Source organism: Geitlerinema calcuttense NRMC-F 0142 (genome assembly GCF_030285425.1).
This window is the reverse complement of the sequence record NZ_JASVEJ010000031.1, coordinates 1-45661: the sequence shown is the minus strand read 5'-3', so window position 1 is coordinate 45661 and position 45661 is coordinate 1. Positions and strand designations below refer to the sequence as shown.

47 protein-coding genes are annotated in these 45661 nt (G+C 52.9%); 21 read left to right on the top strand and 26 right to left on the bottom strand.

Annotated elements, in window-relative coordinates; translation table 11 throughout:
* Together QQ055_RS08465 and QQ055_RS08460 are read right to left on the bottom strand one after the other, a co-directional pair.
* Positions 1 to 723: L,D-transpeptidase family protein (locus QQ055_RS08465; RefSeq protein ID WP_286004552.1), on the bottom strand; the 723-nt coding region annotated here is incomplete at its 3' end.
* A 22-nt stretch (positions 724 to 745) separates the two neighbouring features.
* Positions 746 to 1129, bottom strand: a complete 384-nt coding sequence (locus tag QQ055_RS08460; RefSeq protein ID WP_284474894.1) for a dUTPase — start codon at positions 1127 to 1129, stop codon at positions 746 to 748.
* Between the two features lie 65 nt (positions 1130 to 1194).
* Here QQ055_RS08460 and QQ055_RS08455 point away from each other — a divergent pair, with 65 nt between their 5' ends.
* Together QQ055_RS08455 and trxB are read left to right on the top strand one after the other, a co-directional pair.
* Complete coding sequence (locus QQ055_RS08455; protein WP_286004551.1) at positions 1195 to 1749, top strand: hypothetical protein; 555 nt, start codon at positions 1195 to 1197, stop codon at positions 1747 to 1749.
* Positions 1750 to 1793: 44 nt separating this feature from the next.
* Positions 1794 to 2723 carry a thioredoxin-disulfide reductase gene (trxB, locus tag QQ055_RS08450; RefSeq protein WP_284474892.1) on the top strand — a complete coding sequence of 310 codons (930 nt, stop codon included), beginning with the start codon at positions 1794 to 1796 and terminating at the stop codon, positions 2721 to 2723.
* A 51-nt stretch (positions 2724 to 2774) separates the two neighbouring features.
* Here trxB and QQ055_RS08445 read toward each other — a convergent pair whose 3' ends face one another.
* The 4 genes from QQ055_RS08445 to QQ055_RS08430 form a co-directional block, all read right to left on the bottom strand.
* Entirely contained in the window at positions 2775 to 4439 is a 1665-nt protein-coding gene (locus QQ055_RS08445) for a hypothetical protein (protein WP_284474891.1), read from the bottom strand.
* 112 nt (positions 4440 to 4551) lie between these two features.
* Positions 4552 to 6216 (bottom strand): formylglycine-generating enzyme family protein, encoded by a 1665-nt coding sequence (locus QQ055_RS08440; protein ID WP_284474890.1) that lies wholly within the window; start codon positions 6214 to 6216, stop codon positions 4552 to 4554.
* Between the two features lie 26 nt (positions 6217 to 6242).
* Entirely contained in the window at positions 6243 to 7805 is a 1563-nt protein-coding gene (locus QQ055_RS08435; protein WP_284474889.1) for an Hsp70 family protein, read from the bottom strand.
* A 53-nt stretch (positions 7806 to 7858) separates the two neighbouring features.
* Positions 7859 to 8704 (bottom strand): nucleotide exchange factor GrpE, encoded by an 846-nt coding sequence (locus QQ055_RS08430; protein ID WP_285964270.1) that lies wholly within the window; start codon positions 8702 to 8704, stop codon positions 7859 to 7861.
* Positions 8705 to 8792: 88 nt separating this feature from the next.
* Here QQ055_RS08430 and ruvC point away from each other — a divergent pair, with 88 nt between their 5' ends.
* Positions 8793 to 9290, top strand: coding sequence for a crossover junction endodeoxyribonuclease RuvC (gene ruvC, locus QQ055_RS08425; RefSeq protein ID WP_284474886.1), 498 nt, complete (start codon positions 8793 to 8795; stop codon positions 9288 to 9290).
* A gap of 40 nt (positions 9291 to 9330) precedes the next feature.
* On the opposite strand, the gene QQ055_RS08420 is transcribed toward ruvC, so the two are convergent.
* The 7 genes from QQ055_RS08420 to QQ055_RS08390 form a co-directional block, all read right to left on the bottom strand.
* On the bottom strand, positions 9331 to 10575 hold the full coding sequence (locus QQ055_RS08420; RefSeq protein ID WP_284474885.1) for a sialate O-acetylesterase: 1245 nt from the start codon (positions 10573 to 10575) through the stop codon (positions 9331 to 9333).
* Positions 10512 to 13427, bottom strand: a complete 2916-nt coding sequence (locus tag QQ055_RS08415; RefSeq protein WP_284474884.1) for a type 1 glutamine amidotransferase family protein — start codon at positions 13425 to 13427, stop codon at positions 10512 to 10514. The genes QQ055_RS08420 and QQ055_RS08415 overlap by 64 nt, the downstream gene beginning before the upstream one ends.
* Before the next feature lie 41 nt (positions 13428 to 13468).
* The gene (locus QQ055_RS08410) at positions 13469 to 16387 is read right to left on the bottom strand and encodes a type 1 glutamine amidotransferase family protein (protein ID WP_286004550.1); all 2919 of its coding nucleotides are present in this window, start codon (positions 16385 to 16387) and stop codon (positions 13469 to 13471) included.
* 59 nt (positions 16388 to 16446) lie between these two features.
* On the bottom strand, positions 16447 to 18459 hold the full coding sequence (locus QQ055_RS08405) for a right-handed parallel beta-helix repeat-containing protein (protein ID WP_286004549.1): 2013 nt from the start codon (positions 18457 to 18459) through the stop codon (positions 16447 to 16449).
* Positions 18384 to 18950, bottom strand: a complete 567-nt coding sequence (locus tag QQ055_RS08400; protein WP_286004548.1) for a hypothetical protein — start codon at positions 18948 to 18950, stop codon at positions 18384 to 18386. The genes QQ055_RS08405 and QQ055_RS08400 overlap by 76 nt, the downstream gene beginning before the upstream one ends.
* 78 nt (positions 18951 to 19028) lie before the next feature.
* The gene (locus QQ055_RS08395) at positions 19029 to 19226 is read right to left on the bottom strand and encodes a hypothetical protein (RefSeq protein ID WP_286004547.1); all 198 of its coding nucleotides are present in this window, start codon (positions 19224 to 19226) and stop codon (positions 19029 to 19031) included.
* A 20-nt stretch (positions 19227 to 19246) separates the two neighbouring features.
* Positions 19247 to 20011, bottom strand: a complete 765-nt coding sequence (locus QQ055_RS08390; protein ID WP_286004546.1) for an LON peptidase substrate-binding domain-containing protein — start codon at positions 20009 to 20011, stop codon at positions 19247 to 19249.
* Here QQ055_RS08390 and QQ055_RS08385 point away from each other — a divergent pair.
* Positions 20010 to 20696: a tetratricopeptide repeat protein gene (locus tag QQ055_RS08385; protein WP_285964265.1), complete on the top strand. Its 687-nt coding sequence runs from the start codon at positions 20010 to 20012 to the stop codon at positions 20694 to 20696. The two genes, QQ055_RS08390 and QQ055_RS08385, sit on opposite strands and share 2 nt — an antisense overlap.
* A gap of 19 nt (positions 20697 to 20715) precedes the next feature.
* Positions 20716 to 21351, top strand: a complete 636-nt coding sequence (gene hpt, locus QQ055_RS08380; RefSeq protein WP_285964264.1) for a hypoxanthine phosphoribosyltransferase — start codon at positions 20716 to 20718, stop codon at positions 21349 to 21351.
* On the opposite strand, the gene QQ055_RS08375 is transcribed toward hpt, so the two are convergent.
* Positions 21329 to 22351 carry a DUF6600 domain-containing protein gene (locus QQ055_RS08375; protein WP_286004545.1) on the bottom strand — a complete coding sequence of 341 codons (1023 nt, stop codon included), beginning with the start codon at positions 22349 to 22351 and terminating at the stop codon, positions 21329 to 21331. The genes hpt and QQ055_RS08375 overlap by 23 nt on opposite strands.
* 153 nt (positions 22352 to 22504) lie before the next feature.
* Here QQ055_RS08375 and QQ055_RS08370 point away from each other — a divergent pair, with 153 nt between their 5' ends.
* Genes QQ055_RS08370 through QQ055_RS08360 form a run of 3 tightly spaced genes read left to right on the top strand, consistent with a single transcriptional unit; the run spans position 22505 to position 23340 of the window.
* A complete protein-coding gene (locus QQ055_RS08370) occupies positions 22505 to 22795 on the top strand; it encodes a hypothetical protein (protein WP_285964262.1) in 291 nt (96 codons plus the stop codon).
* 15 nt (positions 22796 to 22810) lie between these two features.
* A complete protein-coding gene (locus tag QQ055_RS08365; RefSeq protein WP_285964261.1) occupies positions 22811 to 23044 on the top strand; it encodes an addiction module protein in 234 nt (77 codons plus the stop codon).
* Entirely contained in the window at positions 23041 to 23340 is a 300-nt protein-coding gene (locus QQ055_RS08360) for a type II toxin-antitoxin system RelE/ParE family toxin (protein ID WP_285964260.1), read from the top strand. Before QQ055_RS08365 ends, QQ055_RS08360 begins: the two co-directional genes overlap by 4 nt.
* Before the next feature lie 86 nt (positions 23341 to 23426).
* On the opposite strand, the gene larE is transcribed toward QQ055_RS08360, so the two are convergent.
* Positions 23427 to 24281 (bottom strand): ATP-dependent sacrificial sulfur transferase LarE, encoded by an 855-nt coding sequence (larE, locus tag QQ055_RS08355; protein WP_285964259.1) that lies wholly within the window; start codon positions 24279 to 24281, stop codon positions 23427 to 23429.
* Between the two features lie 588 nt (positions 24282 to 24869).
* Here larE and mfd point away from each other — a divergent pair.
* From mfd to QQ055_RS08340, 3 genes are read left to right on the top strand one after another with little or no spacing between them, the layout of a single operon-like run.
* The gene (gene mfd, locus QQ055_RS08350) at positions 24870 to 27764 is read left to right on the top strand and encodes a transcription-repair coupling factor (protein ID WP_286004544.1); all 2895 of its coding nucleotides are present in this window, start codon (positions 24870 to 24872) and stop codon (positions 27762 to 27764) included.
* Between the two features lie 15 nt (positions 27765 to 27779).
* Positions 27780 to 28316: a SurA N-terminal domain-containing protein gene (locus QQ055_RS08345; protein WP_286004543.1), complete on the top strand. Its 537-nt coding sequence runs from the start codon at positions 27780 to 27782 to the stop codon at positions 28314 to 28316.
* A gap of 11 nt (positions 28317 to 28327) precedes the next feature.
* Entirely contained in the window at positions 28328 to 28885 is a 558-nt protein-coding gene (locus tag QQ055_RS08340; RefSeq protein WP_286004542.1) for a peptidylprolyl isomerase, read from the top strand.
* 31 nt (positions 28886 to 28916) lie between these two features.
* Here the strand turns inward: QQ055_RS08340 and QQ055_RS08335 are convergent, their stop codons facing one another.
* On the bottom strand, positions 28917 to 29714 hold the full coding sequence (locus QQ055_RS08335; protein ID WP_285964257.1) for a nucleotidyltransferase family protein: 798 nt from the start codon (positions 29712 to 29714) through the stop codon (positions 28917 to 28919).
* 86 nt (positions 29715 to 29800) lie between these two features.
* Here QQ055_RS08335 and cysK point away from each other — a divergent pair, with 86 nt between their 5' ends.
* Entirely contained in the window at positions 29801 to 30763 is a 963-nt protein-coding gene (cysK, locus tag QQ055_RS08330) for a cysteine synthase A (protein WP_285964256.1), read from the top strand.
* 63 nt (positions 30764 to 30826) lie between these two features.
* Here cysK and QQ055_RS08325 read toward each other — a convergent pair whose 3' ends face one another.
* Positions 30827 to 30958 carry a hypothetical protein gene (locus QQ055_RS08325; RefSeq protein WP_285964255.1) on the bottom strand — a complete coding sequence of 44 codons (132 nt, stop codon included), beginning with the start codon at positions 30956 to 30958 and terminating at the stop codon, positions 30827 to 30829.
* A 306-nt stretch (positions 30959 to 31264) separates the two neighbouring features.
* On the opposite strand from QQ055_RS08325, the gene QQ055_RS08320 reads away from it, so the two are divergent.
* The 4 genes from QQ055_RS08320 (at position 31265) to QQ055_RS08305 (ending at position 34004) form a co-directional block, all read left to right on the top strand.
* A complete protein-coding gene (locus QQ055_RS08320) occupies positions 31265 to 31831 on the top strand; it encodes a pyridoxamine 5'-phosphate oxidase family protein (protein WP_285964254.1) in 567 nt (188 codons plus the stop codon).
* 35 nt (positions 31832 to 31866) lie between these two features.
* Complete coding sequence (locus QQ055_RS08315) at positions 31867 to 32352, top strand: EF-hand domain-containing protein (protein ID WP_285964253.1); 486 nt, start codon at positions 31867 to 31869, stop codon at positions 32350 to 32352.
* A 54-nt stretch (positions 32353 to 32406) separates the two neighbouring features.
* A complete protein-coding gene (locus QQ055_RS08310) occupies positions 32407 to 32742 on the top strand; it encodes an EF-hand domain-containing protein (RefSeq protein WP_285964252.1) in 336 nt (111 codons plus the stop codon).
* Positions 32743 to 32900: 158 nt separating this feature from the next.
* A complete protein-coding gene (locus QQ055_RS08305) occupies positions 32901 to 34004 on the top strand; it encodes a uroporphyrinogen decarboxylase/cobalamine-independent methonine synthase family protein (protein WP_285964251.1) in 1104 nt (367 codons plus the stop codon).
* Between the two features lie 17 nt (positions 34005 to 34021).
* Here the strand turns inward: QQ055_RS08305 and QQ055_RS08300 are convergent, their stop codons facing one another.
* Complete coding sequence (locus QQ055_RS08300) at positions 34022 to 34936, bottom strand: AraC family transcriptional regulator (protein WP_285964250.1); 915 nt, start codon at positions 34934 to 34936, stop codon at positions 34022 to 34024.
* Between the two features lie 48 nt (positions 34937 to 34984).
* Here QQ055_RS08300 and QQ055_RS08295 point away from each other — a divergent pair, with 48 nt between their 5' ends.
* On the top strand, positions 34985 to 35941 hold the full coding sequence (locus QQ055_RS08295) for a phytanoyl-CoA dioxygenase family protein (RefSeq protein ID WP_286004541.1): 957 nt from the start codon (positions 34985 to 34987) through the stop codon (positions 35939 to 35941).
* 24 nt (positions 35942 to 35965) lie between these two features.
* Here QQ055_RS08295 and QQ055_RS08290 read toward each other — a convergent pair whose 3' ends face one another.
* Positions 35966 to 36982 carry a uroporphyrinogen decarboxylase family protein gene (locus QQ055_RS08290; RefSeq protein WP_286004540.1) on the bottom strand — a complete coding sequence of 339 codons (1017 nt, stop codon included), beginning with the start codon at positions 36980 to 36982 and terminating at the stop codon, positions 35966 to 35968.
* 97 nt (positions 36983 to 37079) lie between these two features.
* On the opposite strand from QQ055_RS08290, the gene QQ055_RS08285 reads away from it, so the two are divergent.
* Entirely contained in the window at positions 37080 to 38024 is a 945-nt protein-coding gene (locus tag QQ055_RS08285; RefSeq protein WP_285964246.1) for an AraC family transcriptional regulator, read from the top strand.
* Here QQ055_RS08285 and QQ055_RS08280 read toward each other — a convergent pair whose 3' ends face one another.
* Positions 38025 to 38756: a ferredoxin--NADP reductase gene (locus tag QQ055_RS08280; protein ID WP_285964245.1), complete on the bottom strand. Its 732-nt coding sequence runs from the start codon at positions 38754 to 38756 to the stop codon at positions 38025 to 38027. It abuts the gene before it with no gap.
* Between the two features lie 70 nt (positions 38757 to 38826).
* On the bottom strand, positions 38827 to 39987 hold the full coding sequence (locus tag QQ055_RS08275) for a mechanosensitive ion channel family protein (RefSeq protein WP_286004539.1): 1161 nt from the start codon (positions 39985 to 39987) through the stop codon (positions 38827 to 38829).
* A gap of 98 nt (positions 39988 to 40085) precedes the next feature.
* On the opposite strand from QQ055_RS08275, the gene QQ055_RS08270 reads away from it, so the two are divergent.
* Positions 40086 to 40775 carry a YggS family pyridoxal phosphate-dependent enzyme gene (locus QQ055_RS08270; protein ID WP_285964243.1) on the top strand — a complete coding sequence of 230 codons (690 nt, stop codon included), beginning with the start codon at positions 40086 to 40088 and terminating at the stop codon, positions 40773 to 40775.
* 5 nt (positions 40776 to 40780) lie between these two features.
* Here QQ055_RS08270 and QQ055_RS08265 read toward each other — a convergent pair whose 3' ends face one another.
* The 3 genes from QQ055_RS08265 to bcp form a co-directional block, all read right to left on the bottom strand.
* Positions 40781 to 41656 (bottom strand): DUF6807 family protein, encoded by an 876-nt coding sequence (locus tag QQ055_RS08265; RefSeq protein WP_286004538.1) that lies wholly within the window; start codon positions 41654 to 41656, stop codon positions 40781 to 40783.
* Complete coding sequence (locus QQ055_RS08260) at positions 41607 to 42671, bottom strand: Gfo/Idh/MocA family protein (RefSeq protein WP_285964241.1); 1065 nt, start codon at positions 42669 to 42671, stop codon at positions 41607 to 41609. Before QQ055_RS08260 ends, QQ055_RS08265 begins: the two co-directional genes overlap by 50 nt.
* A gap of 65 nt (positions 42672 to 42736) precedes the next feature.
* Positions 42737 to 43258, bottom strand: coding sequence for a thioredoxin-dependent thiol peroxidase (gene bcp, locus QQ055_RS08255; RefSeq protein ID WP_285964240.1), 522 nt, complete (start codon positions 43256 to 43258; stop codon positions 42737 to 42739).
* A gap of 141 nt (positions 43259 to 43399) precedes the next feature.
* On the opposite strand from bcp, the gene QQ055_RS08250 reads away from it, so the two are divergent.
* Positions 43400 to 43756 carry an outer membrane protein assembly factor BamB family protein gene (locus QQ055_RS08250; RefSeq protein WP_285964239.1) on the top strand — a complete coding sequence of 119 codons (357 nt, stop codon included), beginning with the start codon at positions 43400 to 43402 and terminating at the stop codon, positions 43754 to 43756.
* A 73-nt stretch (positions 43757 to 43829) separates the two neighbouring features.
* Here QQ055_RS08250 and QQ055_RS08245 read toward each other — a convergent pair whose 3' ends face one another.
* On the bottom strand, positions 43830 to 44180 hold the full coding sequence (locus QQ055_RS08245) for a chaperone modulator CbpM (RefSeq protein WP_286004537.1): 351 nt from the start codon (positions 44178 to 44180) through the stop codon (positions 43830 to 43832).
* Positions 44167 to 45171, bottom strand: coding sequence for a DnaJ C-terminal domain-containing protein (locus tag QQ055_RS08240; protein ID WP_286004536.1), 1005 nt, complete (start codon positions 45169 to 45171; stop codon positions 44167 to 44169). The genes QQ055_RS08245 and QQ055_RS08240 overlap by 14 nt, the downstream gene beginning before the upstream one ends.
* Positions 45172 to 45201: 30 nt before the next feature.
* On the opposite strand from QQ055_RS08240, the gene QQ055_RS08235 reads away from it, so the two are divergent.
* Positions 45202 to 45661, top strand: a 460-nt coding sequence (locus QQ055_RS08235; RefSeq protein ID WP_286004535.1) for a hypothetical protein, incomplete at its 3' end; no start/stop codon positions are given.

Here is a 45661-nt window from a genome sequence, read left to right as displayed (position 1 = left end):
CGCGAGCGCCCGGGCAATTTGCGCGTAAAGCCCCTCCGTCCACGCAGGAACCACGGGCATGTCCGCGGGCAATTTGCCCGTGCGAAAATCCACAGGACTGATGATGACCTGGATCTTTTCAATGCCTGTCAGCGCAGCCAGCACAAAAAGCTCCTCTATGGCCGGGTCTCCCACGGGAATGCACCCGATGGTCACACTGCGGCCATGAATCATGATGTCGCCCCCGAGATTTTTCCGCCCGTCTTCCCTGCCCAGCTCGCGATCAAAGGAATTGGGATAATTCACCCTCAAACTCAAGTGATAGAGGCTGTTGGGATTAAGGGATTCGATTCCATAAAACCCCTCGGGAATTTGCCGGTCGCCTTCCCGGAGCTTCGGTCCGAGCTGGCCGCTGGTGGCGGTGAATGGATAGGAGCGAATGAAGCGAAACCGTCCGTCAGCTCCTGCGGCATGGACTTCGAGCCGTTTTTCCTGTTTGAATCCCAGCAGTGCAATTTGCGCGGGCGGCCAGGCAATTTGCGCCGCGTCAAAACAAGGCTTCAACCGCGGCACAGCCACCGGGGCAAATTGCTCCACCCTCTCCTCCACCGTGAATTTTTGGGTTGTCATGCGCGCTTGGGCCAGTTGCCTCCCCATCGTCAGGGCCGGCCAGCAGAGCCAAACCGCCCCGGCGCAAACCAGAAACAGACAGGCAAGCCTGATGATTTTGAGCCTGGCATTCACTGGCTGATCAAAGGTTTTCGAATCAAATATGGCGGCTGTCGTTCTCGTCCTTTTGAGTGTAGCCGCTGTCCTGACGTTGGAAATTCACCTCATTTTTTTTCAGATACGCCTGATAAACATCGTCCGCGCTCATGCCCAGAACCTGGGCCATGGAGATCAAAAAATGGAAAAGGTCCACAACCTCGACCCGCGCATTCTGTTCGTCAAACTTCTGATACTTCGCCCACCACTTCCAAGGCACACTGTCGGTCAGCTCGGCGAGCTCCTGCTGCGTGGCCCGAACATAGTTGAGAATCCATTTGGCTTTCTCCTCATCATTCATCCGGGCGGTGTCCACCCCGATGCGGAGATTCAAGGCTTGTTGCATGCGGAACATTTCACGAAGTTGGTCGGGGGATTGGCTCATAAGCGGATAACTTGCCCGAAAAGGAACAGTTTTCAAAGGCTAAAATTTCGGCTTATATTGGGCCGATGACTGCAATTGCCACCCTGATGCAATTTGTGCAAAGCTTGAGTTTTCTGGAAATCTGGGAGCTTTTGAGCTATGTCGTGACGGTCATCGGCCTGCCACTGGCGATTTACACCTACATGCAGGAACGCCGGAAAGAACGGGAGAATGAGGAGGATGAAATTTATCAGGAGCTGATGACCTCTTACACAAATTTCCTCGTGCTGGCGATGGAGAATTCCGACCTCCAGCTCCTGCACAAAAGCCACCATGACAAACCTTTGGATGATGAGCAGAAAGAGCGCAAATACGCCCTCTTTGAAATCTTGGTGTCCCTCTTTGAACGCGCCTACATCGTGGCCTACGCCGAGAATATGGACAAACAGGCCCGCCGCCGCTGGAAATCCTGGGAGGATTACATGCGGGAATGGTGCCGACGCCCCGATTTCAGGAAGGACTTGTCCGAATTGCTCAGCGGGGAGGATGAGGATTTCAGCGCTTATATCCAGTCTTTGGCCGCCGAGGAAGAGCGTCTTCTGTCAAAAAAATGTCCGCCACTTGAATTTTTCGCGGATTGAGGCACTACTTTAATACTCAAACACAACCCCAAAGGATTTTTCACATGGAAAATGTCGTCATCATCGGTTCCGGTTGCGCCGGATTCACCTCTGCCATTTACACCGCCCGTGCAGGGCTCAAGCCGTTGATGTTCACAGGCACCATGCCCGGCGGCCTGCTGACGACCACCACGATTGTTGAAAATTTTCCCGGATTTGAAAATGGCATCGATGGATTCACCCTGATGATGACCATGCGCAAACAGGCGGAACGCTTTGGCGCGGTCATGCGCGATCTCGAACTGGTTGACAGGGTCGAGCCCAAGGGAAAAACATTCATCGTACATTCCGGTGGAGAGCAAATCGAAACCAAAACCGTAATCATCGCCACGGGAGCTGGTCACAGGCATCTGGGATTGGAGAGTGAACACAAGCTCGAAAACAAGGGTGTGACCTATTGCGCGACTTGCGACGGGCCCAACCCCATTTTCCGCAATCAACCGCTTGTCGTCGTCGGAGGCGGGGACTCAGCCCTTGAGGAAGCCATGTTCCTGACCCGGTTCGGCTCGAAAGTCCATCTTGTTCACCGCCGTGACCAGCTTCGGGCATCCAAAATCATGCAGGATCGGGCATTTGCCAATGAAAAAATCGAATTCGTCTGGAATTCCGTCGTCGAGGACATTCTCGATGTCTCCCAAGACAAAGTCACCGGTGTGAAGCTCAAAAACACTGCCGATGGTTCGACCCGCACACTCGACTGTGCCGGGGTTTTCGTCGCCATCGGACATGTGCCAAACACGCAATTTGTCAAAGGACTCGTGGACACCGATGAGGATGGCTACATCCTCTGCACAAATGGCCGCGCCACAAAAACCCCCGGCATCTTTGCGGCGGGAGACTGTGTGGATCGCGTCTATCGCCAAGCCATCACCGCCGCAGGCCTAGGATGCGCGGCCGCCATTGAGGCCGAACGTTACTTGGCGGCGCAGGAGTAAATCGCGCCCAGTCGGTTTTGATCGCAAAAAATGCTTTGCGGTGAAACAAGATCAAAGATTCAGACTAAATCCGCCATACCAGACATTGTCCCGGCCACCGCTGATGGAACGGTCAAGGTCTTGATTTTCATAGCGGAAGAAAACTTTGTATTCAGGACGTTGCCAACCGCCCTCGAGGGAATACTCAGGGGAAACCGCACCGTAACCGTATTGCCCGCGCAGGTAAGGCACATAACCATAAATCGTCGCAATATTCCAATGGGCGCCAATTTCCGCGCTGCCAAAATGTTTGTGGCTCGGAGAGGACACATTCACACCGACAGAGGTGCGCCAGTCGAGCGTATTCACCCAAGCCAGCTTGGATTCATAAATCCCTGTGTAAACGTAGGGTGAATCCCATCCGGCAGTGGACAGGAAAACCCGGGGGAATTGATTCATGCTCCCCTCCCAAGCGTAACGGTCAAAGTTGTCTCCTCCCTTGTTATTCTGGGCAACTTGCGTCTGGGAAGGATTCATCGTGTGATCACTGCGATGGAAAAACTCCGCGCCGAGCTGCAAGGGCATGTGGTTGCCGACGACCGCCCATCCACCATCCAAGGTAATCGGTGTCATGAGTCCCACAGCGACATTGTAAAGGGCGTTATTGATCCCCTGTGACTGGCCCGACCAATAACGGCGGGGCTGGAACCATGTGTAAAGAGTCAACGGCACACCAAGATGAAACTGGTAAAGCTGGGCGTTGATTTTGAAATTGGTCACATAATCGCCATCCTTGCCCCAGCCCATCTCATAATAGCCCCAGACCTTGGGCAGGATGTCCCCACTCTGCCAATCGGTGGGCAGAGTGCCATACGGATACTCACGCATGGCCTCGACGGAAAACCCGATCAAAGCTCCATCATCATTGAGCATTTTGAATTCATTGCCATGATTGCCCACGTAATGCGCGAAGAGATCGAGTTTGTTCCCATTGACCGTAATCATGGAGAATGTCGGGCCGAACTCCAGATAAGGCGCAAAACGATCCACCCCGTCATTGTAACTCTCCATGCGGCCTTCAATATTGAGCTTTGGCCGGCTCGCCAGATTTTTCGTCGAGGCAATGTAATTAAAGTCGATCAATTCATAGGAAACAAAAGCGTCCACAAACCAGTCTGAGTATGTGTTGTGCGTGACAAATGTCGGCCCCGCCATCACGGACCACGTCAGTTTGTCTGTAAAACGTTTGACATAAGGGGTTCCCGCCCCCAGCCCAGCCCGAAAATTCTCACGGTGCCCCGTGGCATCAACGTAATCAACCCGTTCCCAACCAAATGTGCCTTGAATCGCGATCTGGTCATTCAGGCGATATTCCCCGTTTAACTCCTGAGTCTGGTCATTGCGACCGACTTGATTGACTCCGCCCCGCTCACTTTCGAACGGGGTGAATGAATTGTAACCGTAGTAAGCGAGGAAATTTCCAGAGCTAAAAAGCGGCAATTGAGCCCATTCCTCCACAATAAAGGAATGTTTGCTCGACGCATAATAACCAGCCCGCGCCCCGATTGTGGGTCCCGGCAGATTGTCATTGCGATATTTTTCCGTGAGCCAATTGTCGCTTTTGAGCGCGGCCGGGTCGGCTTGCTTCACATTCTGCTGGGTCAATCCAGTCAAGGGAGCCGCAAGACACAAGACCCCTGTTAAAATGATTTTTTGCAATTGATTTGTCACATTCATAATACCCCTTGATTTAGCGAGGAGAATTACCCGCTGAAATCCTGTCTGTCAAACTGAAATCACATTAATATCATCGCGGAAATAATCATTCAATCCCCTGCAAGCAAATTGCTTAAGCCGATTTGATGACAGGACGAACACAGACCACCCGGAAACCAATGTCATTGGCAAAGTAAGAGGGCATCTGACCCAAGCGCGCCGTCGTGCGCAAACTGTTGGCTTTTGAACGCCATGAACCTCCACGAACCACCCGTTGCGCCCCCGCTGAAGGACAAGGGTTTGTCTGCGCACTGCTTTTATAGTCACCCAGCGCATCCTTGCACCATTCCCAAACGTTGCCCGCCATGTCCTCGCAACCGAAGGGTGAAATTCCCAAGGGGAAACTGCCCACAGGGGAACTCTGCGCGAATCCATCGTTAACGGTGGGATCAGACCAATGAAAATTCGTCGATGAATCGGCAAAATTGGCCAAGGCGCCCGCCACTTCACTTTCCCCCCAAGGATAGCGACGGTTCTGCGGTCCTTTGGCGGCATATTCCCACTCCGCCTCTGTCGGCAAACGGTATTTCCGCCCATCCTTCGATGAAAGCCAGTCGCAGAATTTGCCCGCCTGCTCCCACGTGACCATCACCGCCGGATGATTCTCATTGGCCCAAGCGGGACGTTTGGAACGGTGCTCCGGAGCAAATTGCTCGAATTGGGCAAAGGTGACCGGGAACTTTGAAATGTAGTATCCCGTCAGGGAACAATCAAATTGCGGCTCCTCATTGTGAGCCGCTTCCTCACTCACGCATCCCATTTTGAATGACGCCGAAGGAATGTAGATCATTTGCATCCCCAAATCATTCGTGAAAGGGGGAAACATTCCTTTTTCCTGCTCAGGGGAATAATTTGATGCGGTCGATTTTGGCGCCGAGGCGGCGGCGGCCATTTTCTTTTTCTTTTCTTCCTGTGCCGCTTTTTCCTTGGCCTCAGCGTCAGGATCATACTCCTCGTCGTCCATGATTGCCTTGGCCCATGGCTCCGGAAGATGAAAATTCACCGCCCATTTCAGGAGTTTTTCCTTGTCCTCATCCTCGAGTTCTCCCCATTCCGTTTTTTCCTTCCATTGCTCGACGAGTTCTTGGAACCCTTCCGGATCGGGCTGCCCCGCCGGGGCTGCGCCTGTTGATTGTTCCCCATTGACTGCCGCCGCTTTGGCGGACGCTTGGAGTGAGGCGGCTTTGGCCTCAGCTTCCGCGATGACCTTGGCCGCATTTTCAGCCGCCGCAGCTTCTGGATCGTAACGAACCGCCCCGTATTCCAAAAGACTCTGCTCAATGGCCTCCGCAATCATCTGATCGCTGAGCCCCAAATTTCTTCCCATCCCGTAAAGTCCATTTTCCGCCGACGGGGTCAGCCTCTTGTCAGCGAGGGAAAAGCTGATGAATTTCTGAAACTCCTCCAAGGCCGACACGTGTGACTGTTGGACGAGTTGCTGGTCATGAACCGCGCGTTGATCCTTGTCCAGCAGCACAACCTTGGCCTGGGTGATCAGGCGGGGAGCCTCGTCAATGGCTTTGCCCAGCAGCTGTGCCAGAGGATTATTCGGCTGGCTCTTCAGGGGGAGTTTCTTCTGCCACCAGAGCAGGAGTTGGCGGCAACACTCCTCAATGAGCTGCTGTCCCGGATTTTCCTCGTAGGAAAGCCCGAGCCGCTCATAAAGATTGTTTGAATTGTAGAGCTTCCATCCGTCCCACTTGCGCGGGTCATCCGGAAGCGGATAGGGAAGAGCCATGAGCCACCTTTAATCTGCCGGATTCATCACGCCACATTCAACAGGGTCAGGTGTTCGCGCGCCTTGCCGACTTCCTTCTCATTGAGACCTCCGGAGCGGTGAATCTCGGCATGGGCGACTTTCTCCTGGGCTTTGACAGTGACTTCCAGAATCTGGTTGTTATTGTATCGATAGGTTACCACGACGGGAGTCGCCTTGGGAAGATACTCAGGAAGTTCAATCTCACAATTCCCGAGCTTGGTGCATTCCTCAGGCACAGTGCTCTCGCCTTCGACGACCTTGACGACCACACGTTTCATATTTGCGCTGGCCGTGCCGAAAGTGTTTTTGATCTCACAGGGCACACTGGTCATTTTTGCAATCATCGGAAAGACATATTCCTCATGGCTGACATCATTCCACAACACAATGCCCAGTGTGTGCGAGGTGATATTGGTGACCTGAATCAACCCGCCTGACTCACCTGTGAAATGTTTGATCGTCTCGGGTGCGACCTCATTGGATCCGGCGTCCACGGACTCTTTGATGTGACACAGCATGCTTTGGACAGCCGCGCCGAGAGCGACCGCCTCATCAGGATTGACTTCCTCGCTGGGTTCTTTTCCGCTGGATTCCTTGACCATGTCACGGATCATCGGGCAACGCGTCATGCCACCGACAAGCAAGACTGTGTCAATGTCCTTCCACGTCATCTTGGCTTCCATCAGGACAATGTCGCAAAGGATGCGGCATTTCTCGACCAAGTCCTGACACATCTGGTCAAATTGCTCCCGCGTCAGATCGACTTTCACCGACTTGCCATTGTGACTGTGCACGATGGTTGTTTTGGGGCGGTTGGAGAGTTGGATTTTGGCCGCGATGGCGCGGGACTGGAGGTCTTGGTAGGCTTGCAAATCCAGCAGGGGATTTTCGCCGTGCGTTTTGTCGAATTCCTCGGCGACGTAGTTAATGATCTTGTCATCCCAGTCTTTTCCCCCAAGACGATGATCACCATTGGTCGCGACCATGCGAATCTGCTCACCTTCGATTTTCATGATCGTGACGTCAAAGGTTCCCCCTCCCAGATCGAAGACAAAGACGGTCTGATCTTTGCCAAGCTTGTTCATCCCGTAAGCCAAAGCCGCCGCGGTCGGCTCGTTGATGACTTGCAACACATTTAATCCCGCGATTTTGCCGGAATTCATCGTGGCATTGCGTTCAGCGTCGTTGAAATAGGCCGGAACCGTGATCACCGCGTCGGTGACAGGAACCCCCAGATATTTTTCCGCGTCATTTTTGAGTTTCTTAAGAATCACCGCGGAGAGTTCGTCGGCGGAATATTTTGTCTGGCCGAATTCACGGTTGAATTCCTCACGCGGCTTGCCCATCTCGCGTTTGATGAATTCCACAATCTTGTCGGGTTCCGCCACGGCCAAGGCTTTGGCCGTGCTGCCCACCGTCACATTGCTTTCCTCGAAGAGAATCACCGACGGCGTTGTGCGCTCGCTTTCCGCATTGGGAATAATCTGTGGTTTGCCATATTCATCAATATGGGCGATGGCCGAAAAGGTCGTTCCTAGGTCGATTCCCACGACTTTGCGATTAGACATATTTTCCCCCTGAATGTCTGATGTTGGATTCGGTCATATAAAGGCCAATAATATTATGCGTTTTCATGTTTATACACAATGACTTCCTCGTGCCGGAGCAATTTGCCCCGCCAGCGGAAGCCTCGATTGACGATCTCTGCGATTTTCCCGTCCTCATCCGCGTTGGATGTTTTCCGGGTATTGACCACCTTGTGATATTGTTTGTCGATGGTCACTCCGGTCTCCTCAATCATTTCGACATCCATCCGATTCAGCATTTCCAAGACCAACGCCATGATATTGTCGATATTATTGGCATGATGATGAAAATCCTCTTTCATCTCGGCGACTTTCTCTGCGGCCTTGTCCGTCAATTGCCGCCCATGTTTCTGCAATTTGCCCAAGTCATCATACAGCAGAACCAAATCTTTGAGGAAAGGCTTGTGAAAAATGTCAAAGAGAGCCGAGTCCTTATAGCTTTTGAGCTCACTGTGCATCGCCGAAAACATCTCTTTGGAGTGGGCATCCAAGGCGATTTTCGAGTCGAATTTCTCGACCATCTTCTCCACGGCCTCGCGTCCGGGCGCGAGGCCCTTTTCCAGAGCATTCATTTTTTCACCAATCTCACCAAGCTTTTGCAAAATCGCCGCCTGTGCAAACTCTATGACTTTTCCGGGTGCCGGAATTTTTGAGTTGTCGTTTTTTTCCTCTTTTGCAGGCGCGGGAGACTTTTCCTTGTTGGCATTCGACGGCTTCCTTGGTTCTTCTTTCTCATCAAGATGCTCCAAAGGAACTCCATCGGGTGTCAAAGGCTCAAACTCAATATCAAGAGAGTCGGCAATTGGAGAACGCGGAACAGGGCGATCCGATTTGATTTCGGTCAGCCCCCCCTCTTTCTTTGATGTCGACTCTTCAGGCATAAATTATGAAAATTAGAGTTGTTACAGGTTAAAGTCAATGAAAACACTTGTTGACGCATTTAAAATTTATAGGTTTTTCTCTTAGTTCATGGTTATATTAGGTATTGACCCATCCCTTCGAGGCACCGGTTTTGGGATTATTTCCGGTGATGGAAAGCGCTGGAAGGCGCTTGGTTACGGAGTCATTAAAAATCCCCCCTCCCTCAAAGTGTCCTCCTGTTTGGCACGAATTCATGAGAAAACAAAGGAAATTTGCATCGAATTCAAACCGGACGCATGCGCGATCGAAGGGGTTTTTTACATGCAAAACTTCAAAATCTCGATCACTTTGGGCGCGGCCCGTGGTGCGGCCATCGCCGCCTGTGCAAGCTGCTCAATTCCCATCTTTGAATACGCCCCCCGGAAGGTGAAACAATCCGTCGCAGGAACCGGTGCCGCTGGAAAATCCAAGGTCAACACCATGATCCGTGCCCTTCTGGGTCTGCGCGAGGAACCACCCGCTGATGCCGCCGACGCTCTGGCCATTGCCCTCACCCACACGAACCAACTCCAAGGAATCTCCCTCAACCAAGCCCACGAAATTTGACCGCCGAGTTTTTTACTCCAGATCAGTGGTTTATTGTCCATTATCCCTGAGAAACAGCCACAGGCATAAACGCGCAGAGGGGGCGGTCTTTGTGGTCAACGAGCCGACACACTGGGTTTTTTCCGATTCCATAGGCAATGGCCAAGGGTTCATCAGGGCAATTGGTCAAAAGCGCATGAATCCTGCCTCCGCTCCCTTCAGATCGGGCACGGGCAATTTGCGTGGAGGCAAATCCCGATTGACCCAGCCGATAGAGAACAAATCCTGGAATGTCACTGCCTTCTTTCCACCCGCCTTCGACATTGTCGAAATCCATCACGATTTCACAGCGTCCATCAGGATCAACCCTCTTCACCGCTGAAACCAACCGGGGTGTCCGGGGTTCTTGCCCCCGGGCAAATTGCGCGGCAAGAGCGGCCAGACGCACGCCCAATCTTTTTTGTGAGCGGGTGTCCAAATGAATTGCGTCATCCAGGGACAAGTCAACCGCGGAGGTCACCGCGCTCCGAGGAACACGTCCGGGCAATTTGCCCAATGCATCCCGAACGGTGTCCCAACAGTGATCCGGTTGATTCAATGCCGCATCCACGACACGCCCGAGTTGCACCGCGATAAAAGGCAAATCCGGCTCTCCCAAATCCTTCCTTAACTCGCGAATGAATTCCTCCAGCCTGACAGCGTAAGTGTCCGCCAGGTCCGGCACACAATCGGACTCACCTTGATACCAAAGCACTCCTTGAATCGGTCGCGCACAGGCCCGGACTGTTTCAATCATCGCACCGTAGAGGCTGGCATCGCCCATTGATTTTCGATGGGGACTCCATAATTCCAGACTGGTCCCCCCATGGGCGCAGGGCAGGAGTCCGACCGATCTGCCTGTGGCTTCATTGAGGGCAACTCCAAAAGCAAGTCCGGGGCCGACTCCTATCCGCCGAGTCCGATCCTCCTCCTGGGCCATTTGCTCATTTGTTTTTCCCTCCCCTTGTCCAGCGGCGCGCATCAGGGAGGAATGCACCCTCATCCGACTTTCCCAAAGACGATGCAATGGGTCACAAGCCAGCTCCCAGCGTCCCTGCATTGAGTAATTCCAAACACACGGATGAGATGGTGACTCATCGGGCAAACGGGCAAAACCCTGCATGTTGGATTGCCCGGCAAGAATCCAGACATCCATGTCATCAGGAGGTTTTGCATCCTTGTTCAATGCTGGAGATGTTCCATTCATTTTTTGAGCGGATGAAAAACCGTCGATAACAACGCCGCAAATGCCGGTGATTCCAGCCATAGTCGTTTCTGACGTTTCTCATAGTCCATGCCATGATTGATGATTTCATTGGTGGATTTGACGAATTCATATTGCGGGCCGTCCGCGCTTTTATTGCCCGCCGCACACCAATACACCCACCCTGCCCCAACTGACCGCCGGGTGAAAAGCGGTTCTCCCCTTTTTTTGTCAACAGCCAGAATCTCCACACCAACATCAGGCTTCCCGACAAAATCCGCCGATTGAGGAATTGCAAACTCACATGGCAAAGCTGGAAAAAGCTTTTGCCCGATGTCCGTCAAGGAATAGGTCACATCCTTGGAATCATAATTCCAATGGTCAGTGTCCTGTTTCAGCCGCACACCGGACAATTCGGCAAAAGCAGTGTCCATATCCAGCCGTCCACTGTGGAATAGCCCCAGGACAATTCCCCCGTTTTTGGCAATCTCCCCGAGGCAGGAAACCACCTCGACAGGCAGGGATGCGTAGGATGTGTGAACCAAGAAGCCCCGGCTCTTGTCCGACAACTGTTGCAGAGTTCGATAATCCCTCAGCAAACGCACAGACAATCCCGCATCGCGAAGCAACTGTGCCATTTTCCTGCCATGATCATGAGGCTCGATGATGGTCACATCGGTGGAGTGATTCAAGTCCCTCGCGATCTCAATGTCATGAGTCCCGGCTGCGATTTGCAAGACAATCTCCGCAGTGTCATCAGGAAACTCGACACGTTGCCCATTGTGACGCACCATGAGGGGTTCGCCGACACACCGCAAAGGCACCGCGACGCGCAAACACCGGGGGCGGTTTGTCTCCACAGTGATCCGGCACGCATCCGGCTGGAACCATCCACTGATCACTGCGCCATTCAGTGTGCGTAAATGCTGGCAACGAAAGTATTTCTGTCTCCAGCGCAATGGGAGAACCGTGCCAACTGAGATGTCATCACTCATCAAATCCCCGTCAACAATGAGATTGGTCACCACGGCCAGATAGCTCCCTGTAGCCGGCGGATAGGGAGCAAATCCCCCGCCCCTCATTTCGTAGAGACTCTCATCGAAATAACCAACACCACAGATATTTCGCAACCCATCCTCAAATTGCTCCAAGGCTTGCTCGGGAAAACCGGTCAAAAGGCAGCTCATGGCGAATGAAAATGTGTTCCATGGTTGGTAGTCATGCGGTGGACGCCCTCCTTCGGGAAATTTCCGCTTCAAAAATTCACCATAGGAAGCGTGGTCGACATATTTGGAGCGCCCCATGAGATAGGGCATCCATGTCTCCAGAAAGTTCATATCCGACAAATCAAATTTTCCCCGAGAGGTCATCCGCTCCAGAAAATCCCGCGCTTGCCGGGTTAAATCATCGTCATGTGCAATTTGCTTTTTAATCTCCAAATACCCCTCAGCTAGGATGGCCATCCAATAAACAACGACCTGATAGGCTTCGAGTGATTCAGCCTCCAGATGTCCATCCAGAGCGATGGAACCGCGCATTTTCCACTCCCCGTTTATTTTGATGAGTTTTTCCCCCATCAAATAAGTGAATAAACGATCCAAGTAAGGAATCACAATATCCCGCGCATCTTCCATACTGCGCGTGAATGACCACAACCGGATCATGACGCCGCCATAAGCCATGCTCACATGGAAAGCCTGTTCTCCCGTTCCCGCGGGTTGCCCATTGTAATAAGTCATGTGATAATACGGTCTGTCTTCGCTCGGACAATGGGCCGTCAACCATTGGCAAAAGCGGCGCACCTCTTCCACGTGCCCGCTGCGGATCATCCCCTCACACACGGACAGGGAATCGAAAAATGTGGAGCCGCCAAAAGTGTCATTCCAATATGTGCCCAGCACGATTCCCGCATGGTAACTCTCCCCGGCGCGAAGAAGATATTGCTGCTGCAGGTAAAGGTAATCCTTGTCCGGTTCACCGAGCCAGACTTCCGCCCCGCGAGAGAACCATTCCCTCCAACTGGCTGCGGATTGCCGCAAAGACTCCTCTGGTGGAGATGACCGAAAACGTTTCACCTGATCACGGGCATAGTCCAATCCTTCGGAACCATCCCGATCCGACCCGGCAACGACCAGGAAATCCGCACGGCCTTGGACAACTGCGACTGAACTTTCGATCACTGTTTCATCGGCGAAAAACACGGCCTCTGGGCCATGCGCTGCGACTGTCCACCCCAGCGCAATGGGTTCCAACAAATCCGCCATGGATGATTGGTTGTTGGCTTTCCATTGCCGGAAGATCAAGTCCTTCTCCTGCGAGGTGTTCATCGAACTTGGTTTGGCCAGAGGGCGTCCGTCCCGAAGGCTTTGATGACAAAGCAATCCGACACGGACATCGCTCAAGTGTCCTTGAAGATTCCGAATGTGAAAGGACACCCGGATCAACACCGAATCCAACGGAATCGTGGTCGTAACGGTGATCCGCAGATCATTCAACTCGTACGAAGTAACCAGAGTGCCGGTTTTTGGAGTCCATGTGCGCGACCAATTCCTTCCGTAAAGAGCGATCTCCCGCGCCGTCCATCGCTGATTCCCGAGGTGCAAAACGTATTCAAGCCATCCACAGGGCATCAAGTGGCAGCCTTCAGCGCCTTTTTGGCAATGATGTTTCGATAATGCCTGATCACGCCTGAGATACAGATTCCAATTCGTGCTCTGATCCTGATGCATGATCGACAATGTGTCAGCCATCTGTGTCTGGGACGTGTTCAGCCCCTGCAACCCCGTGGGATCGACCGCCATTCCAATTTCTCCCGACCCCAGAACCAGCGGGTGCAATGCGGCGGGGAAAAGATGCCAGCTTTCCGTGATTGACTCATGTTGCAGTTCGCTGACGGATGAAAAACGGATATTCATAATTCTCTTTTGGCAATGAAAGTTTTTCAGGAGCTGATTTTTTATGGCAGCTTCTTCAAGAGCGAATCCACCCCGGCTTTTAATCCTTCCGGATCATTGGCCAGTATCGCCACACTCTCATGATTGAGTCCGAAGGCGCCGCGACTCCACCACATCAGCGCACGGCCTTGGCCAGGCGCATTCTCAGGGAAAGAAAGCGGCCAAGGGGACAATCCATATTTTCCAATCAGCCGCTCCATGAGCTGATTGTCCTTTCGTGAACCGATCACAATCACGTCCTGATGGATGGCCACCGGATGCGTGAAAATGCCATTAAAAATGGGGAAGGGAGCGCCCTGCAGAGGAAACTCAACTTCCTGATTGTAATCGGCGGCATTCACGGCCTTGGCTTTGAACCCTTTTTTGTTCAAGTCATCGGCCAATTGCGTGGCTGATTTTTTTGATTCCTCTGAGCCATAGGCGACCAAAATCTCCCGAGGTTTGCTCAAGAAAGAACGGATTCTCGCCTCATCAGGGGTCTCCACAATCGGTGATTGCCAGGCAAATTGTTCAGAGGCTTTGATGGCGACCTTTTTCTGGGCTTTTTGATCCGAGAGATTTTCGCTGACCTCCACAGTGTATTCTCCGGGCATGATCCCGTATCCGAGATCAAAAACTTCCTCAAACTTCCCGGCCTTGGTCGCCCGATAAACAGTCCAAATCTTTTGTCCTTTCGGATTTTTGAGAGTGATACTGACAGGAATGATCGCATCCACCGGAGTTTCCCCGGCATTCACTGACAAAGCCACGGTTAAACCAGGCTCCTTCCATTCCACACGATCCACGTTCACTCCAGAGATTTTCGCGGGCATGAATGCATACAGCGCCGCATCACCTTTGGCCAGCTTGAGCTTGAATTCACGGTTCGGGAGCAATTTGCGCGCAAAAACATCATAAATCACACCATCGGAATTCGGCAATCGAATGTCGGCCTCTGCATCAACAGGAATGAACTGCGCGTCGTCCTTGCGTTGATTGGCATTATTCACAATCCAGATATACCGTCCCTTGCCCGCAAGATATTCCCCAAAGGCAAACTCAGGATTTGAGCACTCGATCAAGGGAGGAGCGACTTCCTCGAAAGCTTTTTTCAGGGCCGGCAAATCCGGCGCGATTAATTCCTCAAAAAACTTGCGGCTATTGCCGGGCACTATGGGTGTAATGCGGGGGAAAACCTCCTCATTCATGCTGTCTTTAAAGGCAAAGGGCAGCTTGCGCGCACCTTTGATATCCACAGTGGATGCTGAGTCGAGGAACAAAACACCACCGTCTGCGATATATTTTTCCAAGGCTTTCCGGGTCGCATCACTCACATACGTCAATGCGGGGGTAAAAATCATTTTATGCTCTGAGGCTTTGCCGGAGATCAAATCCCCCTCCACCACCCGGCTGGCAGGATAACCCGCCGCCATGGCCATGCTCCACGCGCTCAAGAGAAGACCATGATACTCCGTCCCCGGGTTCGCGGCGCGCAAATGGCGGCTATTAACCACGAGATGCTGGTCACGGCTGTGAAGCAACCCCACTGTGTCGCGCGGTTTGGCAGTGTCGTGAAGCATCCCGCTCAGGGGAAGAATTTTTTGGGAAACCTCGGCGGCTTCCGGCCATGTCCGTTTCCAGTCCAGCGGCCAGATGATTCCCTCAACCTTGCGGGCCAGAACACCGTAGAGAACAGCGCGCACCCCCCCCTCATCAGCCTGACTTCCCATCCACGGTCCGATCATCCACAAAGGTTTGTCCCACGCTCCACTGCGCATGGCATCGACTTCATGGGCGGGATTCAAATGTCCCAGTGGCGTCCACATCGCGTAACCATGGGTCGCCAAGACATCAATCCCTTTTGCATTCTCCGGGGGATACAGCCCTTCGGCGGTCGTGCGCCATGCGTAGAGCTGTGAGAATCCCATGACGTCGGGATGCGTGGCGTGAATATCCTTGGTGATTTGCGCGAAAAGATCGCCGAGAATCGTCGTTCTCCACCTCATGAAATGCAACCATCCCTCCAAGTCTTTCTCGGGGAATTGCCAATTTGCCGGTTTTTTTCCGAATGTTTTTTCATAAAGCGCGTGTTGCGCAGGAACAGCATAAGGGCCGACATACCAATTTTGCTCTCCGGGAAAAGCCCGGGCCATTTCCCCCTTCTCATTTTGCTGCCCCCAAGTCAGACCGGGTTCATCCGCATAATGCACGCCGACAAAGGTTTTCCCACCGATGCGTCTCCACTGCTGTGCGACGTGCATGCCACGGTAACGGGTGCCGAGTTGAAGCGCCGGGTCAGCCCAACTGGAGGCTTGCCCTCCCGGCTGATGCTGGCCGGCAATCACGTGTTGGGCGACGATGCGGGCTGGAATCGAGGCCGCACGGTCCGCATCCTTTGGACCGATCGGCCCACCCATATTCCCGACATGCATAATGAGATTCATTCCGAAAGTGTCCCGATACAATTCGATTCTTTCCTCCACTTTCATCGGTCCGGGTCCGCCGAACATATTCACGTCATCATCGGGGATCGTTCCCCCATAATTCACAATGGCAAATGGGGTATTCTGAAACGGACGGGCAATCCTGAAAGAAAAACCACGCCCATCGGCAGTTGCCAATGTCCACTGCCCCTCCGCCAACATGTTTGGAGCAATTTGCATCACGGCATAGCCGCCGAGAGCGACCAATTCAGCTTTGCGTTCAACCCCCTCCACGCTTGTCAATGTCACAGGAATCTTGCTGCCATCACCTTTGGCGGGAAGATGAATCGATATTTCCTCATCCAGAAAAAACACGGTTCGCCCGGTCGGGGAAGCAACTTGCTCCGAGGTTGATTCTGCGGAGCAAATCGAATTGATCAGAAACAAAACAACGCATGAAAGAAAAATACGGGAGAGTGTCATCCCTTCATTAAACACGTGTTTAATGAGTTTTGGCAATCATTTTCTGGATGAACGGTCAATATCGCTCATGGAATGACACAAATTGATCTGTCAAATCACGCACCATCTTTTGTTCGTGTTTTATGCAGAAAGATCCCCACAGGAAAAAATGCCTCATCTCCAGCGCACTGTGCGTGGATCAGGCATGAGTCAGCTCCGGGAGCAAGTTGCCCCGTGAAGTGCAAGGTTCGTTGCTCACCGGGCTCCAGCCGGACAATTTCCTCAGTGCAGCCCCCCAAAATGACTTGCTCAGGCTTCTCAGCCTTGAGAAACACCTTCCCCTCCCACGGAATCTCGCCGCGATTGACCAAGAGCAATTTGCACGGAGTCGATCCTTCGGCAAAACACTCCCAGTATGTATGATAGTAATCTTTTCGTTTTTGCTTAAACATTTCCCGTTCCCACTCAAAAACCGCCATGACAACCGGTCGTGGCTCGTCCATGTCCTGGGGCCAATCGGCAAATGCCCCCGGGCGGCTGGCACCCTGTCGAGGCCCGGTTTTTTCGAGGCGAGCCAGAATCCCCCTCCATTTTTCATCCAGAAATTCCGCACCGGCACTGACGAGAATCGTGCCGTTTTCCAGTCCTTCCACCCTGCCTTTGGCCAGTCTTTCATCCCGCGCAAAAGCAGACTGATTCCATTCCTCGAAAGAAAACATTTTCCCGATAAAAGACCTCTGCACAAAACCGAAGTCTGTCCCGTGTGGATTCATATAAATATTCCGTTCAAATCGCACATGTCCGATCCAAGTCGTGTGAAAAAGCACCTGAGGCGCGCCGCTGACCATGAGGTTTTCACGGGCGGTCAGTGTGAGGAGTCCACTGTCATCGCCCACGACAAAAGCCGGGTTGTCCGGGCTTTGGTCGTTGATGAAAATATTTCGGACCAACAAATTGTTTTTTCCGACATTGCTGAAAAATCCGCCATACCCGCAACGGTAGAGGGCATTGCCCTCGTCGTAGAAGAGTGAACTGCTTCCATCGTGATACAACCCCCAGTTTCCATAATTCGCCGTGCGGACATCGTGAATCAAATTGCCCAGCACCCGACTGCCGGGCTGCGGGCCCAGTGTGTAAATGCCCGCCAGATCGGACAGGAGTCCACTTTGATTGAGGTGATGAATGTGATTTCCCTCGATGAGATTGTCCGCCGCCTCGACTCCGTATTGGAAACACCACATCCACCCGCAAGAGATTCCCGAATAGTGCATGCCCCAGATTTCATTGTGACGAATCCGATTTCCCGCCGAGTCTCCGATCCAGATTCCCACCGCGCTGGGATAAATTTTTCCTCCGTCATGAATCAGGCAATCACTGATGGTGACTTTTTGCCGGGGCAATTTGCCCGGGTCCGCGCCTTCAGGGACAAGCAGTCCGTGCTCGGGTTTTCGACTCACCTCAACGGCGGGCTCATGAAAGATGGAGGCGGTTCCACGGTCATGATTGACTTTGACCCCGCCGCCCCCGAGATCATGGAGGTGACAGGCGACAACTTGATTGCGTGTGCAGCCGAGACGGAACTCAATCCCGTATTGCGCAATTTGCGCCACGGTGCACTGGTAAAAAACACAGTTCGTCGCCCCCCGGAGTGTGATGGCGCCCGGCAAGGTGTGCGCGGCCTGCACGGAACCTTGGTAACCCTCCGGGTAACGATATTCCGAGTGGCGGAATTCCAGATTTTCAAACCACACATGGGAGACTTTTTCACCAAAGGGATTCCCCTCGACAGCCACGAGGCGATCCAAAACCGGTGCGATCACCTCGGCGGTGTCGATGCGGTCACCAAAGCGCGGAATATAATAAAGCCTCGACTCGGCGCGGTCATGGTAGAATTCCCCCGGCAAACGCAGGACTTCAAACACATTCTCCACCCAGTAGCGCGCAAATTGCCCATCACAATCAATTCCCCCTTCGGTCAGGGGAGCGTCCAAAGCCACCTCACGACTCACAGGATCGACCGACTTGATCCGGGCATGGATTTCAAACCATCTTTTCAGGGTGATGACAGAGACATCGCGCAAATTGCGCCAGTTCGGATCAATGTCGCCGGGTTTGTGAATGAACTCCATGACGGGCGTGTACCAATCCGCCTGATCATGGGCGAGGACCCGTGACGATTCAATGCGGTGGAATCCCTCATGGGGAAACCGGGTTCGACTCGCCCGCTGTCCATTGACAAAAGCTGGGTGAAATTCATCGCCTCCGGCAAATCCGTCACCCAGCCATCGACCCCATTGATTTTTGTCTCGCGGAATCCCCTGATTCGCCGTCCGCCGGAAATGACAACCTTCTCCCCGGCGCGCGCCCGGTAGATCACCGGGTTTTCTTTCGTTCCGGAATCTTGGGGTTCGAGTGTGAAAGTCTGATCCAGAAAATAAGCGCCACCGCTGATTTCAACGATAAATGAACCGTTATTTCCATTCTTTCGCGCTTGTCGAATGGCCTCCCGTGCACGGCTGAGTGTCGCAAATGGGCCAGACTTTTCAGATTTCTGATGTATGGATAAACCATCCAAAAAATCGTTTCCGTTCGATGCCACATAATAAATTGTCTGATTCATGGGAAATGAGTCCTCTCAAGTGATTGAACCGGAGACAAACACAATTTTTCATCCACGCAAACAAAATCCTCGACGAACTCACTCCATCCCAGAGGCCAGCAGTTGGGTTCCCCACACGCCGGCAATCCTCACAGCTTCCACGCCTGAAGGAATCACCCGCAGATTGCCGCAGAGAATGGAACCTCGAATGGCCCCAATCAAACACGAATCATTTCCCCATGGTCGGGGTCGATCCTCCACAATTTTCTGCAACGCGCAGAAGCGGCATCCTGTCACTTTTACGCATCCCCTCTTCCCTACCCCTTCGGCTTCTTATCCTCGGGAAAACCAACCACTTTGAGTTCCTCGGGCACCATGTGGAGCAATTTGCGGTAACGCTCTTTGAGGTCGAGGGTTTGGAGAATGTCGCGGCGGTAATCCGCCCGTTTCAGGATCAAATATGAGATCAAATCCGAAAGCGCGTCCGGGTCACGGGTTTTGTCGAGATAATCCAGCACATGGGCGGGAATCGTTTGACCGGCAAAGGTCATCTCGTGAATAATTTCCCGGAGCCGCCCGGCCAAAGCGTCCACCTCGAGATTGTCGCAATTTATTGACGCGAGGGGTTCCACCTCCGACACGAGAATCGGGGTGGTCTGAACAAAGCGGGTGAGGCGAACCCTGGAAATGCCCTGCAGGATGAGCTGGCTGGTGCCGTCCTCCTGCCCGACACAGGCCCGGATCAATCCCACCCCGGCAATGATGTCCGATTGATCCGAGACGGTGGCATTCTGGCTCAGGTGATCCAGTGACACCACCCCGAAAATTCTGGCCCCATCGAGACATTCCTGAAGCATTTTGCGATAACGCGGCTCGAATATGTAGAGCGGCAGAAGCCCCTGGGGAAAGAGGGTCACCCCGGTCAGAACCATGAATGGCAATGGCGAGTCAATTTTCACTACCGGGCAATATATCCCTCCACAGCCTCCGCGCAAGTGGCTCTTTGATTCTTCCTGCCTGAAAATCAAACAAGAAAAAAGCTTGGCTCCGGGGGTTGCCGGGACAATAATGGGAGCCATCATGAGAATTGCTCCCCTCGCCCTCCTCTTGTTCCTGCTGACTTTCCCGCTTCAGGCCAATATCCCGGATGTCCGGGAGGAACAAATCCAGGAAGCTGTCGCCACATTCCCTGTTGCCGAACTCGAAGAGGCGATCAAACTCCATCACGAGGGGGTCAAAGGCGACAAAAAATCTGTTCTCAAAGCCGAGGAAATTCTCGAAAAACTTCACGCGCAATCCCCCGACAATATGATGGTTCAGGTGTATCTGGGCAGCATCTACACACTGCGCGGGCGCGACATCGGATTCGGCCCGAAAGCCCTCGACTACCTCAAAAAAGGCGGACGAACCATGGATGCCGCCGTGGATCAGGTTCCCGACGACGCCCACGTCCGGCTTGTGCGGGCGATCAACTACTGGAATCTCCCTTTTTTCTGCGGCAAAAAAGGTGATGCCGAGAAAGATTTTCTCAAACTCGTCGAGATCGTCGACCAGGACCCCGGTCAATATGACCGTGAAATGCTCCAATACATTTATTACTACGCCGGCCTCGTGCACAAGGATCGCAAAGACCTCCCCGAGGCGGTGAAACTCTGGAGCCGGGCCATTCCCCTCCAGCCCGCATCCTCTGTCTCGGTTCAGATCAAACGCGAACTCCAGAAAGTCCGCGCCCATCTGAGCACATCATCCTCATCGACAAAGCGCTAATCTCCACCCCCAAAAAATCATGCTTGAGGACATCGACCAGATTCTTTTCCCCGAGAAGGACATTCTCGCCGCGGTTTCGTCGATGGGAGAGGCCATTGAAAAGGAATACAAGGGGCAGAAACTCACTGTGGTGAGCATTCTCAATGGCAGTGTGATGTTTTTCACCGACCTGATCCGGCGCATCCACATGCCCCTGCGCATCGAATGCATCTATGCCCAAAGCTATCAGGGCGGCCTGAAGTCCAGTGGCGAGGTGACGATTTTTGCCAATGACAGCTTCGATGTCCGGGGCGCGGACATTCTCATCATCGACGACATTCTCGACACGGGATTGACACTGTCAAAAGTCAGGGAGGAACTCTCCATCCGGGGCGCGCGGGAGATTAAAACCGCCGTTCTCCTCCGCAAAAATGTGGAAAGGGTTCGCCATGTCGAAGCGGATTTTGTGGGGTTCGACATCCCTGACCGTTTTATCGTCGGATACGGTCTGGATTACAAGGATTCTATCGCAACCTCCCCTTCATCGCGACACTCAAGGATTCAGCAATCCAAAAACACGCCTGAATCCAATTGTGACAGGGGGAAAGTCTCTCTCTTTGCACCTTTCACTTTCGTCTTTCACTCCCCTCCTCCTATCTCCTGCGTGAAGGCATGATGCTGCTTCCCGTATTCGTTGGCTGGCTCTCTGAAGCAGGGGATTTCACATTCTCATCGGGTGCGGGCAAAGCGCTTTCCGGTTTATTGTCCGCGGGAACCGCCTCGATTTTGGGATTTCTTATTTGTTGAATTTTTTCCAGCTTGGCTTTTTCCTCCTCGCTCAACCCTGTGAGCACTTGCGAGACACTGGCCCGGTCATTGGTTTTGCGCCCCTCGGCATTCACAGCGATCCGGCGAAAGATTCCCTCCTTGTCCTGGGCAAAAATGGGACGATACATGTAAACATTTTTGGACGGGGCGCCGGGGGGCGGCTCGGTGTCCGGTGTCGGGAGGGTGAATATCTCATACACAATCGGCGGCTCGGCGGTTTTATACCAGATTTTGGCGGGTTCAGGCCCGGCGCGCTCGAATTCCCGGTAGCTTCTGAAAACATGATAGCTCGCATCAGCTTTGAGCAGAAAGGCGTCCCGCATGTCGTCATTGACCATGAGCGATTGATCCACGGGATGTTCGAGATTCGTGCGGAGGGTGACTGTCCATGTCTCCGGAATGCGCAATTCATCCATGCCGTCCAAAACCTCTTGGAATTCATCCAGCATCACAGGCCGCCAGCCGAGCAAATCACCCGCCTCCTGCCACAGCACCGAGGACGCATGCCATTTGTTCCCCGGCACCCACTTCCATTTTTTATCCTCGTAAATCCATGCGCCGTAATGATCCGTCACCCAGCTCCACGGTTCCTTGCCCCGCCAGAGCCACCCGGCATTGGAATAAACCCATTGCCCGTTGCGATAGGGTTTCCACGAATCCGGCGCATTGGGGACAAATACCCATTTGTGTTTGGCATGTTTCTGCCAAGCGCCTTGCGCGGCGAGTTCCTTGTAAACCACGTCAAAATCAATTCGGGGGCGTTCCGTGAATGGCGCAATCCCGGCAAAAGCATTCATTGCCGCAAAAGCAAAAATCAACAGGGCATATTTCATATGTTTTCGGTTCAACATTGACCATGAGCCTAGGGCAATTTGCGCGGGCTGTGTGTGACAATCCGGTGACACGTCAGGACAGGGAAACGGCATTGACCGATCCCGGCGATATCCCTCAATATCCACGGCAACAAAGACATATCTACACCCCCAGTTTCATTTATTTCATTGGAAAATCACGCTTTTTCAGCGCTGACCGTTTTGGCGATGCCAGAGCAGGGCGGATTTAAGACCGATGGTGACTCCGATTTAGTTCTGGCTGCTGCTGGCCGTATCAAGGCGGCAATAGACAGAGGTCAGACGCATTTCGATGACATGGAGCGTTCACATCGGATTGTTCTTGCTGGCATATTGGCGATCATCCCATGCCACCGCGATTCACTCGAAAACCAGTATCGACAAGAACAAGGCGAACAATCCAAAAGTCAAAAAAGCCGCGTTGACGATGAATCGAGATGATGTCATACTACAGGCATGAAAACGAGCATTGAAGAACTCACTCGTGAAGCTCTCCAGCTTCCCCCTCGCCAAAGAGTGGCACTTGCTGGTTTTCTGCTGGAAATCGATCAGTCGAGTGGTGATCCGGGAGTCGATGAGGTCTGGGAAAATGAGATCCAAGCCCGAATCAAGGCTGTCGATAGCGGCTCAGTGACGGGAATTCCCCACGACGATGTCATAAGGGAAGCCGACAACCGTCTGAATTTATGAATATCAACTTTGTCCCGCAGGCAAGGGATGAGTTTCTCGACGCGATTTCCTACTACGAAGATGCCCATGCCGGACTGGGTTACCGCTTCAAAGATGAAGTCAACCGTTGTGTCCTGTGGCTATCCGAACATCATGAGTTATACAGGATGCGTTCCGGGGGTTATCGCCGCATTAATCTCCGTATTTTCCCCTACTATATTCCCTTTGTATTACGAAATGACACTCTGTGGGTCTTGGCGATTGCACATTGTTCGCGAAAACCAAACTACTGGATCACCAGAGATTCAAAGTCGTAAAGTTCAGACCGCGCTTTTGAGATGGGTAAAAGCAAATGCCCCCTATGCTTGCTCATGAAACAAAAGCTCGCGTATCCGGTGGCACGTCAGGACAGGGAAACGGCATTGACCGATCCCCGGCGATACCCCTCAATATCCACGGCCACAAAGACATATCCACACGCCTTGATCTCCCGCGCAATTTGCCCGCGAAGGGGTTCGGCGGCGGCTTTTGCGATTTCCTCCGGCGCAAATTCAATGCGCGCCAGCGCCAGTCCGGTCCCGTCCATCCGATGGTGACGAATGCGGAATTCCCGAAATCCGAGCCGTCGCAGACTTTCCTCCGCGCGCTCAATCATGGACAAAACTTCGGGTGTGACGGGTTCCCCGTGCGGAATGCGGGAAGCGAGGCAGGCCATGGCGGGTTTGTCCGCTGTGGGCAGTCCCCATTCCCGGCTCAACGCCCGAATGTCGGCCTTGGTCATGCCCGCTTCCTTGAGCGGGGCACGAATGGCAAATTGCCCGGCGGCGACGGCTCCGGGCCGATGGTCGCCTGCGTCATCGGCGATTTCCCCATAAGCGATTGTGTCCCACTTTTCCTCCCGCGCAATTTGCGCGAGGGAGTCGAACAGCTCATGTTTGCAGAAATAACAGCGATTGGCGGGATTGGCGGCATAATCAGGATTGTTGATTTCATTGGTTTGAATCACCCTCACCGCCACCCCGATTTCCCGCGCAAATTGCTCGGCGTCGCGCAATTCGCTCCGGGGCAGGCTTGGGGAATCAGCGATCACACCGAGGCAACTTGCCCCGAGACAGTCATGGGCGGCCTTAAGCAGGAAAGCGCTGTCCACTCCCCCGGAATAAGCAATCAACACCCTCCCCATCCCGCGCAAATTGCGCTGGAGCATGGTGAGCTTTTCTTGGGGGGTGATTCCAGCCATCGCAGTAACCGTAAACATCACTCCAGTGCCAGGGCAAGCGCCACCTTGAATATTTTTCCATTCCTGACATTTCCAATATTTTTACAAATGGGTCATGTGAAAGCATGAACCCCCCAATCAAAATCTGTGATCGTCCGCGAAAATCGGCGGGCATCCATCGGCCTCCGAGGGAACTTTGACAAACGGGCGTGGAAATGGTTGATTGGGCGGTTCTGATTTTGGAAACGAAAGCATCCTCCCTCTTGGAGCAAATTGCGTCAACGCCCGTGATCCGGCAGGCTCTTGCCGGCATCGGTGCGGGGGATGCCCCTGCCCTGACGGGAATTTCCCCCCATGCGAAACCAGCATTCATCGGGGCAATTTGCTCCGGGACGGACCGGCCCTTGTGTGTGCTGACCGCCTCTGTGCGGGAGCAGGAATATCTCGCTGCGGAACTCTCCGGGCTGCTTGAAGCCTGTGGAATCAATGTCGCAATCAATCTCTACCCCGAGGTCGTCGAAACCGATGAGGCGGGGGTGGATGAACCCTTTCTGCTGGCCGACTCGGATGTGCGCTCCGAACGCTTGGCCTTGCTCTCAGGCCTGATGGACAAATCCGGGCAAACCCATGGGATTCTGGTGGCCACCGCCAAAGCTGGAGCAATTTGTTCCGGCGCCCGAATCCCTGCGGAGCAAATTGCTCGGGCTCAAAACCGGACAGCGGATCGATCAGCAAACCCTGCTCGACGACCTGATCAAAAACGGATACGAGGCCGTGACAAAGGTCGCCCACCCTGGGCAAGTGGCGCGGCGCGGAGGCATTCTGGACATTCACGCATGGAATTGCCCCGCCCCAGTGCGGTTGGAATTTTTCGGCGATGAAATCGAATCGATCCGTTCCTTCGACCCGGACACGCAAGTCTCCCAGACAAAACTTTCCTCTGTCTCTCTGGCACTCGTCTCATTCGACGGGGAGGAACAATCCGCGACACTGGCCGATTACCTCCCTGCCCGGACAATGGTCATCATCGACGACATGGAAACCCTCGGCCTCCTGCCCGCGCAAATTGCGCGGTTCCCCCGCATGTTTCTGACAGCGCACCCGTTTCTTCCCGACACAACATGCGAGTCGGGATTCGCGCCAGTGGATTCAGCGGAAGGATTCCATTTCCACGACAATGATTTCCTCCTGGACACCGGCGCGGATGAATTCCTGCTGGAGAAACGCCGCGAAACCTTCATTCGCACCCTCTCCGGCTGGCTTGCGGACGATTGGGAGGTCATCATTTTTGGCAATAACTCCGGGGAATTGCAACGCCTCGGCGAGATCTTGGACGAGTCCGGCATTCGTCCCGCCCCCGGCAAATTGCGCGCGCAAATTGCCCCGGTAACACATGGATTCTCCTGCCCTTCAGCGCGGCTGGCGGTTCTCACCGATGCGGAGATTTTCGGGCGTTATCAAAATGTCCGGCGCATGCGCCGGCTCGAAAGACTCAGGCAATTGCGGGGGCAAACCTCCGCGCTGGATTTCAGCGAATTGGCCGAAGGCGATTATGTGGTTCATCTGAGCCACGGCATCGGCATTTACGGGGGACTGGTCAAAACTGGTGAGCTGGGACAGGAAAAAGAGACCATTTGCATCATCTTTGCCGGGAGCGCGAAACTCTTTGTTCCTCTCGACCAGGCTTATCTGGTCACCAAATACACCGGAGTCGGCAAACGTCATCCGAAACTCGACACTCTCGGCGGGGCGCGCTGGGAAAAAGCGCGCATCGCGGCCCAGCGCTCCGTGCTGGATTACGCGGCCAAACTCCTCAAAGTCCAGGCCGAGAGGCAAACCCTGCAAGGGCACAGCTTCGGCCCGGACACAAAGTGGCAGCGGGAATTTGAGGACTCATTCCTCTACGAGGAAACACCCGATCAGGAGCGGGCCATCATTGAGAGCAAACGCGACATGGAGTCAGCCCGTCCCATGGACCGCCTGGTGTGCGGTGACGTGGGTTTTGGAAAAACCGAGGTGGCGATTCGCGCGGTCTTCAAATGCGCGATGGACGGGCGGCAGTCGGTTCTCCTCGCGCCCACGACGGTTTTGAGCGAGCAGCATTATCGCACGCTCAAAGAACGGTTCGCGGACTATCCCATACGGATCGAGGCGCTCAACCGATTCAAGAAACCCTCCGAGCAACGCCAGATCATCGAGGACACCCGGGGCGGACAGGTCGATGTGCTCGTGGGCACGCACCGGATTCTTTCACAGGATGTGGACTTTAAAAAACTCGGGTTGGTCGTCATTGATGAGGAACAGCGCTTCGGCGTGAGGCAAAAGGAGAAATTCAAGGACCGTTTCCGGCTCGTGGACATGCTCACGCTGTCGGCCACGCCGATTCCCCGAACCCTTTATCTGTCCCTGGCCGGGGTCAAAGACATGAGCCTGATTGAAACCCCGCCGACGAATCGCCAGTCTGTGGAGACTTATGTCGGGGCCTATGACGAGAGAATCATTCGCAAGGCCATCGAGCGCGAACTCGCCCGGGGCGGGCAGGTGTATTTCCTGCACAACCGCATTGACAACATCCTCCATGTCCGCGACCGCATCAAGGAACTCTGCCCCGCCGCCCGCGTGGATGTCGGCCATGGACAGATGCACGAGGAGGAGCTCGAAACCGTGATGAAACATTTCATCGAGGGCAAAACGGATGTGCTGGTTTCGACAACCATTATCGAAAGCGGCATCGACATTCCCAATGCGAACACCATCATCATCGACCGCGCCGACCGGTTCGGTCTGGCTGACCTTTACCAATTGCGCGGGCGCGTGGGGCGTTCGGCGACCAAAGCCCATGCTTATTTGCTCCTGCCGCGCCATCTCATGCTCCAGGCCGACGCCCGAAAACGGGTCGGTTCCATCAAACAATACAGCCAGCTGGGCAGCGGTTTCAAAATCGCCATGCGCGACCTCGAGATTCGCGGCTCGGGCAATTTGCTCGGCACTGAACAAAGCGGCCACATCGCGGCAATTGGATTCGACCTCTACTGTCACCTGCTCAAAACCACCGTGGCCCAGCTCCGGGGCGAGGCTCCCCCGCTTCGTCAGGATGTGCCGATCCGCATTGATTTTATGGTGACTGAGGAGGACGAGTCTGCGGCGGCTTACTCGGACAAATTTGCTTTCAACGCATGGATTCCACGCAAGTATGTCGAGGACACAGCTGAACGGGTCACGCTTTACCGGAGGTTTGCGGAGGCGCTCAACGGCCAGGATGTGAACAATTTGCTCGCCGAAATCCGGGATCGTTACGGCAAATGTCCTTCGGAGGTGAGGAATCTTGGGCTTCTGACTGAGCTGAAAATTTTGTGTGCGGAGCGCCGCCTGAGCGAATTGCTCGTCAAGGAAGGCAAGATCATCGCCAAGCGGGCTGGTGACTTTCTCATGGATGGAAACAAATTCCCCCGGCTCACGGCGGATCGAACCCCCGACCGCATCCGGGAAATCATTGACTTTATCGATTCAAGTAAAAAATAGCGGAAACCTGAGAATTTGCTTTCCGGTATTGAAATTTCGAACTCTTTTGCCACTATTGACCACTTGCAAACGAAACTTTCACATCGACAGAGGGGTTTAACCCGCGACATGGATGATCTTTTTAAGTCTATCTTCAAGGGTGCAGCCCTGATTTTGGTGGGGATTTGCCTCAATGCCAGTCTGCGCGCCCAAGATGTCGTCGATGGGATCGCCGCCATCGTCAATGACTCGGTCATCACCTTTTCCCAGGTCAAACAACAGGTGGATCGCCAGGAACAAGCTCTCCGGGACGCTCTCCGCGACAACCCCGACGAGATGGTCAAGCGCGTCAAAGCCCTTCGTTTGGAGGCCTTGAATGCCTTGATTGAACGGGAATTGATTTTGCAGGAATTTAAAAAGCAAGGGTTTGATCTGCCCGATCGTTATGTGGAGGCCCGACTCAGGGAAACAATCGAGCAGCAATTTGACGGGAACCGTGCCGCATTTATCAAAACCCTTGAGGCCCAAGGCTTGTCGATGCAGGAATTTCGGGAAGACATGAAAAAAACCTGATTGTTCAGGCCATGCGCCAACAGAATACCGATGCGGGAAATTTTGTCTCCCCTTTCAAGGTGGAGGCGTATTATCAGGAGAATATTGATCAATTCGTCACGCCAGACCAGATCAAATTGCGCATGATTTTTCTGCGGAAGGGGCTTTTTAAGGAGGAATTCAAAACGTCCGACGGCGAAATTGTTGAAAAAGATCCCCAGTTGGTGCTCGCGCAGGAGATTCTTAAAAAGCTAAATACCGGCTCCGATTTTTCAAGTCTGGCTCAGGCATATTCAGAGGATTCAAAACGCAATGATGGCGGCGACTGGGGCTGGGTGGACAAGAATACCCTGCGCAAAGAAATCTCCGATGTGGCCTTTCGTCTCAGGCCGGGGCAGATCAGTCATGTCATTGATCTGGATGAGGGCTACTATATTATTCAGATCGAAAATTTCAAAAAGGGCGGCACTCAATCTCTGGAGGAAGTGCGCCTCCAAATTGAGGGACAAATCTTGCAGGAACAACGCTTGGATCAACAACGCAAATGGATCGACCGCCTCAAGCAGAAATCCTACATTAAAATGTTCTGATTGCGATTCGGGCGCAAAATCAGTCAGGGACTTACAATTTGATGCCTTGGACTTCTTGCAGAACCCCCGGATCACGGACATCGACCCACTGCCCTTGGAGTTCGTAGCCAAGCACATTGCCATGGGTGGCGACAATGCCCCGGATCGCATCAGGAAGCTCGTATTCACCTCGGGGTGATTTTTCCAGTTTTGCTGTGTGCGAGAAGATTCCCGGTGAGAAAAGATAGACCCCTGCGTTATACCAGATGGGTTTTCCGGCACCGAGTTTTCCTTGGGCCTCCAGCTGGGCCAGTTGCTCGTCATTGGGCTTTTCCACGAGATCGGTCAGGAGAAATTTTTCATTAAAAATCACCACAGCCCCTTTTTTGACATCCTCACCACGTTTGACAGTGATCAGGGATTCCAAAGGCTCCGCGCAATTTGCATAGGCCTCGAGCATGCCATTGTAATTGTCACGGGAAACAAGAATGTCGCCATAGGTCATCAAAAAATGATCATTGCCCACCCATTCCTTGGCGATTTCGGGGGCTTTGCCCGTTCCGTCTTGAACCACTTGGCGTCCGTAAGTGACCGACACACCAAAATCTTTTCCATCGCGGAAAAAATTCTCGATCACCTCGGCGCAATACCCGGTGATGATAAAAATCTCTTTCACGCCGGAGTCCCGCAATCCTTCGATAATATGTTGGAGAACCGGTTTTCCATTCACCTCGACCATGGGTTTTGGCAGGTCTTTGGTGAGTTCACCCATGCGTGTGCCCTTGCCGGCGGCGAGAATGACGGCTTTGGCGGGGCGGGAATTCCTAGTGACAGAGTCTTGTTTTTGCATTTTTTCTAAAAAGCTTGGTTTGTGGTTGGGGCATGTTTAAACTAAGTTTCACTCAATCAATCAACCTTTAAAACCACAATCCGCTTATGCCCATCTATAATAACGTCATCGAAACCATCGGGCGCACGCCCCTGATTAAACTCAACCGTGTCACTGAGGGCGCGGGAGCAACCGTCGCCATCAAGGCCGAATTTTTCAACCCCCTTGGCAGTGTCAAAGACCGTATTGGCGCGGCCATGATCGAGGACGCCGAGAAAAAGGGCATCCTCAAAAAAGACACCCTCATCATTGAGCCGACCTCGGGCAATACCGGCATCGCGCTGGCCTTTGTGGCAGCCGCCAAAGGATACAAAATCATTTTGACCATGCCTGAAACAATGTCGATTGAACGCCGTGTTCTTCTGGCCATGCTGGGAGCGAAGCTGGTTCTCACCCCCGCCGCTGAGGGAATGAAAGGCGCCATTGCCAAGGCCGAAGCGCTCCACAAGGAAAATCCAAACTCATGGATTCCCCAACAATTCAAAAACGCGGCCAACCCGGAAATTCATCAAAAAACCACCGCTGAGGAAATCTGGGCGGATACGGACGGTAAAGTGGACATTTTGGTTTCAGCGGTTGGAACCGGAGGAACAATCACCGGGGTCGCCGAGGTCATCAAAAAACGCAAACCCGACTTTAAAGCCATCGCCGTGGAGCCGAAGGATTCCCCGGTCATCACTCAGACGCGCAACGGCGAACCTGTCAAACCCGGCCCGCACAAAATCCAAGGCACAGGCGCGGGATTCGTTCCGGACAATTTGCACCTGAATATCGTCGATGAGGTCATCACGGTTTCCAATGACGACGCTTTCGCCATGGCCCGCCGCCTCGCCAAAGAGGAAGGTCTGCTGGTGGGCATCTCCACGGGCGCGAATGTCGTCGCCGCCCTCGAAGTCGCCAAACGCCCGGAGAACAAAGGAAAATTGATCGTCACCATCGGTTGCTCCACCGGGGAACGCTACCTCTCCACCGCCCTCGCCGCCGATGCACGCGCCGAAGTCGGAGGTTGATTTCCTCCTGTCAGAGTTTGATTTTTCACACTCCCCCCGCCCGATTCATTTCGGCGGGGGTTTTTATTGGGGCAGGAGCAATTTGCGCGGGGACAAAGTGGAAGCGGCATCCTGGTGCTTGCCTGTCCAATCCATACCATTGGAGGGATGGGCTCCTGCCCGTCCCATTTTCTCTGCCCATGTTCCTTCGGGCATGGAAACCCTCTGGAAAGCGCGGGCACACGTGCGTTCCCCAAGCCTTAGAAAGAATGGGACAATCTGGAGCATGATCCCTCCAGTTGGAAAAAATCTGTGTGAATCGGTGTAATCTGTGGATCGATTCCCCTTTGCGAAACATTGCGGCCTTTGCGAGAAACCCTATGCCCGATGTTTTGCCAACTGCGCGGCTGTAATCCATTACTGTGAACGAAGCGGGCAAAGGTCAGGATTTGGAAAGTCGTCTGGCCAAAGGGAAAAGATTTCCGATTTGTGTTTTATGGGAAAATTTGCCATTCATTTGTCATGGGCAAAACACTTCCGCAAATCGATGACGACTTGAAAGCATGGATCGAAAAACAGAAAATGTTTTTTGTCGCCACGGCTCCCCTCTCCCCGGAGGGGCATGTGAATCTTTCCCCCAAAGGCGGGGATTCCCTGCGGGTGCTCGGGCCACTGACGGTAGCCTACCACGATTTCACCGGCAGCGGGGTGGAAACCATCTCGCATCTGCGCGAGAATGGACGCATAGTCATCATGCTGTGCGCATTCGAGGGCGGGCCTCGAATTGTTCGTCTCCACGGACGGGGGGAATTTCTCCTGCCCGACCACCCCGACTTTGGCAAATTGCTCCCGCTTTTCCCGCCGAATATCGGTTCCCGATCCATCATTCGAATCCAAGTGGATCGCATTTCCTCCTCGTGCGGATTCCAAGTGCCTCTGTATGAATTCAAAGCGGACCGCACAGTGCTCGACGAATACGCCCGCAAACGCGGCGCGGAGGGACTTTACGAGTATCGTTGCGAAAACAACGTGACCAGCATTGACGGCCTGCCCGGACTCAGTGGACTGGCCGACAAAGCGCGCACTTGACAAAGGGGGGCGGTGCGCCGTTAGCTTGTGTGCTTATGAAACAAATTGCCCTGATTGTTTGTGCGGGTTTATTCATCGCCCACCTCACCGCCTCTGAATCATCCGAACCCGCCGCGCCGGAGCCGACCGTTGACGCCAATCAGGATGGGAAGGTCAGCCATGAGGAATTTGCCACCCATCACGCTCGGGAGGTTTTCACCTATTATGATGTCGATGGGGACGGAAAAATCACAAAGAAGGAAGTGGAGCAGATTCATCAGGAAAATCCCGCCCACGCCGGCGCGGCCAAGGCAACACTCAAACATCCGGACATCGACAAAAATAAGGATGGAGTCATCACTCCGGATGAATTGGAGCAAGCCGCCAAAAAGAGCCCTGATGTGAAAACCCTCTTTCACGGCATCTCCGAAAATGCCCCGAAGGATAACTGGGTCAATCAGGCGGAATACGACAGTTGGGCCGGGGACACCTCCTTTGACCCTGAGGGCCAAGGACTGCCTGTGATGTCCATCTCCTTCTAAAGAGTTCTGGACAATGCGCTTGAAGAAATGCTCAAAGGCATTTATACTGATTCCATGACTAAAACATTTTTCAATCTGGCGGCTGTTTGTGTCGGAGCCATTTGCTTTCTGTCCAATCATGCCTCAGCCCAGCAAAATTCCGAACCCACTCGGGCCACGATTCAATTCGAGCAAATTGATCGGGACAGCGATGGCCGTCTGACCCGTTCCGAAGCGCGCGATTTCGAGACTCCCCGCGGTCCCCTTGTTCAATTTTTCTGGGACATTGACGCGGACAAGGACGGTTACATCACCGAAGCGGAGTTCGACAACTGGGGCATGTATCGGAATTGGGAAAGCGAAAAATACAACCGCGTCCCCGGTCTTGTTTTCCTGCGCATTGAGTTTTGATCCGAAAGTTTGTTTTCTTCCCTGTTAAGCGGCATGACATCATGCCGCTTTTTTTGTTCAAAAATTACCGTTGGTGAAACCTGAAAGCTTTTTTTTGGTTTCTCCCCTATCCTTTTGTCCAGCATCCCCCAATGCCCTTGGAAAAGGAGACACACATCATGCCGCAAAATGACTCGGTCAAATCCGATGAGAGCAGAACACGGCAAATCATGGACGCATTCTGGCAAGGAGAGAGTTATGGACGCCCAGCCCTATTGGTGAAAGCCCGGAATGGAAGATATTCCGAAGAAAACCCTGAAATCCCAGCGCCTCAACGCAGGGCATATGACCTCGATCCAGAATATCATGCGCGACTCGTGCGATATTGGACACGCTCAAAAGTTTATCTGGCCGAAGCCATGCCGGGGCATCAGTTGACGTGGGGTTCGTGCCTGGCGACATTGCCCGTCATCGCGGGAGGGGATTACGACTATCATGACTCCGCTTGGATCAAACCCATGCCGGACATCCTTGATCGTCCTCTTCCTGTCTTCGATCCTGGGAAGGAGATCATCAAACGGCTCGAAACTTGCTATCGGGCCGGGATGGAAGCGGTTCGCGGCGAGGGATTCCTCTCCGCTCCAGTCATGATTGATGGCCTGACGACCCTGTCTCTCTTCATGGGTGTCGAGGAATTGTGTCTTGGACTCAGGGAGAAACCAGACATCATTCGGAATGGAAGCGCGGCATTGAATGCCCTCTTCAGCGATATTTACGATCATTTCCATGGATTCCTGAAAAACCAATGTGGAGGGAACGGGGATTCCGTTTGTTTTTTCGGGCCGCTTTACCCCGGAAAGTCCGAGTCTGTCCAATGTGATTTTGCCGTGATGCTTTCACCAAAAGATTTCGAGCAATTTGTCATTCCGGATCTGCACCTCACGACATCCCGCTTGGATTCATCCCTCTATCATATGGACGGAACCGGGCAATTGCGTTTCCTCGATTTACTCGCCACAGTTCCAGCATTGACAGGCATTCAGTGGAATCCCGAGATTGAAGCGGCCAAACGTCCCATGGAGTGGATCAGTGCTTTTAAGCGCATTCGCTCCAAAGGGCTCTGTCTGTATCTGCATTTGTCCTCCGCTGAAGAGGTCATCGCCATCACCAGAGAAATCGGGCCGGACGGACTGTGCGTGCGTTTGCCTGACTATGACACTGAGAAAGATGCACACGAGGCCATTGCCAAAATCGAGAAGGTTTTTCCTCTGTCTTTGCCCTGAGGGGGGACATTTCACTCTCATTTCTTTTTAAATGAGTGAGAGTAATCTGTCGGGGTCATTCCCGTGTAATCTTTGAAAACTTTCGCAAAATACTGACTGGAAGAAAATCCGCAATCCAATGCAATGTCAGTCATTGACGGGGAAGTCTCCTGAGCGAGCCGTTCCCTCGCCTTTCTGACACGAACCCGATTCAACCACATCATGGGACTGTCTCCGGTCAGGCGAATGAAATAGTCGGTGAACATTGTTCTCTTCAGCCCGCAAACCCCGCTCATTTCTTGGAGGCTCCAGGGATGATGGGGACTTTCATTGAGGCGATCCACCAGGTTCCTGACTTTCAAAGGCACGTGGCCGGGATGAGCTGCCGACGGACGCATCTTTTCCCTCGTCTCAAGTGTGTCAAGGATGTCCAAAAGAAGAACTTTGCCCATTGCGTGAGCCTTGTGCGGATGGGCCGCTTGCATTTTGGAAAGCTCCTCGACAGTTCTGATGGTCAACTCTTTTAACAAACCGGAAGCCTTAAAAACCCGTTCTTGAGCCTTGTTCAAAACCTGAAACAACCGGCGAATCAATGACTTCTCCAGTTCAAATGCCGGATGGAACAAATTCTCATTTCCCTTTTTCCCCCGACCATTTGCTGAACGAAAAATAACAAATAAACACTCAAACGCCGCATCCATCCCGTCAGGGCTTCCGTGAATCTCCCACGGAAAACTCCAAAAGACTTCCCCGGACTTCACACGGCACTCGCGTCCATTGATTTGCCAGCAAACATGACCTTTTGTGACGAGAACAATTTCAACCCCCTTGTTGCGGTGATACTCCAAAGGTTGCCTTTTATCCTTGGTCCAAGAACCGAACTCCGCAAATCCCGGCACTTTTGGATTCGTTAAACAAATCAAAGTGGCTGGTGGAGATGACTTCTTTTTCATAAACATTGATCATGTTCAAAATTTACCGGTGAATCAACTTGAAAGCAAATGCCGGCAGAAGTCGGCAAAGTCACATCCATGCTTACACAGGATCAAATCGACCAATTTCACCGTGATGGATTCCTCGTCGTCAGGAATGTCATCAAGGGACGTGAACTCACCCTCCTCCAAGAAGCTGCTGACCAAGTCGAGGCTGACGGCATCGCCAGAAATGGGAATCATCACATGTATCGCGAAATTGAGGGGGTGGACACATACTTCCGCACGGAATTCATGTGGGAAAAGAATGACATTTTCAGGGCGGTCACGGTGAATCCCGCCCTCTTGGCCATTGCGGGACAATGTATCGGACATCCCTTCCTCCCCCTCAATGATTCTTTCGTGTGCAAATCCCCCCGGAGCAAAGTGCCTGTCGAATGGCATCAGGACCCTCCCTACATTGATCCCTCATTCCAAGAAACTTACCCGGTTCCGCATTTCGATATTGATATCTACATTGATGATTCCACGATTGAGAATGCCTGTCTGTGGGGCATCCCCGGCACGCATCTCGTCGGTCATATCGACCATAAACGATTCAGCGAGGAGGAAATGTTCCGGGATTTTGGCGCGGTTCCTCTGGAAATGAAAGCCGGCGACATTTTATTGCACACTTTCTCTTTCCTTCATGGTTCAGCGGGCAATTTGAGCGACAAAAAAAGACGGATTTTTTACATCTATTATGGCCCGAAAGACGCCATGGAGCATTGTTACAGCAAATGGATTCCCCAGAAGCGTGGAGGTTACAATGAAGCTGGCCGCCAGTATGTGAAACAATTCATTCCTCTCCGTGAAAAGATGGGGTTCGATAACCCTTTGTCCAAATCGGTTGTGTGGAATGACGAAACAGGCTTTGAATTCATCAGTTCCCCGAAAACCCCTCCGCGTCATTGGGGAAAACTGGCCGCCGCCATTCCTGAAGAAGTCAAAAACAGAATTCGTCGCATGGAATTGATCCCCCAATAACTTTGTCGACACCACCTTTTTCCATCAATTGGATGGAAACAAGGAATTCCAAGACTCATAAACCTGACGGACAAATGGAGGCTTTGATCCGGCGTCAAAAGAGCAATGCGCAAAACAGCCACCATTTTTCCACAGATGACGATGCACTTTGCGAACCGCCTCATCAATGCGCGCACAGGGGCCATTCACCAGCAAGTCCTGCCGGTCGATCTCCCCCCCAAAAAGTGATTTTCCCGGCAAATTGCTCCAATTGATCAAAGGGCATGCAAAAATCTGTGAGTTTAGAGCGTCGATGCCGATTTCAACCAGATCAGGGTAAATATCGAGAATGCAGCCATCCGAGTGCATGAATATTTTTTTTCCGGCGGAATGAGCAATTTGCGCAAAATCCCGGTAAATGGGTTTAAAGAACTCACGCCAAAGTTTCGGGGAAATCAGCAATGATTTTTGTGAACCCCAGTCATCCATAAAAAACAGGGCGTCCACATCCGTTTTTGCCCAGAGCATGAGATACTCACAGTAGAAATCCCTCATCTCTTTGAGAAATGTGAGCATCTCTGTGGGAGGATCGGCGAGATCCATATACAACTCAGCGGTTCCCCGAATGAATTGGAGCTGCTCAAAAGGCCGGGGGATATGCCCCATCAAGGTAAAACGATTCGTTTCGGCGCACTGCCGATTAATGAGTTCTGTGTCCATACTCAGCCACTCAGTGGGAATATGGACTTTATTGCGATCAGTGGCCCAGTCTTTCAGAGGCGGGTTTTTGACCTCCCCGATGACTCCCCGTTGAATATTCTCAAAATCGCAGCCCCAAGAGTCCGTGTAGATGCCTATCTCATAAGGATCGCCCTTTTCCCTCAAGGGGTTTTGAAATACAGGTGATATCACCTGAATGTCAGACGGAAAATCACGTTGCAGGGCCGCAAACTCCCCGGGATAAGTCCATCGGCTCAATGGCAGGTCCCACATATCACGCGGGGGGCGGGGCGGGTTGTCAAAATTCAATGTGCGATAAACAATTTCTCGTGGGGTAATCATATGGTTTTTTAGGTGATTTTTGATCCTGATCATAATCAATGAGAGGAATACCCACTTTCGAGATTTTCCGAAATTTGTATAGAATCTTCGGTGAACCATGAAATTTCTACGCCCACGCAAATTGCTCAGCGGATTTCATTGTGACGATCCCGACCCCCTTGTCCCCTCATTGACCCACCTTGGGGAACAGTGGGCTCCAGCGGACTGGGAGGTGGCTTGGCATGCGCACCACACGTGGGAGTTTTATCTTCAAGTCGAAGGACAATCCATTTGGGAAACCAAGCCAAAGAAACAATACGCTTTGAATCCGGGGGGCTTGCTCGCTGTCCCCCCTGATTTCCCACACCGCCTGATTCGTCCTGCAAAATCCCATCATTACATCTTTGCAGGGCTCGACGTTTCACAATTTCTAAATGAATCGCGCGCATCGTTTGAGTTAAATCAGTTCTGGTGTCAGGGGAATTGTTTCTGCTCGCACAATGCCGCCTCGATTCTTCCCCCCTTTCGCCAATTGATTCGAGAGGCTTCGATTTTATTGCCGTATCGAACCGAAGGGATTCGATCCGCCTTGCAATCATTGATTCTGGAGGCCACACGCATTTTCCAATCCATTCATGAAAAGCCTCTTGTCCCGGCGCATCACCCCGCTGTGGCTCACGCCAAACATTTGATGGAAGGTCAACCGTCGGAAAAATGGAAGTTAAGCGATCTGGCCCGGCTCAGTGGTGTTTCCGCCAATCACTTGGTCGAGCTTTTCAGTGGGGAACTGGGCATTTCTCCCCACCAATATTTGATCCAACAACGGGTCGAAGCCTCAGGACACCTCCTGAAAACATCCGGATTGAGCATCACCCAAATTGCTCTGGAGGCCGGTTTTTCATCGAGCCAACACTTTTCAAAAATCTTCAGCCAGTTCACCGGAAAAACTCCCTCCCAATGGCGCAATGCCTCGACAGCAAAAACCCCGCGCAAATGGCGCGGGGTGAAGGATCAGTTCAAATTGCAAAGAACAGCTTCTATCCCAAAAAATGGGGGAAGCTGATCAACCCCATTTTTCGAGACGCATCTGGGCCTTTGGCACACCGAGCTCCTCGACGACGAGTTTTTCCGTGGCGACAACCAATTCCGTCGGGCCGCAGGCGTAAAAGACTGTTTTGGTCACATCCCGGATTTGTTCCTTGATCCATTCAGCATTGATCCGGCCCTTGTGCCCGGTCCATTCAGGCCCGGTGTAACCATGTTCCGCCGTGACCCGTGTGCAAGTCACTTTGAATTCAAAATTCGGATTTGCCTGAGCCAGCCGGTGGAATTCCGCATCAAAGATGATCTCCTGCGGATTGCGCACGGTGTAGAGCAAAACCGCCCGGGTGGGCAATTTGTCATGGTTAATGTGGCGGATAAATCCCCGGAATGGGGTCACCCCGCTGCCGCCTGCAATCATGACGACATCATGGGTCGGGTCTTCGGGCAAATTGAATTTTCCCACCGGGGGGATCACCATCAGCTTCGATCCTTCTTGAATCACCTCATTGAGCAAAGCGCCGAAATGTCCCGCGCGTTTGACGCTGATTTCAAATAATCCGCGGTCATACTGGCAAGATGACAGGGAGTAAGCCCGTTTCGTCTTGGGGTCTTCAGGCAGATAAATGGTGATGAATTGGCCCGTCTTAAACTCATAATCCATGCCTTCCGGCCAGCGGAGCAGGAAAGTTTTTGTGTCACCAGCCTCCTGAGTGACTTTTTCGACATTCATTTCAACAATTTGTTTTGCCATAGATGTGTTCTCTTATCGCGGTTTGAAGGTTATTTGGAAATGTCATTCAGCGCCTGGGGAGGCTGAATTTCTATTGTTTGTGTCGGGAATGCAAATGCCATGCCAGCCTTGTCAAAAGCCTCCTTGATTTGGAGTTCACCCCGGTGACGAATTCATTGTATTGCCCCGGTGTGCGATAACCACTCCACACATAAGAGGCGATTTCGATGCTGTAGGGGGCAATTTGCGTGAAGGACACCGTATGCCGGGAGATGGCGGGATTCGACTCGTGCAGACCATTGAGGATCGCGATGGCCTCCTCGATGCGGGCACGGGCGGTTTGGTAGGGCAGCCGGACAAAAATCTCCGTGAGCGTTTGCCCCTTGGACGAGAGGTTGCGAACCTGTTTCTCGGCGAGTTCGCGGTTGGGCAGGGTGATGATTTCCCCGCTCATGGAAATGAGTTTGGTGCTGCGCAATCCCATTTTGATGACGAATCCATCGTAATTTTCAAATCGAATGCGATCCCCCATTTTGAAAACCTTGTCCAGCACCAAGGACAAAGCGGCAAAAACATTGGCCAAAGTGTGCTGGGCCGCCAGAGCCAGCGCCGCCCCGAGAAAGCCCAACCCCGCCAGCAACGGAATGATTTTTCCCAGTCCCACGAGCGAGTCGATAAAAAAGAGCAGTGCCATCAAAACGATGACCAATTTCACCAGCTTGACCAAGAGCCGGAGCAGGTATTCATCCACTTCCGTGTCAGCGACTTGGTAACGCCGGTGAAGCAGACGCGCACCCAGCTCCGTGAGCCGAAAAAGAAAAAAGACAATCGCGATGGCGTAGAGCATCGGCATGAAGGTGTAATGAACCCGCATCCATAGCCAGCCGGGAAGCTTCAGCACGTCCACCCCCATGCTCAGGAAATAGGTGAAAATAAATATGCCCAGTGGGGCCTGAACCATTTGCAAAATGTCTTTGATAATCGATTCAGGATTCTTTTTTGCGATTGAGGAGGCTTTCCAATGCAGGAGGCGGTTGATCAACAGGGCCAGAATCAGCCCAAGCAGAACCAGTGAGCCGAATCCGATCCACGCTTCCAGACTGGTAATCGTGCGCAGGGTCTCCAATGCGCGGTCAAATTCCCGCGCCGCCTCGCTGATTTCCCCCACGACACTGAATTCCGTCGTGCTGGCGGATTCCGACGGGCTGGACGGCGCAGGCGCATCTGGTTGTGTGGTGGCAAAGAAAAACATCGTGCCCGGACATTAAAAAGGCTTTGCAGCGAAATCAAGGGCTTTGCGCAATTCTTTGCTTCACGCGGGTCTCGTGGATGGATTATCATCCCCGCACCATGAGCGATCATTTCCACCAACAGCTTGGAATCATTCGGGAGCAAATTGCGCAGGCGGCGGCCCGGGCGGGGCGCAACACTGATGAGATTCTTCTTCTGGGTGTCACGAAAAAAGTCTCACTGGAAATGATTCAAGAGGCTTGGGCCTCAGGTCTGCGGGAATTTGGGGAGAACAAGGTTCAGGAACTCAAGGCAAAGGCTCCCCTGCTCCCTTCGGCGGTTTCATGGCACATGATTGGCCATCTCCAGAGCAATAAAGCCCGTGACGCGGTGCAATTTGCGTCACTGATCCATTCAGTCGATTCAGCCCCGCTGGCCGCAGAAATTCAAAAGCAGGCCGGGAAACAGTCAAAAATTCAAAAAATCCTCATCGAGGTCAATGTCGCCGGTGAAGCCAGCAAATTCGGCGTCAAACCCGATGCGCTGGAGGCTTTGGCCGTCGAGGTGAATTCCCTCACCCATCTCGAACTCCACGGGCTGATGTGCATGGCTCCCCACTCTGACGACCCCGAAAAAGCCCGGCCCCACTTCGCCCGCCTGCGCAATTTGCGCGACGGTCTGGAGTCCAGTCTGGGATACAAATTGCCGGTTCTGTCCATGGGCATGAGCGGGGACTTTGTCCCTGCCATTGAGGAAGGTGCGACGATTGTCAGGATCGGAACCGCCCTTTTCGGGCGCAGGGCAAAATAATCCCCTCACATGTCCTGCACCGTAACGGTGTGGGTGTCCTCGATCCGGTCACCTTCTTTCAACAAAAGATCATGCTCATTGGTCGGCCCAAGTCCGTAGAAGGGAAACGGCAAATCGCGCACATAAACTGTGTAACCGCGCGCATTTTCCATTTTGACTGAAACCTTGGGAACGGGATGTTGTCCGTCAAAATTCCCGATCAGTTCCACACTGCGCGCACTGGCTCCCATTCCTTCGGCCATGGGAATGATTTTGCCGTTGAGCTTCAGGGTATTCCATCCCATGGAGCCGACGAAATTCCAACCGAACCTCACGGCCAAGCCGTGATAATTGATCCGGCGGCCATCAGGAAGGGGTTCGCTCCAGTTGCTCTTGATGAGCTTCATGGAACGGAGAGCGGTCAGTTCCGTCTTCCAAGTCCAGACAAATGCCGAGCGGGTTCCGTCATATTCACAGAAAATGGAGCGTTCCTCCTTAAAATACTCGGCTCCTCCCGCCGCTGGCAGCCAAGTCAATTTCTCCACAAATCCCGCCCGCTTGCCGCTTTCGATCATTTGCACGAATGCGTCATGCCGTTGGCGTCCGACTTTCTCATCCGGGGTGATTTCAAACTCCTCCCAGAAATTCATTTTTTCCTCACGCAGCGCATACATGAGACCTTTGTGATGTTTGTGGTCATAAGGGGAAGCCACAGTCACACAATGCCCGCGGGGGGAATTCAACGGGTGAATGAATGGCTTATAGGCGTCGGTGTATTTGTAAAGACCCGCAACCTGTCCTCCACAGGAGAAAATCACATCCTGGGAATTTTGATAAAGTGTGATCATAGGATTATGCTTTTTCTTTTTGACGGCGGGCGAGAATTTCCACAGGGAACTCAAGACTGTCAGAGTGAGCCGGAATGTCCACCCGGTCGGTTCGAACGGCTGAGAGGTAGGCTGCCAATGTGGTTTCGCAGGATTTCGCCGTGGTGGGCAGTCCCAGAATCGGCATAGCCCCGCCTTTGTGCCACTCCACCAGGTCAGTATACATCCGATCCCATGCCACAGCATAGGGATCCAGCCCGTTCTCGATCCATTCATGGGAATAGGTCTCCCGTCCTTTGGGAGTCATCCATTCCATCGAGTTTTCGTTGTGAATTTTCATCATTCCCTCCGAACCAATCAGTGTCATCAATCCATCCGACATCTGACGCCCACCGTCGAGAATTCCACGGCATCCATTCTCAAACTCGAAATAGGCAATCGCATGATCCTCCATGGCATGGCCATATCCGCGCAAATCGCGCGTGCGCACCTGACCAAAAACATGCCGAACGGGAATGTCATTATTGAAAAAACGGAACATATCAATCCAATGCCCACCCCATTCACTCAAGTCCCATCCATCGATTCCAGCGATGCAAGCATAGGGTTTGCCCATGATCCCGCTCTGGAAAATATCCCTCGCTTTTTGAAAAACTTTGAAATAACGGCGAATGTGAGCAATCACGATTTTGACATGGTTGTCCTCAGCGAGCTTTTCGATGGCACGAATGTCCGCAATCGAATTCACGAATGGTTTTTCGCAACAAATCATTTTCACCCCGGCGGCGATGCTGTCCTCGATCATCTGGCGATGGAGCCCCATGTAGGTGCAAATGGCGACGACATCAGGCTTTTCCTTGGCCAACATCTCACGATAGTCAGTGTATCCTCCTGGAACCTCAAATTTATCCTGAAAAGCCTTGAGATTTTCGGCACTGATGTCCGCACCCGCGACAAGTTGAATCGTGTTGTGCGCCTTGAGTGCCTTCCCATGCATATAACCAATCTGATGCCCCCCGCCTTTGGCTCCACTGTTGACCGCTTTGCCGACTCCGATGATAACGCCTTTTAATTTTGCTTGTTTGCTCATATTGAAAACGAGCTATCTCAGGCGTGCGACAAAAATCAAGTTAAACATTTAACATTTTTTGAAGATCAAAGGTTTTCCAGAACCTCTTCAAAATGTCCTGTCACACTGACCTTGGGGAAGATTTTTGTGATGCGGCCTTTCTCATCAATCAGGAATGTCGTTCTTTCAACACCCATATATTTGCGGCCATACATGCTTTTTTCCTTCCACACACCGTAGGCTTGGCAGATGGATTTGTCCTCGTCGGCAATGAGCGCAAAGGGCAACCCGTGTTTGTCCTTGAATTTCAAGTGCGATTTCACCGAGTCAGGACTGACCCCGAGGATCACCGCCCCTTTTTTGCGAATGTCAGAAAATCCGTCACGAAAGGCGCAAGCCTCTGTGGTGCATCCCGGCGTGTCGTCTTTCGGATAAAAATAGAGCACGACCTTTTTGCCCTTGTAATCTTTCAAGGCCACTGATGAATCCGTCTCATCCACTGATTGAAATGCCGGAGCGATTTGCCCCTCCTTGAGAAGTGTTTCCACGGTGGCAGTGGATTTTTTGGTGGCAATTTTTTTCGATGCGGATTTTTGAGTGGTGGACATATTTTTTCAATGGGTGGAGGGTTAATCAGCCGCAATTTGCCCCGCTTTTGCTTTCTGTCAAGCCATGCGTGTGATTTAAAATTCGCCCTTGTTCTCGAATCAACTTCTCCTCAGAATAATAACCAACCCCCAACTGACCCTATGAATCACAACAAACTTTTCATTGGTGGGAACGGACTGGTCTATGCTCTTGATCGCCGTTCTGGAGCCATTCTCTGGGAAACGGAGCTCAAAAAAGGTTGGTTCAAATCCGGCAAGAACTTTGTCACCCTCTTCCATGACAAACAAAGCCTCTATGCCTTCGCGTATGGCAACCTGTATCACCTGGATAAGGGAACCGGATCAATTCTGTGGGAAACCTCCCTGCCAAAGCTTGAGCACTCTGTCGGCATAATTTCTTCGGAAAACATGTTTTCTGTTGATTTTCAATCCGCCGAGAGTACTGGCGCCGATGGAGATGGTGGAGGAGACGGAGGCGGTGATGGAGGGGGAGATTGACCCACTCATCAGCCTCCCGACCATTTCTCCCGCACAATTTGCCCGGGGATCAATCCAAAGTGTCTTTTTTCTTTCATCCCCGCCAGAAGCGCAATTCGTGACGGAGGCGTTCATTCTCCTCGATGAGATGGAGGAGAATCCGGGCGGCGGAGGCTTTCAGGCTGTGGGCCCGAATCAGCCTGTCCGCACGACGAATCCGGTAAATGGCCTCTTCGGAAAACCGGTAAGTTTCCGGTGTCCGCCCTTTGACAGGTTCGATCACCCGCCATTGGCAAAGATCCAGCACGAGCCGACGGCTGACACCCGCCGTTTCAGTGATTCGGTCAATGGAATATGCGGCTCCTGTCTTGGCATTGATCACTTTGAGCTTGCGAATCGTGACAGATTTTTTCGGGGCTGGCATATCTCTCTCACTCCTTCCCACTGGATTCATAACTCTCGCGCAATTTGATCCAGAGCGCGGCCTGTTCCGGCGTGGCAGTGCGCGGCGACTGAATGTCGATGACCACATAGAAATCGCCTGTTTCCCCTTTGCCCTTGGGCAGTCCTTTGCCTCGCAACCGCAATTTCTGGCCTTGTTGCGCTCCGGCGGGAATCTTGAGTGACACACGCCCTTTGACGAGGGGAATCTCCATTTCCCCGCCGAGAACCGCCAGCCAGGGCATGACCTCGCAGTCATAATAAATATCCGCATCCTGCACACGGTAGTCGGGGTGCTTTGTAAAACGAACCCGCAGATAGAGATCACCGGATTTGCCACGCCCGATGCCTTTGCCCCCCTGCCCGGCCAGACGAATGCGCTGGCCCTCTTTCACACCGGGTGGGATTTTCACCTGAAATGTCTCGGGAAAACTCTCCCCCGTCCGGGGATCGGTTTTCTGAACCTTGACCAATCGCTCTGAGCCGTCCATGGCCTCCTCCAGAGTGACCATGATGTCGCCCTCGATGTCATTGCCTTCTGCGGAGTAACCGCCCTCCAAATCCCCCTCCTCTCCGTAGTCATTGAACCCGGAAAATCCGCCCGCGCTCCCCCCACGCCGTCCACCGAACATCTGCTCGAAAAAGTCGCTGAATCCCGTTCCATTAAAATGATATTCATATCCCCCGGGGCCCCGTGCGGTGCGGCCTCCACCCCGGCCTGCGCCCATGCCGCCAAAACCCCCGGCTCCGCCAAAACCACCCATTCCCCCGCTTTGCCAATCCGGCCCGAGGGTGTCGTATTTCTGGCGTTTGTCCGGATCGCTCAAAACCTCGTAAGCTTCATTGATTTCCTTGAATTTCTCCTCGGCGGCCTTTTTGTCCTTGGCGACATCGGGGTGATATTGCCGGGCGAGTTTGCGGAATGCCTTCTTGATCTTCGTCCGCGCTGGCGGATTTCGCCACCCCGAGAATTTGATAGTAATCTTTGTATTCAATCATAAGCTGGGAAAAGTCTTGAAACCGTCATGATATTCAAAGTTCCGTTTTCGTCATTAAAAATTCTCTGCATTCTTTTTCTTTTCGGGAATGCCCTCTTTGCCGCGCCACCCCCCGGCTCCCCCCTTGATCTGGCTCTTTCGGCAAACAAACTGACGCGCCAGGATTTGTCGTCGAAAAAAGATGTGGCCGATTCCGATCACGTTCTTCGCCCGGTTCGTCGCATTTTGCAAGACCCTCTCCGGCTCCAGTCATTCAGCCACGATCTGGACACCCGCATTCAACAGGCCGCCTCGCTGGAGCAAATTGCTTCGCTGACCTTCAATCTCCTGGAGATTCCGGGCCGATTCTCCGCGCCGGCGCCCTCGCCCGAAAAAGTCTCCGTGATTTCGGACGGGGTTCGAGCCCGTCTGCCCGCGGAGATGATTCCCATGCTTGAAAATCTGCTCGCCGCCTGCGACCGCGCCGCCCCGATGATTGAGAAATCAA

Bases quoted from the DNA above. Each gene is read 5' to 3' on its own strand.
- QQ055_RS08460 (WP_284474894.1), bottom strand. From the start codon at position 1,129: ATGAGCCAATCCCCCGACCAACTTCGTGAAATGTTCCGCATGCAACAA.
- QQ055_RS08455 (WP_286004551.1), top strand. From the start codon at position 1,195: ATGACTGCAATTGCCACCCTGATGCAATTTGTGCAAAGCTTGAGTTTT.
- trxB (WP_284474892.1), top strand. From the start codon at position 1,794: ATGGAAAATGTCGTCATCATCGGTTCCGGTTGCGCCGGATTCACCTCT.
- QQ055_RS08445 (WP_284474891.1), bottom strand. From the start codon at position 4,439: ATGAATGTGACAAATCAATTGCAAAAAATCATTTTAACAGGGGTCTTG.
- QQ055_RS08440 (WP_284474890.1), bottom strand. From the start codon at position 6,216: ATGGCTCTTCCCTATCCGCTTCCGGATGACCCGCGCAAGTGGGACGGA.
- QQ055_RS08435 (WP_284474889.1), bottom strand. From the start codon at position 7,805: ATGTCTAATCGCAAAGTCGTGGGAATCGACCTAGGAACGACCTTTTCG.
- QQ055_RS08430 (WP_285964270.1), bottom strand. From the start codon at position 8,704: ATGCCTGAAGAGTCGACATCAAAGAAAGAGGGGGGGCTGACCGAAATC.
- ruvC (WP_284474886.1), top strand. From the start codon at position 8,793: ATGGTTATATTAGGTATTGACCCATCCCTTCGAGGCACCGGTTTTGGG.
- QQ055_RS08420 (WP_284474885.1), bottom strand. From the start codon at position 10,575: ATGGCTGGAATCACCGGCATTTGCGGCGTTGTTATCGACGGTTTTTCA.
- QQ055_RS08415 (WP_284474884.1), bottom strand. From the start codon at position 13,427: ATGAATATCCGTTTTTCATCCGTCAGCGAACTGCAACATGAGTCAATC.
- QQ055_RS08405 (WP_286004549.1), bottom strand. From the start codon at position 18,459: ATGGAGTTCATTCACAAACCCGGCGACATTGATCCGAACTGGCGCAAT.
- QQ055_RS08400 (WP_286004548.1), bottom strand. From the start codon at position 18,950: ATGAATCAGACAATTTATTATGTGGCATCGAACGGAAACGATTTTTTG.
- QQ055_RS08385 (WP_285964265.1), top strand. From the start codon at position 20,010: ATGAGAATTGCTCCCCTCGCCCTCCTCTTGTTCCTGCTGACTTTCCCG.
- QQ055_RS08390 (WP_286004546.1), bottom strand. From the start codon at position 20,011: ATGATGGCTCCCATTATTGTCCCGGCAACCCCCGGAGCCAAGCTTTTT.
- hpt (WP_285964264.1), top strand. From the start codon at position 20,716: ATGCTTGAGGACATCGACCAGATTCTTTTCCCCGAGAAGGACATTCTC.
- QQ055_RS08365 (WP_285964261.1), top strand. From the start codon at position 22,811: ATGAAAACGAGCATTGAAGAACTCACTCGTGAAGCTCTCCAGCTTCCC.
- QQ055_RS08360 (WP_285964260.1), top strand. From the start codon at position 23,041: ATGAATATCAACTTTGTCCCGCAGGCAAGGGATGAGTTTCTCGACGCG.
- larE (WP_285964259.1), bottom strand. From the start codon at position 24,281: ATGTTTACGGTTACTGCGATGGCTGGAATCACCCCCCAAGAAAAGCTC.
- mfd (WP_286004544.1), top strand. From the start codon at position 24,870: ATGGGATTCTGGTGGCCACCGCCAAAGCTGGAGCAATTTGTTCCGGCG.
- QQ055_RS08340 (WP_286004542.1), top strand. From the start codon at position 28,328: ATGCGCCAACAGAATACCGATGCGGGAAATTTTGTCTCCCCTTTCAAG.
- QQ055_RS08335 (WP_285964257.1), bottom strand. From the start codon at position 29,714: ATGCAAAAACAAGACTCTGTCACTAGGAATTCCCGCCCCGCCAAAGCC.
- cysK (WP_285964256.1), top strand. From the start codon at position 29,801: ATGCCCATCTATAATAACGTCATCGAAACCATCGGGCGCACGCCCCTG.
- QQ055_RS08325 (WP_285964255.1), bottom strand. From the start codon at position 30,958: ATGCCCGAAGGAACATGGGCAGAGAAAATGGGACGGGCAGGAGCCCAT.
- QQ055_RS08320 (WP_285964254.1), top strand. From the start codon at position 31,265: ATGGGCAAAACACTTCCGCAAATCGATGACGACTTGAAAGCATGGATC.
- QQ055_RS08315 (WP_285964253.1), top strand. From the start codon at position 31,867: ATGAAACAAATTGCCCTGATTGTTTGTGCGGGTTTATTCATCGCCCAC.
- QQ055_RS08310 (WP_285964252.1), top strand. From the start codon at position 32,407: ATGACTAAAACATTTTTCAATCTGGCGGCTGTTTGTGTCGGAGCCATT.
- QQ055_RS08305 (WP_285964251.1), top strand. From the start codon at position 32,901: ATGCCGCAAAATGACTCGGTCAAATCCGATGAGAGCAGAACACGGCAA.
- QQ055_RS08300 (WP_285964250.1), bottom strand. From the start codon at position 34,936: ATGAAAAAGAAGTCATCTCCACCAGCCACTTTGATTTGTTTAACGAAT.
- QQ055_RS08295 (WP_286004541.1), top strand. From the start codon at position 34,985: ATGCCGGCAGAAGTCGGCAAAGTCACATCCATGCTTACACAGGATCAA.
- QQ055_RS08290 (WP_286004540.1), bottom strand. From the start codon at position 36,982: ATGATTACCCCACGAGAAATTGTTTATCGCACATTGAATTTTGACAAC.
- QQ055_RS08285 (WP_285964246.1), top strand. From the start codon at position 37,080: ATGAAATTTCTACGCCCACGCAAATTGCTCAGCGGATTTCATTGTGAC.
- QQ055_RS08280 (WP_285964245.1), bottom strand. From the start codon at position 38,756: ATGGCAAAACAAATTGTTGAAATGAATGTCGAAAAAGTCACTCAGGAG.
- QQ055_RS08275 (WP_286004539.1), bottom strand. From the start codon at position 39,987: ATGTTTTTCTTTGCCACCACACAACCAGATGCGCCTGCGCCGTCCAGC.
- QQ055_RS08270 (WP_285964243.1), top strand. From the start codon at position 40,086: ATGAGCGATCATTTCCACCAACAGCTTGGAATCATTCGGGAGCAAATT.
- QQ055_RS08260 (WP_285964241.1), bottom strand. From the start codon at position 42,671: ATGAGCAAACAAGCAAAATTAAAAGGCGTTATCATCGGAGTCGGCAAA.
- bcp (WP_285964240.1), bottom strand. From the start codon at position 43,258: ATGTCCACCACTCAAAAATCCGCATCGAAAAAAATTGCCACCAAAAAA.
- QQ055_RS08250 (WP_285964239.1), top strand. From the start codon at position 43,400: ATGAATCACAACAAACTTTTCATTGGTGGGAACGGACTGGTCTATGCT.